52 protein-coding genes (2 of these 52 only partly in view) are annotated in these 57,671 nt (G+C 54.5%); 37 read left to right on the top strand and 15 right to left on the bottom strand.

What is annotated here, in order from left to right; genetic code table 11:
- From murD to F4555_RS05165, 5 genes are all read left to right on the top strand, one after another.
- Positions 1-945, top strand: the 3' portion of a protein-coding gene (gene murD, locus F4555_RS05185) for a UDP-N-acetylmuramoyl-L-alanine--D-glutamate ligase (RefSeq protein ID WP_004017940.1). It extends 573 nt beyond the left edge of the window; the window shows 945 of its 1,518 coding nt (coding positions 574-1,518); its start codon lies beyond the left edge, outside the window; it ends in the stop codon at positions 943-945.
- On the top strand, positions 887-2,197 hold the full coding sequence (locus F4555_RS05180; protein WP_249262427.1) for an FtsW/RodA/SpoVE family cell cycle protein: 1,311 nt from the start codon (positions 887-889) through the stop codon (positions 2,195-2,197). The genes murD and F4555_RS05180 overlap by 59 nt, the downstream gene beginning before the upstream one ends.
- 9 nt (positions 2,198-2,206) lie before the next feature.
- A complete protein-coding gene (murG, locus tag F4555_RS05175; protein WP_004017951.1) occupies positions 2,207-3,340 on the top strand; it encodes an undecaprenyldiphospho-muramoylpentapeptide beta-N-acetylglucosaminyltransferase in 1,134 nt (377 codons plus the stop codon).
- Positions 3,337-4,809, top strand: coding sequence for a UDP-N-acetylmuramate--L-alanine ligase (gene murC, locus F4555_RS05170; protein WP_004015712.1), 1,473 nt, complete (start codon positions 3,337-3,339; stop codon positions 4,807-4,809). The genes murG and murC overlap by 4 nt, the downstream gene beginning before the upstream one ends.
- A gap of 197 nt (positions 4,810-5,006) precedes the next feature.
- Complete coding sequence (locus tag F4555_RS05165) at positions 5,007-5,831, top strand: cell division protein FtsQ/DivIB (RefSeq protein WP_004017843.1); 825 nt, start codon at positions 5,007-5,009, stop codon at positions 5,829-5,831.
- Between the two features lie 98 nt (positions 5,832-5,929).
- On the opposite strand, the gene F4555_RS05160 is transcribed toward F4555_RS05165, so the two are convergent.
- Genes F4555_RS05160 through F4555_RS05150 form a run of 3 tightly spaced genes read right to left on the bottom strand, consistent with a single transcriptional unit; the run spans position 5,930 to position 8,238 of the window.
- Entirely contained in the window at positions 5,930-6,697 is a 768-nt protein-coding gene (locus F4555_RS05160; RefSeq protein ID WP_004012219.1) for an amino acid ABC transporter ATP-binding protein, read from the bottom strand.
- Between the two features lie 31 nt (positions 6,698-6,728).
- Positions 6,729-7,382, bottom strand: coding sequence for an amino acid ABC transporter permease (locus F4555_RS05155; RefSeq protein ID WP_004016670.1), 654 nt, complete (start codon positions 7,380-7,382; stop codon positions 6,729-6,731).
- 19 nt (positions 7,383-7,401) lie between these two features.
- Positions 7,402-8,238 (bottom strand): amino acid ABC transporter substrate-binding protein, encoded by an 837-nt coding sequence (locus F4555_RS05150; RefSeq protein WP_004015717.1) that lies wholly within the window; start codon positions 8,236-8,238, stop codon positions 7,402-7,404.
- A 216-nt stretch (positions 8,239-8,454) separates the two neighbouring features.
- Between F4555_RS05150 and ftsZ the strand changes: the two genes are divergently transcribed.
- The 8 genes from ftsZ (at position 8,455) to F4555_RS05110 (ending at position 17,743) form a co-directional block, all read left to right on the top strand.
- A complete protein-coding gene (gene ftsZ / locus F4555_RS05145; protein WP_004016672.1) occupies positions 8,455-10,137 on the top strand; it encodes a cell division protein FtsZ in 1,683 nt (560 codons plus the stop codon).
- Between the two features lie 180 nt (positions 10,138-10,317).
- Complete coding sequence (locus F4555_RS05140; RefSeq protein WP_004015720.1) at positions 10,318-10,788, top strand: cell division protein SepF; 471 nt, start codon at positions 10,318-10,320, stop codon at positions 10,786-10,788.
- A 121-nt stretch (positions 10,789-10,909) separates the two neighbouring features.
- The gene (locus F4555_RS05135; RefSeq protein ID WP_004015721.1) at positions 10,910-11,212 is read left to right on the top strand and encodes a YggT family protein; all 303 of its coding nucleotides are present in this window, start codon (positions 10,910-10,912) and stop codon (positions 11,210-11,212) included.
- A 212-nt stretch (positions 11,213-11,424) separates the two neighbouring features.
- Entirely contained in the window at positions 11,425-12,072 is a 648-nt protein-coding gene (locus tag F4555_RS05130) for a DivIVA domain-containing protein (RefSeq protein WP_004017900.1), read from the top strand.
- Position 12,073: 1 nt separating this feature from the next.
- On the top strand, positions 12,074-12,721 hold the full coding sequence (locus F4555_RS05125; RefSeq protein WP_004012226.1) for a signal peptidase II: 648 nt from the start codon (positions 12,074-12,076) through the stop codon (positions 12,719-12,721).
- On the top strand, positions 12,718-13,638 hold the full coding sequence (locus F4555_RS05120) for an RluA family pseudouridine synthase (protein WP_004015725.1): 921 nt from the start codon (positions 12,718-12,720) through the stop codon (positions 13,636-13,638). Before F4555_RS05125 ends, F4555_RS05120 begins: the two co-directional genes overlap by 4 nt.
- 146 nt (positions 13,639-13,784) lie before the next feature.
- On the top strand, positions 13,785-17,597 hold the full coding sequence (dnaE, locus tag F4555_RS05115) for a DNA polymerase III subunit alpha (RefSeq protein ID WP_004017857.1): 3,813 nt from the start codon (positions 13,785-13,787) through the stop codon (positions 17,595-17,597).
- Positions 17,594-17,743 (top strand): hypothetical protein, encoded by a 150-nt coding sequence (locus F4555_RS05110; RefSeq protein WP_004016676.1) that lies wholly within the window; start codon positions 17,594-17,596, stop codon positions 17,741-17,743. The genes dnaE and F4555_RS05110 overlap by 4 nt, the downstream gene beginning before the upstream one ends.
- 263 nt (positions 17,744-18,006) lie before the next feature.
- Here the strand turns inward: F4555_RS05110 and F4555_RS05105 are convergent, their stop codons facing one another.
- Together F4555_RS05105 and hslR are read right to left on the bottom strand one after the other, a co-directional pair.
- On the bottom strand, positions 18,007-19,281 hold the full coding sequence (locus tag F4555_RS05105) for an MFS transporter (RefSeq protein ID WP_004015728.1): 1,275 nt from the start codon (positions 19,279-19,281) through the stop codon (positions 18,007-18,009).
- Positions 19,282-19,315: 34 nt separating this feature from the next.
- The gene (gene hslR, locus F4555_RS05100; RefSeq protein ID WP_004012232.1) at positions 19,316-19,684 is read right to left on the bottom strand and encodes an Hsp15 family ribosome-associated heat shock protein; all 369 of its coding nucleotides are present in this window, start codon (positions 19,682-19,684) and stop codon (positions 19,316-19,318) included.
- 151 nt (positions 19,685-19,835) lie between these two features.
- Between hslR and F4555_RS05095 the strand changes: the two genes are divergently transcribed.
- The 8 genes from F4555_RS05095 (at position 19,836) to F4555_RS05060 (ending at position 29,000) form a co-directional block, all read left to right on the top strand.
- Complete coding sequence (locus F4555_RS05095) at positions 19,836-20,657, top strand: hypothetical protein (protein ID WP_004012233.1); 822 nt, start codon at positions 19,836-19,838, stop codon at positions 20,655-20,657.
- A 24-nt stretch (positions 20,658-20,681) separates the two neighbouring features.
- Positions 20,682-21,566: a hypothetical protein gene (locus F4555_RS05090; RefSeq protein WP_103759065.1), complete on the top strand. Its 885-nt coding sequence runs from the start codon at positions 20,682-20,684 to the stop codon at positions 21,564-21,566.
- 252 nt (positions 21,567-21,818) lie between these two features.
- A complete protein-coding gene (locus F4555_RS05085; RefSeq protein ID WP_115326008.1) occupies positions 21,819-22,862 on the top strand; it encodes an XRE family transcriptional regulator in 1,044 nt (347 codons plus the stop codon).
- 70 nt (positions 22,863-22,932) lie between these two features.
- The gene (locus tag F4555_RS05080) at positions 22,933-23,715 is read left to right on the top strand and encodes a DUF4417 domain-containing protein (protein WP_255312899.1); all 783 of its coding nucleotides are present in this window, start codon (positions 22,933-22,935) and stop codon (positions 23,713-23,715) included.
- Complete coding sequence (locus F4555_RS05075; RefSeq protein WP_004016680.1) at positions 23,712-24,065, top strand: polymorphic toxin type 50 domain-containing protein; 354 nt, start codon at positions 23,712-23,714, stop codon at positions 24,063-24,065. Before F4555_RS05080 ends, F4555_RS05075 begins: the two co-directional genes overlap by 4 nt.
- A 2-nt stretch (positions 24,066-24,067) precedes the next feature.
- Positions 24,068-24,424, top strand: coding sequence for a YxxD family cognate immunity protein YxxD (locus F4555_RS05070; RefSeq protein ID WP_004015735.1), 357 nt, complete (start codon positions 24,068-24,070; stop codon positions 24,422-24,424).
- Positions 24,425-24,541: 117 nt separating this feature from the next.
- Entirely contained in the window at positions 24,542-26,443 is a 1,902-nt protein-coding gene (locus tag F4555_RS05065; protein WP_115326010.1) for a site-specific DNA-methyltransferase, read from the top strand.
- Positions 26,436-29,000, top strand: coding sequence for a DEAD/DEAH box helicase (locus F4555_RS05060; protein ID WP_004012244.1), 2,565 nt, complete (start codon positions 26,436-26,438; stop codon positions 28,998-29,000). The genes F4555_RS05065 and F4555_RS05060 overlap by 8 nt, the downstream gene beginning before the upstream one ends.
- Before the next feature lie 121 nt (positions 29,001-29,121).
- Here the strand turns inward: F4555_RS05060 and F4555_RS05055 are convergent, their stop codons facing one another.
- Positions 29,122-30,186 carry a glycosyltransferase family protein gene (locus tag F4555_RS05055; protein ID WP_004012246.1) on the bottom strand — a complete coding sequence of 355 codons (1,065 nt, stop codon included), beginning with the start codon at positions 30,184-30,186 and terminating at the stop codon, positions 29,122-29,124.
- A gap of 10 nt (positions 30,187-30,196) precedes the next feature.
- The gene (locus F4555_RS05050) at positions 30,197-32,836 is read right to left on the bottom strand and encodes a sodium-translocating pyrophosphatase (RefSeq protein ID WP_004012247.1); all 2,640 of its coding nucleotides are present in this window, start codon (positions 32,834-32,836) and stop codon (positions 30,197-30,199) included.
- A gap of 120 nt (positions 32,837-32,956) precedes the next feature.
- Between F4555_RS05050 and F4555_RS05045 the strand changes: the two genes are divergently transcribed.
- The 7 genes from F4555_RS05045 (at position 32,957) to F4555_RS05015 (ending at position 37,561) form a co-directional block, all read left to right on the top strand.
- Positions 32,957-33,577: a Sec-independent protein translocase family protein gene (locus F4555_RS05045; protein ID WP_004016686.1), complete on the top strand. Its 621-nt coding sequence runs from the start codon at positions 32,957-32,959 to the stop codon at positions 33,575-33,577.
- Positions 33,578-33,604: 27 nt separating this feature from the next.
- Entirely contained in the window at positions 33,605-33,886 is a 282-nt protein-coding gene (locus F4555_RS05040) for a twin-arginine translocase TatA/TatE family subunit (protein WP_004015739.1), read from the top strand.
- Between the two features lie 29 nt (positions 33,887-33,915).
- Positions 33,916-34,656, top strand: a complete 741-nt coding sequence (gene tatC, locus F4555_RS05035; protein ID WP_115326011.1) for a twin-arginine translocase subunit TatC — start codon at positions 33,916-33,918, stop codon at positions 34,654-34,656.
- Positions 34,657-35,060: 404 nt separating this feature from the next.
- Positions 35,061-36,131 (top strand): translation initiation factor IF-3, encoded by a 1,071-nt coding sequence (gene infC, locus F4555_RS05030; RefSeq protein ID WP_004012252.1) that lies wholly within the window; start codon positions 35,061-35,063, stop codon positions 36,129-36,131.
- Positions 36,132-36,133: 2 nt separating this feature from the next.
- Positions 36,134-36,328 carry a 50S ribosomal protein L35 gene (gene rpmI / locus F4555_RS05025; protein WP_004012253.1) on the top strand — a complete coding sequence of 65 codons (195 nt, stop codon included), beginning with the start codon at positions 36,134-36,136 and terminating at the stop codon, positions 36,326-36,328.
- An 18-nt stretch (positions 36,329-36,346) separates the two neighbouring features.
- Complete coding sequence (rplT, locus tag F4555_RS05020) at positions 36,347-36,727, top strand: 50S ribosomal protein L20 (RefSeq protein ID WP_004012254.1); 381 nt, start codon at positions 36,347-36,349, stop codon at positions 36,725-36,727.
- Between the two features lie 24 nt (positions 36,728-36,751).
- A complete protein-coding gene (locus F4555_RS05015; RefSeq protein ID WP_115326012.1) occupies positions 36,752-37,561 on the top strand; it encodes a TrmH family RNA methyltransferase in 810 nt (269 codons plus the stop codon).
- Between the two features lie 87 nt (positions 37,562-37,648).
- Here the strand turns inward: F4555_RS05015 and tpx are convergent, their stop codons facing one another.
- Both tpx and rpmB read right to left on the bottom strand, forming a co-directional pair.
- A complete protein-coding gene (gene tpx / locus F4555_RS05010) occupies positions 37,649-38,143 on the bottom strand; it encodes a thiol peroxidase (protein ID WP_115326013.1) in 495 nt (164 codons plus the stop codon).
- 26 nt (positions 38,144-38,169) lie between these two features.
- Positions 38,170-38,367 (bottom strand): 50S ribosomal protein L28, encoded by a 198-nt coding sequence (gene rpmB / locus F4555_RS05005; protein ID WP_004012257.1) that lies wholly within the window; start codon positions 38,365-38,367, stop codon positions 38,170-38,172.
- A 173-nt stretch (positions 38,368-38,540) separates the two neighbouring features.
- Between rpmB and F4555_RS05000 the strand changes: the two genes are divergently transcribed.
- Entirely contained in the window at positions 38,541-40,220 is a 1,680-nt protein-coding gene (locus tag F4555_RS05000) for a hypothetical protein (RefSeq protein WP_103759059.1), read from the top strand.
- A 102-nt stretch (positions 40,221-40,322) separates the two neighbouring features.
- Positions 40,323-42,782: an ATP-dependent DNA helicase RecG gene (locus F4555_RS04995; RefSeq protein WP_004012259.1), complete on the top strand. Its 2,460-nt coding sequence runs from the start codon at positions 40,323-40,325 to the stop codon at positions 42,780-42,782.
- A 31-nt stretch (positions 42,783-42,813) separates the two neighbouring features.
- Here the strand turns inward: F4555_RS04995 and rsmD are convergent, their stop codons facing one another.
- A complete protein-coding gene (rsmD, locus tag F4555_RS04990) occupies positions 42,814-43,377 on the bottom strand; it encodes a 16S rRNA (guanine(966)-N(2))-methyltransferase RsmD (RefSeq protein WP_004017882.1) in 564 nt (187 codons plus the stop codon).
- A gap of 39 nt (positions 43,378-43,416) precedes the next feature.
- Between rsmD and coaD the strand changes: the two genes are divergently transcribed.
- Genes coaD through F4555_RS04960 form a run of 6 tightly spaced genes read left to right on the top strand, consistent with a single transcriptional unit; the run spans position 43,417 to position 47,774 of the window.
- A complete protein-coding gene (coaD, locus tag F4555_RS04985) occupies positions 43,417-43,959 on the top strand; it encodes a pantetheine-phosphate adenylyltransferase (protein ID WP_169769901.1) in 543 nt (180 codons plus the stop codon).
- A 23-nt stretch (positions 43,960-43,982) separates the two neighbouring features.
- Positions 43,983-44,783 carry an ATP synthase subunit B family protein gene (locus tag F4555_RS04980; RefSeq protein WP_115326014.1) on the top strand — a complete coding sequence of 267 codons (801 nt, stop codon included), beginning with the start codon at positions 43,983-43,985 and terminating at the stop codon, positions 44,781-44,783.
- Positions 44,776-45,411: a YceD family protein gene (locus F4555_RS04975; protein WP_115326015.1), complete on the top strand. Its 636-nt coding sequence runs from the start codon at positions 44,776-44,778 to the stop codon at positions 45,409-45,411. The genes F4555_RS04980 and F4555_RS04975 overlap by 8 nt, the downstream gene beginning before the upstream one ends.
- A 23-nt stretch (positions 45,412-45,434) precedes the next feature.
- Positions 45,435-46,220, top strand: a complete 786-nt coding sequence (rnc, locus tag F4555_RS04970; protein ID WP_169756981.1) for a ribonuclease III — start codon at positions 45,435-45,437, stop codon at positions 46,218-46,220.
- Positions 46,213-47,121 carry a bifunctional DNA-formamidopyrimidine glycosylase/DNA-(apurinic or apyrimidinic site) lyase gene (mutM, locus tag F4555_RS04965; protein WP_036342251.1) on the top strand — a complete coding sequence of 303 codons (909 nt, stop codon included), beginning with the start codon at positions 46,213-46,215 and terminating at the stop codon, positions 47,119-47,121. The genes rnc and mutM overlap by 8 nt, the downstream gene beginning before the upstream one ends.
- A complete protein-coding gene (locus F4555_RS04960; protein ID WP_004012269.1) occupies positions 47,121-47,774 on the top strand; it encodes a response regulator in 654 nt (217 codons plus the stop codon). Before mutM ends, F4555_RS04960 begins: the two co-directional genes overlap by 1 nt.
- Before the next feature lie 73 nt (positions 47,775-47,847).
- Here the strand turns inward: F4555_RS04960 and F4555_RS04955 are convergent, their stop codons facing one another.
- From F4555_RS04955 to F4555_RS04935, 5 genes are all read right to left on the bottom strand, one after another.
- Positions 47,848-49,155: a sensor histidine kinase gene (locus F4555_RS04955; protein WP_004016699.1), complete on the bottom strand. Its 1,308-nt coding sequence runs from the start codon at positions 49,153-49,155 to the stop codon at positions 47,848-47,850.
- Positions 49,148-51,088, bottom strand: a complete 1,941-nt coding sequence (gene cydC / locus F4555_RS04950; RefSeq protein WP_115326016.1) for a thiol reductant ABC exporter subunit CydC — start codon at positions 51,086-51,088, stop codon at positions 49,148-49,150. The genes F4555_RS04955 and cydC overlap by 8 nt, the downstream gene beginning before the upstream one ends.
- Positions 51,085-52,881, bottom strand: a complete 1,797-nt coding sequence (gene cydD, locus F4555_RS04945; RefSeq protein WP_115326017.1) for a thiol reductant ABC exporter subunit CydD — start codon at positions 52,879-52,881, stop codon at positions 51,085-51,087. Before cydD ends, cydC begins: the two co-directional genes overlap by 4 nt.
- Before the next feature lie 98 nt (positions 52,882-52,979).
- Positions 52,980-54,137, bottom strand: coding sequence for a cytochrome d ubiquinol oxidase subunit II (cydB, locus tag F4555_RS04940; protein ID WP_430010689.1), 1,158 nt, complete (start codon positions 54,135-54,137; stop codon positions 52,980-52,982).
- A gap of 20 nt (positions 54,138-54,157) precedes the next feature.
- Positions 54,158-55,789 carry a cytochrome ubiquinol oxidase subunit I gene (locus tag F4555_RS04935; RefSeq protein WP_039886256.1) on the bottom strand — a complete coding sequence of 544 codons (1,632 nt, stop codon included), beginning with the start codon at positions 55,787-55,789 and terminating at the stop codon, positions 54,158-54,160.
- 381 nt (positions 55,790-56,170) lie between these two features.
- Between F4555_RS04935 and F4555_RS04930 the strand changes: the two genes are divergently transcribed.
- Positions 56,171-57,671, top strand: the 5' portion of a protein-coding gene (locus tag F4555_RS04930; protein WP_169756974.1) for an Rne/Rng family ribonuclease. Its footprint extends 920 nt past the window's final position; only the first 1,501 of its 2,421 coding nucleotides appear in the window; it begins with the start codon at positions 56,171-56,173; the stop codon falls past the right edge of the window.

Raw genomic sequence — 57,671 nt, 5'->3', positions numbered from 1 at the left:
TGGCTGAACTTTGCCCCCGATCATATTGACTGGCACGGCAGCGCCGATGAATACGCTTGGGATAAGTCCAAAATCTATCGCGGGGTGCAACACGCTGCTTTCTATCCCGTCACCGAGGAACTACCGACCAAGGTTTTGGCGCAATCGGGTTTGCCCCCGGAACGTATCTTTGGTTTGACTCCTGGGATTCCCCAGCCGGGTTTCCTGGGAGTAATCGACGATGTTTTGGTTGACCGGGCTTTTACTTCCGACCCCGCCAAACAGGCCTTAGAGCTGGCACGTTTTGCCGACTTGGAACACTTGACTGGGCAGCCTACCCCTACCTCTGCGATTTTGCAGGATACCTTGGCAGCAGCGGGGTTGGCGCGGGCCTACGGGCTGCAGCCGGTTTGGGTGCAGCGCGGTATCCGCGAATTTGAGCTGGAACATCACCGTCGTGCCCCGGTTGGTGTGTTCGATGGCGTTTCCTATATTGACGATTCGAAAGCGACCAATACTCACGCGGCGGCAGCTTCTTTGCGAGATGTGGCGGATAAACACGCCGTGTGGATTGTGGGGGGCGACCCCAAAGGCCAAGATTTCCACCAGCTGGTAAAACTGGTGGCTCCGAAAGTGAAAGCGGCGGTGTTAATCGGCCTTGACCCGGAACCTTTCCGTCAGGCATTTGCGCAAAACGCCCCGGGAATTCCCTTAAAACGAATCGAACCGGGGGACAATCTTATGGAACGAACCGTGAAAGCCGCTACGGATTTCGCTGCTTCGGGGGATGTGGTTTTACTTGCCCCGGCATGTGCCTCTTGGGATCAGTTCCCTAACTACGGGGTGCGCGGCGAATTGTTTGCGGCGGCGGTAAACGCGTTACACCAGGCCAAGACAGGAAAGCAAGATGACGAAACTCGATTCGCAAGCGGCACCAGCCGCAACAGCGGAGTCGAATCCCGCTGAGTCGTTGCGCCCGAAACGTCGGTTTCTACAGTCTTGGCGTGACCACCCGGTGTTGAGCTACTACCTGCTGTTGGTTATTACTTGGCTGTTGTTTGCTATCGGCTTGATTACCGTGTTTTCGGCGGCTACCATCGCGGCGCTAGACCAGAAATCTAATCCTTTCTTGGCCTTCGGGAAGCGTTCCTTGATTTATTTGGCTTCCCTGGCGGTCATGTTTGCGGCTTCACGAATCAGGGCGGAGATATATAAGCGCTTGGCCTGGTATTTACTTGGCGCTTCATGGCTGTTGCAGGCCTTGGTGTTCTTGCCTGGTTTCCATGGGGTCACTGCGGGCGGTAACACGAACTGGCTGGTGATACCGGGAATCGGCTTTTCCATTCAGCCTTCCGAGTTCATGAAACTCGCCTTGGTAATTTTCCTGGGAGCCATGCTCTCGGATTCGAGGTTGCGTCACAAGTCCACCAGAAATTTTCCGCTGTACTCGATTGGGGGAGCGGCTGGTGGCTCTATCGTCTTGGTTATGATAGGCCGCGACCTGGGGACTGCTATGGTAATGTCTTCCTTGATTCTGGTGGCTTTTTTTATTGCGGGTATCCGCTTACGTCACCTCGCTATCATCGTGGTTTGCGGCGCCGGTTTGGCTGCCGTGGGGGTGATGAGTTCCCCGAGCCGCCGCCGTCGGGTTTTCGGTTTCGTGGACGCTTCTACTACCGATCCCACCGGGGTTGGCTACCAGCGCCAACATGGTCTGTGGAGCCTGGCCACCGGGGGACTAACTGGGGTTGGTCCGGGGGCTAGCCGCGAAAAATGGTCTTACTTACCCGAAGCTGACACGGACTATATCTTTGCTATTCTCGGCGAGGAATTTGGCTTAGCTGGTACCTTTTGGGTGTTGACGCTGTTCATACTGCTGTGTTTGACCTTGACCAGAATGATGCGCCGGTCAACTGCTTCCTTCGAGGTCTATACATTGGCGGGAATTATGGGATGGTTTTTTTCTCAGGCTATCATCAACATCGGTGCGGTGGTGGGCTTGTTGCCGATTATCGGGGTGCCACTGCCACTGATTTCTTCCGGCGGGTCTTCGATGTTGTCGGTTATGGGTGCCATCGGAGTGGCTTTGTCTTTTGCCCGACATGAACCCGGAGCCCAAGAAGCCCTGCAGGTGCGGCTTCGTCCCGTGAAACGTTCCCTGGCAATTCTGGCCGGGTCGAGTGTGAAGTTTTCCAAGAGCCGGCGGATAAAGCGTTAGACTGGGAACGTGAAGCAACCAGTTATTGTTTTCGCTGGCGGGGGTACCGCCGGTCACGTAAATCCGCTGCTTTCCACGGTGGCAGCGTTGCGCGCTACAGGCTTGGACTTTCATCCCTTGGTGTTGGGCACCAAGGAAGGGTTGGAATCTGAACTGGTTCCGGCAGCGGGTTTGGAACTGGCGACGATTCCGCGTCTGCCGGTACCGCGCCAACCTTCCTCCGATTTGGTTACCTTGCCCCTGCGGCTGCGTCGCACGGTTAAGGATCTAGAATCGCTGTTTTCACAGCGCGAGGCGACCGCCTTGGTAGGTTTCGGGGGCTATGTTTCCGCCCCGGGCTATTTGGCGGCGCACCACTTGAAAATCCCTTTTTTGGTGCACGAGCAAAATGCGCGTCCTGGCATGGCCAACCGTTTGGGGGCGCGGTGGGCCAAGGCGGTGGCCTTGACGTTCCCGGAGACCCCGTTGCGTTCGCGTCGCGGTAAGACAGAGGTTACCGGTTTGCCGCTGCGTCCCGCTATGCTAGAGCTAGCGTCTCGCCTGGCCACAACAGAAGGCCGTTTGGCAGCGCGCGCCGCTGCCGCCCAGTTTTTTGGGTTATCGCCGGATAAACCCACTGTTTTGGTTACGGGGGGTTCATTAGGTGCCGTGTTCTTAAACCAGACTTTGCCGACCGCGCTGGCTCAGGTTTCCGGAAATTTCCCCGACTTACAAGTGGTTCATTTGACGGGTAAAGACAAGGACAAACCAGTGAAACAGTTTGTGTCAGAGGCTGGTTTACAGCAAAACTACAAGGTTTTGGATTACCTGTCAGAGATGCATCATGCTTTGGCTTTGGCTGACGCGGTGGTGTGTCGTGCCGGGGCGGCTACTGTGGCAGAGAATTCGGCGCTGGGTCTGCCGGCGCTCTACGTCCCGCTACCGGTGGGTAATGGGGAACAGTCTTTGAACGCATTGAGTGTGGTTGAATCCGGGGGCGCTTTTCTGTTGAACCAAAAGAAGGCCAAACCCACTGAGGTTGCGGTATTGATTGAACGGATGCTTGACCCCGCGAATAACCCGGAAATGCGTCAGGCAGCGGCTAGTGCCGGCACCACCAAGGGTGCGGCGAATCTGGCGAAATTAATCCAGGAGGTCTTGTGAGGGACAGTTCATCGAATCTTTCCAATGTAAACGCTGCTCACGTTGTGCCCGCCCACCAGGCGTTTCACCTGGTAGGTGTTGGTGGGGCAGGCATGAGTGTGCTGGCGCATCTATTGCATGACTTGGGTTATACGGTTTCTGGTTCGGATCGGACCGAGGCCGATACCTTACCGGAGCTGCGTGAGCTGGGGGTAAAAGTGTTTGTGGGGCACCGTGCCGCTCAGGTTACCCCAGGCATGATTGTGGTGGCTTCTTCGGCTATCCGTGAGGATAATCCTGAAATCCAGCGTGCCCATCAACTTGGACTAGAGATTTGGCACCGCTCCCAAGCCTTGGATTTCTGTACCCGTTCTAAGGATTTGCTGGCGGTGGCGGGGGCGCACGGGAAGACTACGACCTCCGCGATGCTTTCCAAGGCGTTGTGGGATGTAGGTGCCGACCCCAGTTTTGCGATTGGTGGGGTGATTTTAGAGTACGGCACGGGGGCACGTCTGGGACGCGGGCGGGCGTTTGTGATAGAGGCCGACGAATCCGATGGGTCTTTTTTGAACTATGCGCCATTGGTAGAAGTTTTGACTAATATCGAGCCCGATCATCTTGACCATTGGGGGAGTCGCGAGGCTTTTGACCAGGCTTTCGTGGATTTTACCGCCCGGATTCGCCCGGGCGGTGCCATTGTGGCTTGTGGGGATGACGCGGGGATTAGGCGGCTGGCACCGCGTTTCCATTCGGGTGCTGCTTTGGTGTCTTATGGTTTTGGCGCACCTTTACCTGGCGCGGCGTTGGTGGTTGCTTTGGGAGAACCTCGTTTGGGTGCCGGTCATGCAGAGGTTGATTTACGGGTCATGAGGTGCCATCCTGAACAGCTACTGTTCCATGACGTGCTCCGCTTGTCTCAGGGCGGGAAGCATTACCTGTTGGATGCGGCGGCGGCGTTGGGAGCTGCAGCGGCTTTGAATGAGTGTGTCGGCGGTATAGATTTCGGGGCATTTTGCCAATCTTTAAGCAGTTTTACCGGGACAGGGCGTCGGATGCAGTTTCTGGGCGAAATCGGGGGAGTGCGGATCTATGACGACTATGGGCATCACCCCACCGAGGTAGCCGCCACCTTGGGGGCGGCGCGCGACTTGGCTGGGAATGGAAGGCTGCTGGTGTGTTTTCAGCCGCATTTGTATTCCCGGACTAAGACTTTTGCTTCTGAATTCGCCACTGTGCTTTCAGCCGCTGACGAGGTCGTCGTCTGTGGGGTTTACGCGGCTCGCGAAAACCCCACAGACGGAGCTGACGGGGACGCGATTGCGGATTTAATGGGTGAAAAGGGACAATTCATCTCGGATATGTATGCAGCCGGAGATGCGGTTTACAATCTTGCCAAGCCGGGGGATTTACTGCTATTCCTGGGGGCTGGTTCCATTACCCATGTGGCTCACGACTTGGTGAAAGCTCATCTGGGAGCTGGCACCTCATGAAACGCCCCACTCGACCCAACCTAGGTAAGCCGGCCGCCAGGCCGAGACCCCCCGCTCCTGGTGCGGATAGACCAAGCCAAGCGGGGGTAAAACGGAACTCTCAACCGACAGAACCGACACAGTCGGCAGAAGCTCTAGCCACTAAGCCGAAGTTACCTCCACAGAGCGCAGGTTCCATTAAGGTGACAGGCTTTTCAGTGTCTGCGACCAGGGAGGCAACCGAGCCCGCTGTTAGCGAGGCTACGACGACACCCACGCGTGCCACCGCACCCAAATCCGCCCAGATAAACACCAAACTGCTAGATCGCCTGGAGCAACGCGAATCCGTAATGCGGCTAATCCGACGCAAGCGTCTTGCGGTGCTGGGGGGTGTTCTTGTGGTGATTGTCGCGATTTCGATGGTGATTTTCGTGTCTCCTTTGACGGCTTATCGTCTGACAGAATGCCGGGTTACGGGTATGAAGAACACCGATGCGGCGGCTATCTGCCAAGCCACTGGGGGATTCGCGGGTACCCCTTTGACTCGGATATCTACCGGGATGTTGCGAGGCACGGTGCTGAAAAATGTACCCGCCCTGCGCGAAGTTCAGGTACAACGTCGCTGGTGGCACGGCCTGAGCTTGCGGGTTCAGGAGCGTGAGCCGGTGGCCACTGTACGTAAAAACGGCAAAGTCGTGGGTGTGGATCGAGACATGGTGGTTCTGGAAGTTGCCCCGGGGGAGGTCTCGGGATTGCCGCAGCTGAATGCGGATTTAGAAAAGCTGGGTGGCAAAACACGCAAACTGGTTGATGCTGCTCTGCACACCTTGGGGGATATGTCGCCCCAGTTGCGGTCGCAAATCGAGGCTGTGACTTCGCAAGATGCCGCCCAGCTGGCGTTTTCCCTGCGGGATGGTCGAGAATTAGTGTGGGGTGACAGCCAGAAATCAGGCGTGAAAACCTCGGTGGCGCTGCTGCTGTTGGAACAGCCTAATGTCAAGGTTGTCGACGTTTCCATCCCGGAGCGACCTTCGACCCGATAGGCGGGGGAATGTGTATAGAGTCGGGGATTTCGGCTCGCACCTCATGAACCCGTAGCTATCCGACATCACGTCAGGGCGCCAACTTAGTTCACCGAGATTTAATGAGAACGCGCCTCTCCGCGCAGTTTGGAGAGGAACTGTTTGGTGCGCTCTTGGGTCGGGCGGTGAATCAGCTCGTCGGCCGCGCCCTCCTCCAGCACGGTACCGCCATCCATGAACACGGCGCGGTCGGCCACCCCAGCGGCGAATTCCATCTCGTGGGTAACAATGACCATCGTCATCTGTTCTTCGGCCAGAGAACGAATAATGGCCAAGATTTCGCCGGTTAACTCTGGATCCAAAGCGGAGGTCGGCTCGTCGAAGTACAGCATCCTGGGGTGCAAGGCCAAGGCGCGAGCAATCGCGACGCGCTGCTTTTGACCACCGCTAAGCTCCGAGGGATACGCCCCGCCTTTGTCTGGCAGGTTCATGCGTTCTAGCAAACGTTTGGCTTCGGCGCGGACTTCCTCCGGAGGACGTTTTTGCACCTTGATGGGGGCATCGCACAGATTGCGCATCACCGTCCAGTGTGGGAACAAGTTGAAGTTCTGGAAGACCAAACCATAGTCGTGACGGAAACGTTTTTCGTCACCCTTCGAGGTTTTCACCCCATTTTCCTTGGTTAGGGCGGTCTGTCCGAAGTATTCGATGTGTCCTGAATCCATGTAGTCCAAAAAGGTAGCGCAGCGCAGCAAAGTGGATTTTCCCGAGCCGCTAGGACCAAGAATCGCCAGGACTTCGCCCTCGGTGACGTGCAGCGAGACACCTTTCAAGACCTCTAAGTTCCCGAAGGACTTGTGCATGTTTTCAATCTTGAGTGCATCCACTTTTTACCTCTTTTTTCCGGATTCTTGGGTTCTAGACGGCGTATTTGCTGACATGTTTTTCCAGCCGATCCATCAAAACGGCTACGACTATGTTGAACACGTAATAGAACACGGCTGCCGCCACGAAAGGTGCCATGGAAGCCGTAGAGGAAGCGTATTGCTTGGCCAAGGTAAACATTTCGGTATAAGAAATTGCGAAGGCCAGGGAGGTGTCCTTGACTAAGGTGATGACCTCGTTGGTGATAGAGGGTAAAACCGTGCGAAACATTTGCGGCACTTTAATCGTGAAAAACGTGCGGCGCTGGGAATAACCCAGCACAAAAGCCGCCTCGCTTTGCCCGGCAGGGATGGCTTGGAAACCGCCGCGATAGATTTCCGCGAAATAGGCTGCGTAGTTAATCGCAAAGGCGATAATCACTGCGTAAAAACGGTATTCTGCCGAAATCTGGACGCCAAACAGGTAGTACGGCCCAAAATACACCACCATCAGCTGCAGCATCAAAGGTGTCCCGCGCATTATAGAAATATAGAACTGTACCACCCAGGCCAACGGTTTAAAGGGACACACCCTGCCACCGTAAACCAGCAGCCCCAGGGGAAGGGACAACAGCAGGGTCAAGACAAAAATGACCACACTGTTGACCGACCCCCAGGCCAAATCTGGCAGAAACGACCAGTCATTCATACTGTGCTTCCGTTTTCCTTTAATCCTTGATTACAGATTTTTCAACCGCGTGTTTTTCGGCTAGTTTCATGAAAGTGCCGTCAGCTTTCATTTCATCTAGAGCTTTTTGCACCTGGTCGCGCAGGGATTCGTTGCCTTTTTTGAAACCGATTCCATACTGTTCGGTGTGAAAAGGTGGATTCATGATGGTGAACTTGCCTTTTTCGCGCGCCTGCACCTGGAAGTTCGCCACCCCCACGTCCACCGCTACCGCGTCGGCTGCGCCGGATTCCATATTCATGAAAGCCTGGTTATAGTCGGGAACCTGGTCAAGAGAGGCAAAACTGTCCTTAAGGTCTTTGTTGTCCTTATTTTCTAGGGCCGTCAGGCCGGACGAATCGGCTTGCACCAAAACGTGTTTGCCCGCGAGACCTTTGGTATCGGTGATTTTATCGGCGGTTTTCGTAACGAACACAATCGAATTATCCACGTAGGGTTTCGACCAGGTGTATTTGTCTTCACGCCCATTGATAGTAAACCCGTTCCACAGGCAGTCTACGGTTCCAGAGTTCAGCTCCATGTCTTTCGCGTCCCAGTCGATAGGTTGGGGCACGAATTTCCATTCGTTGCGTTTTGCCACCTCTTTGGCTAGGTCAATGTCAAAACCAACATATTCGCCGGTTTTTTCGTCCTTGTAGCCGTAGGGAGGAAAGTTGGGATCGAAACCGATGGTGAATTTTTCACCCGCTGCCTTGGCAGCACTGGCGTGGTCGGTGGAATGATTTTTGTCATTAGATGCGCTGGTATTCCCGCAAGCGCCCAGGGTTAAGGCCAAAATCGCTGCGCAACCGGCAGCGGATAGTTTCTTGATATCCATAAACCTTCCTCCTTCGTTAGGGGGTTTGACATGCTTAAACCCTACATTGTGCCCTATGTTGGCAATAATTACTAATTCCACGAGTCGTGAAGCGAAATTTGCGACACGCCGGGATACCTCCCACCCGGGGAAGGATTGTTCACTAAATTTCGTGAGTCAACAGGGATACCAGACTTTAACCCTAAAGCTAAAGGTTAAGGTTGAAAGGGGAGGAATATGGAAGCATCACCGCAGGCAGTTATCCGCGTCGTTGGGGTGGGTGGCGGCGGGGTTAACGCCGTGAACCGCATGATTGAAGCGGATTTGCGCGGGGTGGAGTTCATTGCGGTGAACACCGATGCCCAGGCGCTTTTGATGAGCGATGCCGACGTGAAACTCGAGATTGGTCGTGATCACACCCATGGTTTGGGTGCCGGTGCCGACCCGGAAGTTGGCAAAAAGGCTGCTTCTGACCACGAAGACGAGATTCGCGAGATTCTCGAGGGCTCCAATATGGTGTTCGTAACCGCCGGTGAAGGCGGGGGCACTGGCACTGGGGCGGCTCCGATTGTGGCGGGGGTTGCCCGGGAACTCGGGGCGCTGACAGTGGGCGTTGTTACTAGACCGTTTGAATTTGAGGGACGGCGGCGCGCGGAACAGGCCGAGCGGGGTATCGAGGCCTTGCGAGAACAAGTCGATGCGTTAATTGTGATTCCCAATGAACGTTTGCTGGATTCCACCAACGAGGATCTCTCGGTGATTGGGGCTTTTCGCGCCGCTGACCAGGTTCTTCAGGCTTCAGTCCAAGGCATCACCGAAATCATCACCATCCCCGCTGACCTTAACGTGGATTTTGCGGATGTCACCACCACCTTGAAAGATGCCAAGACAGCCTTGATGGGTATCGGTTCCGCTACCGGACCCGAACGCGCCATGGATGCGGTGGAAATGGCGATTTCCTCGCCCTTACTAGAGACTTCTATGGAAGGAGCCAATCGGGTGCTGCTGTTCTTCCAGGGTGGTTCGGATCTGAAGATGAGCGAGTGGCGCCAAGCCTCGAAGTTGGTTCAGGAACTGGCTGACCCGGAGGCCAATATCATCGTCGGGGTGGATATCAACGAAACTTTTGGCGACGAGGTTCGCGTTACCGTTATCGCGACCGGTTTCAACGGCTTGGATGCCGCCGGCAAACCAATTCCCACTAAGGCTGCAGCCAGTGTGCCCAGCGCGTCTTCCCTGGCTGCTAGTGCCGTGCGCAGCGCTGGCTCCGTCCCAAAATCTCTCGGTAGCCCGGCTGTGGCGGGAACTGTTCCGGCCGGGACAACTCCGATTGGGACAACGACTGCCTCGCCGGTGGCGGGGGCTTCCGCCACACCAGTGGTACCGAGCGTGTCGAATTCAGCGGTCGCGTCTGGTGCTTTGAATGCGCCAAGTACACCGGCTGGAACCACCCACCGTCAAACCACCGGCAGTATTGCAGATTCAGTAGCGGCGCGTTTGGCAGAGCATCGCGCTAAGGAAAAGCCAGCGGTTCCCACTAGCCCAAGGCTTACAGCGGTCACACCTCCGGCCAATACGGCGGTACCGCTCGATTCGCAAGCTACAGGAGTGTCACACCAGGCTGACCCCAATGCTGCTCGGATTCCGGCAGGAACCGAGACAATTGGCAAACCGAAACCGAGTGCGAGTACTTTGCACAACCCCGAAGTAAAAATCACCGGTTTAGCTGGAATCCCCGACGCTAAACGGGAACCACTCGCAGTGACCAGTGGAATTCGCCCGGTTTCCCCGGATGCTTCCACGGTTCCCAACTATGTGGATTCTTCTCGGGAACAGACCGCGCCCCCGCTGCGACTCCAGCAAGTTTTCGATGACATCACCCCTAAAGACGAACTGGACATTCCAGATTTCTTGCGATAAAAACGCAAAATTCTAGGCTTTTACGTATTCTCCCTCCCACACCGTCCTCGGTGTCGCGTGGCGACACCGAGGACGGTCTTTTTACGACACTCCGAGGCAACATCCCGCCTCGTACCCGATTGATGGCCTAATCTCGGTGACAGTTACCTTTCTATTCGGCAACAACTTATGGGAGAAGATATGGGAAGTGCATTACTGCGCAATGTGCTGGAAAAAGTTGGTTTACGGGAACCAGATGCTTCAGATTACGATGATGAATATGCTGACAATGACGAGGGCGCCCTGGGCGAAGTTCACGAATTCCCCGGTTCCACAGAACCAGAGGTTTCGGAGAAAAAAGAAGTTACCGAGGCACAATCGCAGCCGCAGGCTCCCGTTTTCAACCGAATTAAAACCTCCAAGCCAACCAGCTACAACGATGCCCCCGAAATTGGGGATTCCTTGCGTGACAACATTCCGGTAATCCTTAACCTGAACTATATGGGCAAGCCCGAGGGGCAACGTATGGTTGACTTTGTGTCTGGTCTGTGTTTCGGCTTGGAGGGGAAGCTAGAGTTGGTCGGAGAAAACCTGTTCTTGCTCACCCCCAAAGGAATTGCTACGGTTACCGACCAGAAACAGACCCCCTCTTTCCTGCCGTCTCGGTATTAATTGGGGTCAACCTCAGCTATCGGGAGTTTTAACCTATCCGGGGGCGAGGAATTGCTGCCAGGCAACTTTGCATTTCGCGTGCGTTTGCTATAACCGTGCACTCACCCAGTAAACTGGGTGAGTGCAGATAATTGGACTGGTTATTTACTACGCAATTTCGCTGTATCTCGCGATTTTGATGGTGCGTGTGGTTCTGGACTGGATTAGCTTCCTGGCGCGAGACTGGCGTCCTCGAGGAGTGGTGTTAGTGCTGGCGAACATTGTCTATTCCCTCACGGATCCGCCGGTGCGCTTCTTTGGCCGATTGATTCCCCCCCTACGTTTCGGAGGAATCGGTCTTGACATGGGATTTTTGGTGTTTTTTCTGGTGTTGGTGGTGACTCAGCGACTGGTGGCGTGGTTTTTTTTGTATAGCTTGGCTTGAAATGCTGCGCTTTAACCGGAGCTCCCTCTTGATACTAGGGCCGGCTTCCAGTCAGAAATTAGTAAATTCCCACCAAAAAGCGGTAAGTTTAAAACCTCAGTATTCACACAAGTAACAAAAATGTGGAACAATGGATGTCGTACGGTATCGTGCGAAGGCTCCAAAGTTTGATAAGACGGGCTGCGGCCCCTGGACAGGACGAGGTGACATATATGGCGCTGCTCACCACAGATGACATCGTCAACAAAAAGTTCCAACCGACGAAGTTTCGGGAGGGATACGACCAAGATGAAGTCGATGATTTCTTGGACGAGGTGGTGAATACCCTCGATGCGATGACCAAAGAGCGTGATGGCTTAAAACAGCAGCTCGAAGAGGCACACCGCCGTATCACCGAGCTCGAAACGGCCAGCGTGGCACCGACTCCCGTAACCTACGTGGAGACCGAGCCACAACCCGAACCACAACCTGAGCCGCAGTCGGAACCTGCTTTTGTCGAGCCACAACCGCAGCCCGAACCGGCTCCGGCTGCGATGCCGGCAATGCCTCAGGGTGAGAACGAATCCACCTCAGCGGTGTCCATGCTGACCATGGCGCAACGTCTCCATGACGAATACGTCCAAAACGGTCAGCAGGAAGGCGAAGAGATTATCGCTAAGGCTCGGGTGGAAGCCGACCGGATTATTTCCGAGGCCGAACAAGAGCACTCTCGTGTCTTAGCGCAGCTCGAGCAGGAACGCGGCATGCTGGAACGCAAGATTGAGGAGCTGCGTACCTTCGAGAGCGACTACCGCTCCCAGATAAGAAGCTATCTGGAAGGTGTTCTCGCGGACTTGGCGGCCTCGGCTCCTAACGCGTAGCATGAAGCCTCCTAAGGTTTTTGGCTACCAGCTTCCGGTGGATCCAGATAGACTCCACCGGAACCTGGTAGCTTCTGGTATTGCTATATTGATCGGGTTAATAGATCAGGGCTCTAAGTGGCTAGCGATACACTTTCTCGCCTCACGCCCCGAGCCCCTACCCTTGGTGGGAAACTGGATTACTCTGCATTTGACCCAGAACTCGGGAGCAGCACTGTCTTTAGGCGGGAACAAGACCCTGGTAGTCACGATTCTGAGTTCGGTAGTGTTGGCGGCATTGACCGTCGTTATGTTTCTATCCTCCAATCGCGCCTGGGCATATACCTTAGCTGTGGTTATCGGCGGCGGATCCGGTAACATTACCGATCGCCACATGGGGGATACCTTCGGTACCGGAGCGGTGACTGATTTCATTGATTATTTCGGTCTGTTCGTCGGCAATGTGGCCGATATTTTCGTGGTTATCGGGATGATCTTGGTGTTCCGACTCATGCTTAAAAATGTGTCGATTTTTGGCTATGCGACCAGCGAAGATTCCGAAGAAGGTGTCGAAACCCAGATGGCACCTCATGAATCCGAGCCTAAAACCGCACTCAAGTCCACATCTCAACTCACGCCTCATGAACCCGCCGGAGGGAAAAATAAGTGAACCGAGTACTGCCGGTACCGGAGGGCTTGACGGGTCTGCGCGCCGATGTTGGATTGGCGAAACTGCTAGGGCTGTCGCGCGCGAAGGCCGGCGAAATCCTGGCACAAGGTGGCGTGGCTATGGGTGAAACGGTGTTAAAGAAATCCGATGCGCTGCAATCCGGGGAAACCTTGGAAGTTACTGCGCCGATTCACCCCAAAGTTTATGTACCGGAAGTGACCCCGGTGCCGGGGCTGAAACTGCTTTACGAAGATGCCGACCTGGTGGTGGTGGACAAGCCTGCCGGAGTAGCGGCACACACCGGGCCGGGCTGGGACGGGCCGACAGTGGTAGGAGCCTTGCGCGCGGCGGGAGTGCGGATTTCCACTTCGGGTCCGGTGGAACGCGAGGGCATCGTGCATCGCCTGGATGCGGGGACATCCGGGGCAATGGTGGTGGCAAAGTCCGAACTGGCTTACGGCAAATTAAAAAACGCTTTTCGCTATCACCGAGTGGAAAAGATTTATTTGGCGGTGGCTCGCGGTATTTTGAAGCCGTCCCTGGGCACCATCGATGCCCCTATTGGGCGGGCTCCGGGGCGTGAGTTCAAGATGGCGGTGGTGGTGGGTGGTAAACCCGCCGTGACACACTATGACACTGCGGAAAGCCTGCCTGGCGCGACCCTGGCTCGAGTGCAGTTGGAAACGGGTCGCACCCACCAGATCCGGGTACATTTCGCGGCGATTGGTCACCCGCTGCTGGGGGACACAGAGTACGGGGCAGATGCGAAACAGGCTGTGCGTCTAGGCTTGGAACGCCAGTGGCTCCATGCTTCGCGCCTGGTTTTCAAGCATCCACGTACCGGGATAGAAATCGCGATGGATTCGCCTTTGCCTTCCGATTTGCAGGGAGTTTTGGCGGTTTTGCGGGGCAGCTGACAAGATTGAGGTTGGGACTTAAATCTTGGGTGGCTGGGGTGTTTAGCTCACGTTGTTTCGGCTTCATGAGGTGCCATCCTGAAGGGCGAAACCCGCTCTGGCTTTCGGGTTAGCTCCCTCTTCACAGTCCCGATAGAATGGAGGGCATGGCTTCCTCTGATTTTGTTCACCTGCATGTTCACACTGATTACTCGATTTTAGATGGGGCGGCAAAGGTAGCGCGCCTGGTAGAGAAGGCTGCCGAGAACGGCCAGTCGGCGGTGGCGATTACAGATCACGGTTACCTCTTTGGTGCTTATGAGTTTTACGCGGCGGCAGTCAAGACCGGGGTGAAGCCAATTATCGGCTTGGAAGCCTATGTTACCCCGGGAACTTCGCGTTTTGACACGAAGCGGGTGCATTGGGGGACTTTGGAACAGCAGAAGGCCGGGGATGATGTGTCGGCCAATGGGGCTTATACGCATATGACCTTGCTGTCGCGTACCACCGAGGGGATGCACAACCTGTTTCGCTTGGGTTCTTTGGCCTCGATTGATGGCCAGATGGGGAAGTGGCCACGCCTGGATCGCGAACTGTTGCAACGTTACGCCGGGGGGCTGGTTGGAACTTCGGGATGTCCTTCGGGGGAAGTACAAGTAAAGCTCCGCTTGGGACTCTATGACGAGGCCTTGCGTACCGCCGGGGAGCTGCAAGACATTTTCGGCAAGGAGTTTTTTTACATAGAACTGATGGATCATGGTTTGAGCATTGAGCGCCGGGTGCGTGAAGACTTGTTGCGCCTGGCCAAGGCGCTGGACGCGCCCCTGTTGGCGACTAATGATTCGCACTATGTTAACAAAGAAGATCGTGAAATCCAGGATGCCATGCTGTGCATCAACTCGGGCGACCAGTTGAACAATGAAAACCGCTTTCGCTTCGATGGCACGGATTACTATCTGCGACCCAGCAACGAGATGCGCGAGCTGTTTCGCGATTTGCCCCAGGCTTGCGACAACACTTTGCTGGTAGCCGAACAGTGCGAAGTGAAGTTTTCCACAGTGGATGACGGAGCCTCATTTATGCCGAAGTTCCAGGTTCCGGCTGGCGAGAACGAGGAATCCTGGTTTGTCAAAGAAGTAGAACGCGGCCTGAACTACCGTTATCCGCAAGGCATCACCGAAGCAGTACGTAAGCGCGCGGATTACGAGGTGGGGATTATCCTGCAGATGGGGTTTGCGGGATACTTCCTGGTAGTTTCGGATTACATCCAGTGGGCCAAACAGCAGGGCATCCGGGTGGGGCCGGGGCGTGGCTCCGGGGCGGGTTCGATGGTGGCCTATGCGATGCGGATTACTGACTTGGATCCTTTGCAACACGGTTTGCTTTTCGAACGATTCTTGAACCCCGAGCGCGTGTCCATGCCCGATATTGACGTGGACTTCGACGATAGGCGCCGCGCCGAGGTTATCGAGTATGTGACTCGCAAATACGGCAAGGACAAAATTGCCCAGGTTGTGACCTATGGCACGATTAAAACCAAGCAGGCTCTAAAGGACGCGGCGCGGATTTCCGGGGCAGCGTTCTCGGTGGGCGAAAACCTGACCAAGGCTTTGCCACCAGCGGCAATGGGTAAAGATATTCCGCTGTCCCAGATTTACAATAAAGACCATCCCCGCTATAAGGAAGCCGAAGAATTCCGCAAGGTCGTGGCCAGTACGGGTGAAAACCAGGCTATTTTCAGCCTGGCCTCTGGGGTGGAAGGCATGACTCGCCAGTGGGGGGTTCATGCTTGTGCGGTGATTATGTCCAGTCACACACTGACGGATATTATCCCGATGATGAAACGTTTGCAGGACGGGGCGATTATCACCCAGTTCGACTATCCCACCTGTGAACACTTGGGGCTGTTGAAGATGGACTTCCTGGGGTTAAAGAACCTGACGATTATTTCTGATGCCCTGGATAACATCAAGTTAAACGGTAAAACACCCCCAGATTTGGAACACCTGCCGATTGACGATCGGGCTACTTATGAATTGCTTTCCTCGGGGGAAACCTTGGGAGTGTTCCAGCTTGATGGTGGGGGTATGCGCACCTTGCTCAAACAGCTGCGTCCTACCGAGTTTGACGATATTTCAGCCTTGGTGGCGCTGTATCGGCCAGGACCCATGGGGGCGGATTCCCACACTAACTATGCCTTGCGCAAGAATGGGGCGATGGGGATTAAACCGATTCATCCCGAGTTGGCCGACCCCCTCAAGGATATTTTGGGATACACCTATGGCCTGATTATCTACCAGGAACAGGTTATGGCTATCGCCCAGAAAGTCGCGGGTTTCACCCTGGGACAGGCTGATATTTTGCGCAAGGCCATGGGTAAAAAGAAAAAAGACGTGTTGGACAAACAGTACGTAAAATTTCACGACGGGATGCTGGGCAATGGGTATTCCGAAGATTGCTGTAAAACCCTGTGGGATATCTTGGTGCCTTTCGCGGATTATGCCTTTAACAAGTCCCACTCGGCTGCTTACGGGCTGATAGCGTACTGGACGGCCTATCTGAAGGCGAATTTCCCCACCGAGTACATGGCGGCGGTGCTGACCACCCAGACTGACAAGGACAAACTGGGGATGTATCTCAATGAAGTTCGCCGCATGGGGATTCGAGTGCTTCCCCCGGATGTGAATGCCTCGGTAGCGACTTTCGCGCCGGATGGAGCCGATATCCGCTTCGGCCTGGCTTCGATTCGCAATGTGGGCGAGGGCGTGGTGGAAGGCATCATCAAGTCGCGCCGTGACAAAGGTGCTTATACGTCTTTCCAGGATTTTCTGAACAAAGTCCCGGCGGAAGTCTGTAATAAACGCGCAATTGAGTCGCTTATCAAGGCGGGGGCTTTTGATGCCTTCGGGGTGGCGCGTCGCGCTTTGGTGGCGGTACATGAAGAAGCCGTGGATTCAGTGATTTCCTTGAAGCGCCAGGAATCTAAAGGACAGTTTGACTTGTTCGCGTCTTTGGATGGGGGCGGGGACGATTTGCTAGAGGGCTTCAGTGTCGAGATTCCCGCCCTCAAGGAGTGGCCGAAAAAGGATAAACTGGCTTTTGAGCGGCAAATGCTGGGTCTGTATGTCTCGGATCACCCGCTTTCCGGGATGGAGAACGTGTTGCGTCGCCTTGCCGCCGACCAGATTATCGAGTTGACCAGCGAGGATGGTAAGCCCAATGATGCTGAAGTGCGGATTGCGGGTCTGATTACCTCGGTAGAGCACAAGACTTCGAAACGTACCGGCCAGCCGTGGGCAATTGCACGCTTGGAGGACATGAGCGGGGCGATTAACGTCCTGTTCTTTCCCAAGACGTACGAAACGGTAGGGGCAGCGTTAGAGCCTGACCGGATTGTTACCGTGGGGGGAAGGTTGAAGCGTGAGGACGAGAGCGCCTCGGTTTTCGGACAAGATTTGTCGGTGCCGGATATCACCGCGCGTCTGGATCACCTTGACCAAGTTGAGTTACTCTTGCCCCAGCAGCGTTGTACCTGGGAGGCCATGAATGCTTTTGGTGATTTGATGCGACGTTTTCCGGGCGAAGCTCCGGTGCGGCTGCATGTGTGGGATGGTCATGAGGCGCCAGTCTTGGAACTTGATCAGGGCGTGAATGCCGGGCCGGATTTCCTCGAGGAATTGCGGGCTTTACTGGGTAATGACGTTATAGTGGAACCTGGGGTTGACCCCGTGGCGGCTTTGCGCGCCCGCGCCGCTAACGAATCTGATACTTTCGGTGGCTCGATTGGCTCTTTGCCGCTCGATGCCCCTGGTGATACGGTGCCTGACATCGCCGCTGTCCCCACCTCCAGTACGGCTTCGCCTCCTGCTTTGGATGGTTTTGATTCGGCTGCATTAGGTGCCAGCGGAGATACGCCGGATTTGGGAATCCCGGTGGCTACGGTTTCCCAGTTCCCCGCCACCGGGACTAGCACCTCATGAACGCGATAGCGCGGTCACTATCTAGCGACGTAAGTCTGCGCGCCCTCGCCAAAGACATGGTTCCGATGGCACCGGGTATTACCGCTGAAACTGTGGGCAGATATTTGGAACTGTTACAGCCTAGCTTCCTGGCTGTCATCAGGTGACCCCCACCAGTCGTCCGGGAAGCAGGGTATCTTTCAGGAAGCCGTAGTCAAAGTTGCGCAAGGCTGTTCGCCCCGTTCACGAGTCGCCATCCGCATACAATTGCTTGTACTATATGCAGCATCGTGACAGGTTCGCGTTTTTACTGCATATTTTTCTACGTGAAATTACCCCGCTGTCGCAACTCGCCGTAAATCCTGTAATTCGCGGCCTAGCGGCCCTGCAAAGCACGTCCTAGAGCCGCTGAACTGCCCTGATGACCTCGTTATTCTGCTGTTTCAACAGTGGTAGCAGCGGGTTGCTCAAGTTCGGACTCGGATTCAGAGTACGCATCGGGAAGGGGAATTTTGGCGAACTGACGGTCGCGCCAAATCAACAATCCAGACAAGGCCAGGCCAAGGGCAGAAATTGCCATCACCAGGCGCACATCAAAAGCATCGGCTAATGGAGAAAGAATTCCCGAGCCTAAAGGCATCGTGGCGGTGGCAATCATAGTGGAAATGGACATGACTCGACCCATTTGGTCGGGATTTATCGTGCGTTGCAACAGAGTCATGGTCGGCACCGAACAGTAAGGCACCACCAAGCCTATTAGTGCGGTAAACCCCGCAAAGCACCAAAACTGTGGTGATACTGCTAAGCCCATAGTCAAAGCCCCCAACAGAGTCAGAGCAATACCAATAGTTTTATATTCCTGTTTGGCCCCTGCCCAGGCAGAAACCGCCAGGCCGCCCCAGGCTGCTCCAATCCCAAAACAGGTTTCCACAGTGGCTAAACGCCAGGAATCAGCACCAAAAACCCGAGTAATCTGCAGGTTGCCAATAATTACCGGCCCGCCCAGAAAGAAAGTACACAGCGCCTGGTAGGTCAGGAAACGCCCCACAAAGAAATGCTGGCGCACATAGGTCAAGCCCAGTTTGAATTCCCGCAGTTGCGAAGTTTCATGAGCCGCCCCCGGATTGTGATGTCCCACTTTCACAAAAACCAGTAGCAGGAAAATCCCGATAATTGCGGTTACTACGTCCACGGCGAACACCAGGTACAGTGGCCAAAACGTTAGCAGAATACCGGCCACCGCTGGGCTGGCTACATTGCCCAAAGATTGGACGGAACCCAAGATACCGTTGACTTTCATCAGGCGCTCTTTGGGGACAAACTGTGGGGTCAAAGCACTCACCGCAGGGCTCTGCACGCCGGATCCCAGGGAACGAATGGCTAAAACCGTGTACATCAGCCACAATTCTTTATAGCCCCTCATGAATGCCAACATGACCACCAAAGTGGCCAAGGCAACCACCGCGTCCGCCGCCACGATTAGCTTGCGACGCGAATACCGATCCGCCCAAACCCCCGCGAAGCCGGAAATCAGGAACATAGGAATAAACCCGCACAAAGTCGCGATAGCCAGGGCGGAACCGGACTTAGTTGTCAGGGTGATGTACCAAATCATGGCATAGTGCACCAGGAAAGAACCCAGCAAGGAAACAGTCTGGGAGGTCACATAGAAGGCGGCGAGTCTACGCCAATGAGGGTATTCCACTGCTTTAGTTTATCAAACCGTAAAAGGGAGCAAATTAATATGCGGTGCGGCCACGTAGCGCATCGAGTTGACGGCGCTCTTTCTTGGTGGGACGTCCGGTGCCACGCGGTCGGAATATCACCGCGCCGGCGGCAGGGTCGGTCAATCGCGGTGGGGTGATGTCCCGATAAGCCTTCACCGCCTCGGGGGCACCGACCCGCTTGGGCAGCAATTCGAGCACCTCCAACACGCGGTCGAAGCCGTTGACCCGCAGCCGCACCTCGTCACCAACCTTGACCTGGCTGGCAGCTTTGGCCGTGATACCATTGATTCGCACGTGTCCGGCTCGTGCTGCTGCGGTCGCCAAAGACCGTGATTTCAACTGCCGCGTTGCCCACAGCCACACATCCACTCGCATGAGCATTATTCTAGCCGAGGTCTAAAGTGGGAACACGGCGGTAATCCGGTTAAGATGGAAGGGTGTTTTATGTTCCAGATTCCACGGCACTAGTCGCGGTGCCGGATGCCCAGACCCGGTCGTTTCCACGGCGATTTCACAATCCGGGAGGCGACTCATGAACGAGAAAAACAACGAAAACCGCCACGAAAGTGACAATCGTAACGAACGTGATGAATGGGAAAACCCCAGCAAACGCGACGGGAACGAAACTTTTGACCCCACCCACGATGACCAAGCTCGGGTTGATGCGCAGTTCGCGGATTTGGTGTCAAATCTGGATGATTTTGGTGAACTTGACGAGATGGAGCCCCTGGTGGGGCAGGGCGAGCCGGAACTTTCGACGGACAACCAGCGGAAGCTCGAAGCCGAAATTTCCGAACTGGATCGACCCCAGGAAACTACCGAAGACCTCGACTCCAATCGGGCGCGGGTAGTTTTTTTGACCCCATTGGCCTCGGCCGATGCCTTGGCGGCACTGTGTGCTCTAAGTGATATCGAACTGGTGGTGGTGCCCACCGAATCAGGTGCGGTGGGCGTATTGGAACTGAATCTGAGCGAGGAAGCCTTTGGGATGGCGTTAATCGCGGATACTCTGGCCGATTTTGATCCCAGCGTCAGTGAAATCGCCAGTATTCTGAGTCAACTGACCCGAGTGCCGGTGGTGGTGCTTTCGGCGCTGTTAGCACCCGGAACCGAACAGGAACCCGGCGTGACTGGGCAAGTACTGGCGGGGCGTTGGACGAATGGCGAGTTCGAAACCGATTTGCCTTCCGGCTTGGTCTTGGTGCAAATGCCGCTGCAAATCGAGGATTTGCTGCTGGGGCGCGTCGCGGAAACCGAGGCTGCTGGGGCGGTGGAAACCAAGGATATTGCGCAGTGGAAGGCTATGAAGATGCTCAGTAAGGGGATGCGGAAACCTCGGCGTGGCAAGAAATAGTTACCTTGCGGGGGCAGGGCATTAATGAAGAAAATACCGAAGAATCCCTATGCGGGGGACAGAGGGGACTTGCTGCCAGGGACAGCACATGCCCTGGAACTGGCGCGGTGTGGGGATGTCGGGGCGGCGCAAGTGGCGCTGTGCCGGGCTTTGGCCACAGAACGACTGGTGGTGCCGGTGCCGAAGCCGGTGACTTCGGAAATAATCAAGGATTCGTGGGAGCAGTTCGCGCCACCTGGTTTTGACCCCGCACAGCAGCCTGTATTTACCTCAGGTTTTCGGGCTAAAAACTACTACGAGGAAAATGCCCCCCTGACACAGAGCACGATTATTCACGTATCCGGGGCTCGCGAGGGAAAGCCCGAAAACGTAGTGAATTGTGTGTCGGAGTCACTAGGCATTGTCTATTCCCCAGTGGGGGTGGCTACACCGGTTTATTCTTCGGCTCAGACCTTTGAGAGTGAAGTGGAGGCTTCTCGTCCCGTGTTGATGAATCCGGCGCGGGTAGCGTTGGCGGCGCTGACCGATGGCGGTAATCTGTGGCTTGACCCCGTGTATAGTTACGGTTCTGCCACCGAGGCGAAAGAGGCCTTTCGAACCGACCCGCTTGGTTCATGCGAAACGATAATCTTGGGACGCAACGCCTTGACCGCCTTGGCTTGCGGCGATGACTGGTTGGCGCCCTGGGATGACCCAGAGATTCCGGAGCTATTGGCGCGGGCGGCGGAGCATACGGGCTGCGAAATCGTGGCAAGCGAACCTTTCCCGGCCGGTGGGCTGAACCTGAAACTGTGCGTCCCCCAAGCCCTGGAGGAGCGTAAGTTGGCGTTGAAACGTCTTCAACGCGCGCTGTCTCGTGACCCGAAGTTGACCGCGCGGGTCACGTATTTTTCTCTCACCCCGGCGTAGTTCGTCCCACGTGGCAGAAATAAGTGAAAATTTTGCGATTTAGGGCGGTTTTTTACCTCAAAACCGAAATTTTCACTCAATTCTGCCAGGCATCGCCGCGTGACGGGTTCATGAGGTGCTTGTCGGGATAGCCGGCGCTTCCGCTCGGAAATGTGATAAATAACACTTTTAGTTGATTTTGTGCGGATTCGTCAATGCCATCTGGTAAGCTGAATCTCGAAATCATAGATTCCCGGACTTTAGGATGTTGAAGTGAGTAAACTTGGTGAGTTGATAACGGCAGAGATGACTGCTAAGGACTGGAATCAGAGCGATTTGGCTGCTGTGACTGGTAAAAGTAAGCAGTACATTTCCGACATTCTGAATGGCAAACGTGCTTTGGATGCGGAAGGCGCTGTACTTATCGGTGCGGCACTAGAGGTATCTGCTGAAGAGTTGCTGTTGATAGGAATCCGCGAGGCGATTGCCCGAGAAACCGAGCGTTTAGATGTTGGCGCTATTGAGCGCAGATCCGCCATCGAGTCGCGTTTCAATCTTCGACTGCTTCAGGAGGACGGATACTTTGGGGGGAATCTTGATTTTGAACAAATGGAAAAGGCTTTGGCTCCTGCCAGGAAAATTGTCGAAGCGACACACCGTCGAGGTTCCGGCGAGGTCGTAACACCTAAACAGGCTTCCTGGTTGGCAGCGGTGCAGCTGCAAGTAAAATCCTGCGCATCCAAATTTCCCGCTTATCAAGAAGATGGTTTGCGGGAACTGGCAGCGTCAATTCCTCGGCAGAGTGCGGATGTTAAGTGGCTTAAAAAATTGCCTCAACTGGCAGCGAAAGTTGGTTTGATACTGGTGTCCAAAAAAGTGTTCCCGGGAGCGGCGTTACACGGGGCATCATTCCGGATTCCGGTAGGTGACCGCATGGTTCCGGTGATTGCGCTTACTGCGAAGGGTGGTAGAGCTGATTCTGTGATATTTACACTGCTCCATGAAATCGGCCATCATCTGTTAGGGCATATCGAAGGTTCCCTGTGTCTCAACTATACGAATCCAGAAGATGATTGTGAGGCTAAGGCTAATGACTTTGCAGCCGACATAATCGGGGCTAATCAGATTTTGGACTACCCTAGCCGCCCTTCACGGGAATTGATAGCAGATATGGCGTATTCGCTGAATATTCCGGAGTGGTTCGTTATTGGTCACCTGCAGAAGCTGGGAGTAGTTCCCTGGGCTTCCCCGCTTTCTCGCGTTATCCCGAATATACAGGAGGAAGTACTGTCATGGCAGCCAGCATATGCCTGCTAATAGCACAATGGCAAGACCAGTACCGGAAGCGACAACTAGAGAATCGTATAGCTTGTGGAGGATGGTATATATGACTAGCATCGGGAGTCGTTTACAGTGGACACAGCCGACTCTGCCGGGGATGGAAGCCAAACTTGTGCCGGGTGAAGCATTCAGACTAACGCAAGAGCATGGTAAGGTTCGCCAAATACTATTTAAGGATGCGAAAAAACTTCGAGTACTTAAAAATGCTCACCTGTTAAAACGGCTAAGCTTACGGGGTGAATCGGAAATCCCTCAAATTCTTCCCTGTAGTACGATTCCTAAGCGTTTGGTTGCGTGGTCAGAGGCGAAGCTGGTAGACAATAAATCTGGTGCCTGGCTGCACTTTTACGAAGATGATTACAAATTTAAAGAAATTTGGGATGATTCAGAGCTGCTGTTTTCCACAGCCAGAGAATTTGACGGGATAATATCCCCGGACTTTTCTTTGTACTATGATGCACCTTATCCGGTGAAGCTGACGAACACGTATCGAAACCAGCTCTTAGGTGCTGCAGCGCAAGGCAGAGGTATTCCTACCATCGCAAATGTAAGACTATCCGGCAGGGATTCTGCTTGTTACGCCTTGGCGGGCGTGCCGCACAAATCTGTCATTGCGCTGGGTTTGCATGGCACGGTAAAAGAGCCAGAGAACCGTGCCATTGTCAGAGATGAAATTGAAGTGATTGTCAATACGGTGGAGCCAATCGCGATAGTGGTATATGGTTCCGATGCCTATGGTGTGCTGGACTATCCCGCAGGACTTGATATTCCTATCTATGTTTTTCCGGCAGATACCTATACCCGCTCGCGTGACAGGAGGGTGGCGTGAGTAAGCCTCGAAGCAATTTGTATGATTATGACAAGAAGGAACCGCGTGAGGTGCGGGGGTTCACCACTGCGGTTCACTATGGGAAACAGATTAAGCATATGCCCGGGAAGAAGGGGTATGACCCCAGTAAATCCCCAGTAACCCTGGATATTGTCGAAATTCAACGTCTTATTGACCGCAAGGCGGGCACAGGTAAATGGTGCAAACCAAATAAAGAGGTAATTGATTTCAGGCAGATAATTGGGTTTTTTAAAGATGACAGTGGTATTTTCGCTCTCCCTACTACTAGAGCGACAATTCATTATTCGAAAACTGGATGCCATCTGGTTCCTGCTGCACCTAAGGAGTAATTATGTATAACTATTTTCACCCAGAGGAAAAATATCAAGTATGGAAAGTAGTGCGCTACCATTATCGCCATCCGCAAGCCTTGCTAGACATTAGATTCTTTGACGGCGAAGAGTATCGTGGCGTATTTGACACGGCGTATGACTCGGAGAATGGTTGTGATTTGGATATTGAGATGGATGACCCGAGGTATGATGAATTCTTTCAGGTTGCATTTGAGATTACTGAGATAATTAAGGACGGTCCGCGCCGATACAATGAATTTCTCACTGTTGACTATCGCGATTTTCCCGTCCTGATTACGAACGTGGAAACCGACGAGGTCGTGTATTCGGCGGAAACCGACCCGTTGCGCAAATAACTAGAGCCGCTCTGTCAGTGGCGCAGGCGGTGATGAATAGGTGCGTGGCAGCGGTGAAGCCAGGTGAGACTGTATAATTAGGGGTGGTTACGGTAATCAAAGGCGAAAGGAGCCTGCGTGGAGAAAGCACAGCGACTGGAACTGACCTGGTACAACAAGGACAAAGCCCTGATTCCCACCGAGACCGGGAAATATGGCTACACTTGGGTTGACCCGGCTGACCCCAGGTACTGTGAAACCCACACTCTGGTGTTCGACGAATATGTTACCGGCTCGCAGACACCCAAAAACGACAAGTCCAGGTACACCGAACGTGCCGACTTGGAACCACAAGACGACAACCTGCTAATCCTGGGGGAATCCGGGGATGTACTGGAAGCCCTGACCCGGGTACCGGAACTGGCCGAAAAATATGTCGGTAAAGTGAAACTGATTTATATCGACCCGCCGTTTAACACCGCCCAGACTTTCGCTAACTACGAGGATAACCTGGAGCACTCCGTGTGGCTGACCATGATGCGTGACCGACTGGTAAACCTCAAAAAACTGCTGCGCGAAGACGGCTCCATCTGGGTACACCTAGACGATGTAGAAGTCCACCGCATGAGGCTGCTGCTCGACGAAATCTTCGGAGCCGGGAATTTTGTGGCTGAGGTAGCCTGGCAAAAAGCTGATTCGCCCCGGTCAGACTCTAAGGAATTCACTCATTCCGTTGATTACGTTATCTGTTATAGGAAAACGAATATCTTTGCTGTGAAAACTATTGAAATTACTTACGATACTTCTCATTACAAGGAGATGGATTCTATCGGAAGACGATTTCGATACTTGACACTAATGAAGACTGGAGCGAATTCCTTACGCCAAGATCGGCCCTCTCTGTTCTATTCGATTGAAGCACCCGATGGTTCACAAGTTTTACCTATAAAATCTGATGGAGTAGAAGGACGTTGGAGATGGGAGAAGTCAAATGTGGAGAAACGGAAAGGTGAAATTTACTGGCTGGATAAAGGGCGTGGTCTCTTTCCGTATTTACGTAGCTACAAGCCAGACGACCTGATTTCTCCGCCCACAACATTTTGGAGTAATGCTGAAGTTGATGCCAATAGGACAGCTAAGGCGGAGATTAAGGCACTTTTTCCAGGAGCGACACCGTTTACAACCCCGAAGCCGGAGCGACTGTTGGAACGGATTATTCATATCGGGTCAAATCCGGGGGACATTGTACTGGACTGTTTCGCGGGATCCGGGACAACGGCGGCGGTGGCGCAGAAAATGGGGCGGCGTTGGGTGACCTGCGAACTGGTAGCGGATACTTTCGAGCGTTTTACCAAACCGCGCCTCATGAAAGTTATCAACGACCAGGATCCGGGCGGGGTGACCTACACTAAGAAAGGTGAATATATTCCTGCCGAAGGTGTGGAGCTGCCCGAGAAGATTAGCCCGGAGGATGCCGCTAAATTCAACGCCGTCTTAAAGAATTTACTCTCTGGCGACCCTGAAGAGGAAGAGAATCCACAGCTAAAACAGCTAAAGAAAGCCGCCTCGAAGAACCCGTTAATCAAACAGCTGAAAGCCGCCACGAAAACCGAACGTAGCAAAGAATCCATTAACTGGCGCGGTGGGGGAGGCTTCCAGGTGGCACACCTGTCCCCGGCTTGTTTCGACTATGACCCAGAGCTCGACCGTGTGATGTTAACCCCGGCCGCCACGGGGGAAACTTTGGTAGAGGCAGTGGCGGCGAACCTAGGGTTCACCCTGTTACATGCCGAGGATGACTATATCTTTGATGGTAAACGGGGTAATAACCTGTTAAAAGTCATCGAGGGAGTGGCCACTCATGAAACCGTAGACTCCCTGGTGTCACGCACCCAGCCGGGAGAAACAATCACCTTGGCGGCCACCAGCGTTATGGACGGAGTACGCGAATACCTACGCCTTGCTCGGAAAGGCTCGCGGGTAGTGGCCATCCCGGACGAAATTTTCCCCTACCGGAAAGGTGGCGAAAACAATGCCTAAGCGCTTGCAGCTTACCTTCGATTCAGAACTGTTGGAAACCATCAGCGCCGACTTCGACCTGCGTGCCCCAAATCGCGAAGCCCTGCGCCAGCTGGCTTTCGTGCTGGACGGGGACTATGACCCGGAAGTGATGCAAGTTCTGAACCTGGCTACCGGGGTGGGCAAGACATACCTGATGGCGGCTTTTATCGAATACCTGCGTGCTAAAGGTGTGGGGAATGCGGTGATAGTCACTCCCGGCAAAGTCGTGCAAGCCAAGACCATCGCGAACTTCACGCCCGGACAGCCCGGATATATCGCGGGCTCCCCAGTGCCACCAGACATAGTTACCCCGCAAAACTATGCGCCGTGGATAGCACGGCTTAACAGTGGAACACAGCCGGCCTCGGGGGCACAAACTCCCGTGTTGGCTTTTATTTTCAATATCCACCAGCTGATTGCCCCCAAAACCTTGGAAGGTGATACCCACGGTAGTGGCCAGGAGGCCATGAAGCGTAAGCCTAGGCGTTTCGACGAAAACGCCGGGGTACTTTTCGACTATTTGCGCGAGCTTGATGACCTGGTAGTGATAGCCGATGAATCGCATCTGTACGGGGTTTCGGCCGAGGCTTTCCATGGGGCTTTGCGGGAGCTGCAACCAGCCGCCATGATTGGGCTTACCGCCTCGGTGGACAAGACCAAAGACCACGTGATTTACGAATATCCCCTGTATCGTGCCATTCAAGACCGGTATGTGAAAGCTCCAGTGCTGGCCTTCCGCAAAGGCGGGTACACGGGTGCGGCGGCCTCGGAAGAACAGCAACTGCGAGACGCGATACAGCTTCGTGCCTATAAACAGGATTTCTACGATACCTATGCGGATACTCACAGTCGCGCCCGGTTGAACGCGGTTTTGCTGGTGGTGTGTGCGGATACGGAACACGCCGACCAAATTACTTCTTTGCTGCGTACAAGTGAATACTTCGGATCAGATTTTGCCGTATTGCAAGTGGATTCCAACCATGACAAGGAAGATACCAATCGTTTTTTGGCCGGCTTGGAGAAACCGGATTCACCGGTGAAAGCTGTAGTGAGCGTGAACAAGCTAAAGGAAGGCTGGGATGTAAAGAACGTGGCGGTAATCGTGACCCTGCGTGCTATGGCCTCCGAGGTTTTGACCCAGCAAACCATGGGACGTGGACTGCGACTGCCTTTCGGAGCGTACACGGGTGTAGGCCAGATAGACCAGCTGGATATTGTTGCCCACCAATCCTTCGAGGAGCTGTTAGATGCCGAGAATGTTTTGCAACAATTCGGCCTGGAACAAGCCGTGAAAGACAGCGACCCGTCACGGGTGAGAACAGCGATTCGTCAGGCTGCCGAACAAGCATCCGGTGGTGATGCCCTGGATGGTACCCCGGACGCTTCTGCGGACGGTTCCCCAGACGGGAGGATTTCTGCCTCGCGTGGTGTTAGCATCGGCGTTGAAACAAGTGAAACCGGTCAGCCAGGAATGACGATTCGCCACATACCCGAGACTGGCACCTCATGCACCCCGAACTTTCCCGAACCACCACAAGTGGTGACCATCACCCGCAACCCCGACTTTGCCGAGGTGACGTACACTTTCCCCGTAACCACCGTTAAACAAGAACAGCCGCGTTTCGATTTGTCCGCAATACCTCGAAAGACCATTGCGGATGCCGCCAAGCGGGTCACCTCCGCTAAAGATGTGCTGCTGCGCAAAGAGATTGTCGCCGCTTTAGGCAAAGACCTGCACGGGGCAGACCTGGAGAGCGCCGAGGTGGATTCGATACCCGTTGCAGCCGAGGCCGCCGAGCACGCGCTGGTGAAACTGGTGTTGAACCTTCAACAGGTGCCGAAAACTCCCGAGACTGCGGGTTACGTAAAGTCGTTTTTGGTGCCGATTTTCTGTAATAGCGTGGACTTTGCGCACTGGACAGTGAAAACCCTTGGTTGTGCGCAAGCGTTGCTGCGAAAAATAATTAGCGACTACATCAAGGAGCTTTCGCGAGAAATCCGTGAAGTCCCAGTGATTCACCCCAAAACTATGCCCGGTTCGGGCTACATCTTGCTGTTGGGGGAGAAGGTACACGCCCAGATTGATAACCGCCGCGATTTCGTGCGCGGCCGGGTATATGCGGGGTGGTTCAAATCGTTGTTTAGCGCCGAATCCTTCGATTCATACACTGGGGAATACGAGCTGGCCAAGTTGCTGAACACTTCGCCCAGCATTGTCTGGTGGCACCGTCTCCACCCTGCGGATGGCGCTTTTGTCAGTTACAACGCTCTTGACCGGTATTTCCCGGATTTTGTGGCACTTGACCGGCAAGGCGTTCACTGGATTATCGAGGCGAAGAGTGAACGCGGCCGGGATGACGCGACGGTGGCGGCCAAACGCCGGGCTGCGGAGGCTTTAGTGCAGCGCCTGGCGGCTGAAACAGCCTTTGCCGGGCAATACTGGGGGTATCTGATTGGTTTTGAAAGCGACATTGCGGCGGCCGACTCTTGGGACGATCTCAAGGCACTCGCCCAGCCGGTCAGTAACCTGGTTTAGTTGGGTTTATGCTGCGCCTGTCTGGGGCAGGCGGCAGAAATTTGGGAAAAATGGGGGTGGGGGTTGAATATATTGACCCCCACCCCCAAAAAATCCCGAATTTCTGCCAGGATGAAATTATCTAGGCGTGGGGGATATCGCCCAACCAGTCGGTGACCGCCGAGATTAACGCGTCATCGAAAGCATCATCAGAGTGGTGTTCCCCAATCCACTTTTGGATGTCTCCACCCGCACAGGCATCGAGTTTCGCTCGGGACTCTTTAGGATTCACCACGGCTTGCCACAGCATATTCTTGGCCTCATCCATGGTCTTATAGAAAAATGGGTAATCCTCGGGCACCAAGGCGTGAGCCCACGGCAAATCCGGGAAAATCCCTATAACCCCGGCACCCAGAGCCTCTACATAGGCAATACCGTAGGATTCCTCGGAAGTGGTGGCCAAGAACGCCGTGGTTCGAGCCAGCGCTTTCCAATATGATTGGCGAGTGGCGGTTAGGGGACCTACCCAAATCCAGTCTCGCTGCGAGAATTTCATCGCAGCCTCACTGACCAGATGCGTCTCGTGCAAACGCATTTCTACTTTGATGGGTATCTTGCGATGCACCCACTGGACAGCTTCCAAGAAAATCTCGGGACGTTTACGTGCCGAGAGATAAATCGAAGGGTAGAGCACTATCGGAATCTCGGTTTCTTGGCGTGGTTGTACGTGAGCCAGACGGAATCCCAGGTTTACCCAGCCCAGTTGCATCTGTTCATGTAAGGGTTTCACCGTCCACTTATGACAAATCTCGCGCACCTCGGAGGCGGTACGTTCTGAGTTAGCGAAGGTGGGGAACAGGGTACAGGACAGAGCCATAGAAGCAATACCCTCTACGGTTTGCATATCACTGGGCGACCACCACATGAAGTTCATGATGCGGGGCTTTTCCGCCCCGGCGTCATACATTTTCTGCCACAAACGTGAAGAATCAATCACATCCATGTTGATTACCGCCACGTCGTTGGGGTCAAGCATCTCCAGTGGTGCCACCGTGAAACCTTCGCAGCGTCGGGCTGTGCCCCCAATCAGAATCGAATTGGGGAAATTACGCAGGATACGCCGCACCAAGGTATCACCAGCAGAATGCCCCGCCACATGCCCGGCTTCATCAATCTTTATCGAATCCCATTTGATTGCGAGTTTCATGTTCTTGTCCTTATCTAGTCGCTGGGTTGGAGCTGGTCGAATCCGGGGAAATATCATTCTCGTCCGTTTCGGATACGTCGAAATCTGGAATGGCATCTAAGGCCGAAGCAGCAATCGGAGCATCCGCTCCGCTAGAAGGCAGCGTCGTCCCCGTCGAACGCAGTACCAAGCCCTTTACATTGCGTACGCCATTGATAGCGGTGTCGGCAGGGGGCTCGTGGTTATTCATAGAGTCTTTGGTAGCGGCACCCCGGATACGCATCCGGTAGAAACTAGCCCACACGAAATACGCCGAAGCGATGAATAACACCCCGGCTAGGACATGAACCAAACGCGCCTGACCCTGATTAGTTAGACTGACTGCCAGTTCGACGGCCAGCAGTCCAAACAGCGTAGTGAACTTGATGATTGGGTTCAAAGCCACCGAGGAAGTGTCCTTGAAGGGATCTCCCACCGTGTCGCCCACGATGGTGGCATCGTGCAGCTCTGTACCTTTCATATGCAGATCAACCTCGACAACTTTTTTGGCATTATCCCAAGCTCCACCGGCGTTGGCCATGAAGATTGCTTGATACAGGCCAAAGATAGCAATTGAAATCAGGTAGCCGATGAAGAAATACGGCTCCACAAAGGCAAAGGAGAGGGTGGCGAAGAACACAGCCAAGAAAATCAGCAGCATCCCTTGTTGAGCGTATTGGGTACAGATTTCCACCACGCGGCGTGAATCGCTTACCGAAGCCCGTTCGTTGTTGGCATCGAGTTTAATGTTGTCCTTAATGAAAGCCACCGCTCGGTTGGCGCCAGTGGTTACGGCCTGGGTAGAAGCCCCAGAGAACCAGTAAATCACTGCGCCTCCGGCGATTAGACCCAGCAGGAAGGGAGCATGTAGGAGGGACAGGTTTGCAACGGCTTCCTGATTATGTAAGGAGTTTGTCAAGGACATGATAATCGAGAAAATCATGGTGGTGGCACCCACTACGGCGGTGCCAATCAGCACTGGTTTGGCGGTGGCTTTAAACGTGTTTCCTGCCCCATCATTATCTTCTAGCATCAGTTTGGCTTTTTCCCACACTGGATTAACGGCGTACTCTTTCATGAGTTGCCCCTCTATGCCGGGCACAGACTCGATACGCGACAACTCAAACACGGATTGAGCGTTGTCGGTTACCGGACCGTAAGAGTCAACCGCAATCGTGACCGGCCCCATTCCCAGGAACCCGAAAGCCACCAGGCCAAAGGCAAAAACCTCGGGGGCTTGCATCACAGTCCCTAGCCCCATTTCGGAAATCAGGAAGGCTACCCCCATCAGACCCACAATAGTGATTCCCAGCCAGTAGCCGCTCATATTGCCAGCGACCAGGCCGGAAAGAATATTCAGACTCGCTCCGCCTTCACGCGAAGACTTGACAGTTTCGCGCACAAAATGCGAGTTGGTCGAAGTGAACACCTTTACCAACTCGGGAATCAAGGCTCCGGCCAAGGTGCCGCAGGTAATGATGGTCGCTAGTTTCACCCATAGCATTGCGGGCTGGTCAGCCATAATGAACCAAGTCACACCGTAGGTTAGGATGATACACATAATCGAGGTCACCCACACCAAACTCGTCAAGGGGGTTTCAAAATTCATTCGCGAGGCCTCATGGTACTTGGTGTGAACCCATAGGGTATTCAAAGCGTAGGCTAAGGCGGCTCCGATAATCATGACCGCACGAACCACGAAAATCCACACCAAAAGCAAGGCCTGTAAAGATAAGTCATCCACCGCCAACACCACGAAGGTCACCAAGGCCACCCCCGTCACTCCATAGGTTTCAAAACCATCAGCGGAAGGTCCCACCGAATCCCCGGCGTTATCCCCGGTGCAGTCGGCAATTACCCCGGGATTGCGCGGGTCATCTTCGTCAATCTTGAATACAATCTTCATCAAGTCCGCGCCGATATCGGCAATTTTGGTGAAAATACCACCGGCGATACGCAAGGCGGAAGCCCCCAGGGATTCTCCGATAGCGAAGCCAATGAAACACGCTCCGGCCACGTCTTTGGGCAGGAATACCAAAATTATCAACATCATCAACAGCTCCGTGGAAATCAGCACGGTGCCGATGGACATCCCAGCTTGCAGGGGAATGAAGTGAACCGGATATGGACGTCCCTTTAGTGAGGCAAAAGCAGTACGGGCATTGGCAAAGGTGTTGACCCGAATTCCGAACCAGGCTACCGCAAAAGAACCGGCCATGCCCAGCAGGCTAAAGCCAATCACAATAGCGACTTTGGACCAGGTGAATCCCACCAGAATCTTGTAGTAGATAAAGATAATGGCGGTAATGAACACCCACAGGAATAATAGGAACTTACCTTGTTTCACCAGGTAGGCCTTGCAAGTAGAATAAATTAGCTCAGCTACTTCCAACATAGATTTATGAACTGGTAAGGAACGTAGACTCAGGAAGGTCATCAGCCCGAAAGCCAGCCCAGCCACGCATACCAGCATTCCTATTAGCAGCAGGGTACTTCCGGGAATCCCGTGGATGGTAGCCAGACCTAAATCCGGCAGTATCAGGTTTGCTTCACCTCCTCCCATTTCGCCTTCGGTGGGCGGCAAAGCTGCCGCTAGGGATGGGACAGTAGCAGGGGGGAAACCTATTAACATAAATCAACCTCGTTTCACTAGGGCTTTCCCTGTTAACTAACCAGTCTAGTTTTCAAAAATACATCCCGCAGCTGTTTGAACTCTTGAAGAAATCTGCGTCACCTCACTACAATCGGAATTGTGGAATTCTTTGGGATAAGCGGCTCGGAGCTGCTGTTGATTTTGGTGGTGGGGGTCATCATTGCGGGACCTCGCCACGCTGCCCAAGGAATTATGTGGCTGCGTCAAGCCTTGCAATATTTGCGCCGCTGGTCGGCGAAACTGCGCGAGGAAACCACCGCTGCTGGTAGCGGGCTGAAAGTGGATTTGTCGGGATTTGACCCTTCGCAGTTCAATCCCCGTCACCTCGTGAAAGAGGCCGTGGCCGAGGAAATGCAACTGTGGATAAAGGCCATAACTACCGGTTCCTCGCCGGAAGTCACCCAACTGGAACCCAGGGAAACTCCAGATTTCACCACTGATTCGGAAAAACCCGTGCCGGAGAGTCTGAAATTATTCGAGCCGCAGTTGCGAGCTTTGCAGGCGCTACACCAGCAAGCCCCTCATGAACCCGACGAAAACAAGTTAAGCGAAGGAAATAACTCGCCCCACCCAACCAATCCAACCACCACGAAACCCGACCCGGTCAACCCGATTGACAACAACGCCGAGGTCGGAAACTCAACCGGCTCGTCCGCCCAGACTGCACTGCCAGAGGAACAGGAGCCAATCGTCACGCCGCCACAAAATCAGCTAAGCTAGATATACGGCCTATATATAAGGAGAAACATGGTTCCCTCACACGCGGTTATGCTGTCTGTCAGCCCTATTGTTTGGATTACGGTCATTATCGTTTTGGTGGTGGTCTTTGGAGCGGCGAAACTGCCTGAAATCGCTCGTAATGTGGGGAAATCAGCGAAAGTTTTGAAGGAAGAACTCAAAGATTTGGCCGAAGATGAAAACTTTGCCGCGCCCGTCAGCCCGGAAACAAGCCAAGTACAAGCCCCCACTCAGGCAGCACCGAAGCCGGAAAACCCCGCCGACCAAAGCATTCCTCACCAGGACAATTGAGCGAATCACCAACCCCAGCTAAGGGGGTTATGACCATCGCGGCGCACCTCAAAGAGCTGCGCCGTCGGCTGATTTTCGCGTTGCTGGGTATCGCGGCGGCGTCCATCGGTGGTTGGTTCCTCTATGAGCTGGCGCTGGCGCATATCACCGCCCCGATGCGTGACATTGGGGGAGCAGAGCTAAATTTTCAAACCATTGGCGCGGCGTTGGATTTGAAATTGCGTGTTACGTTGTGGCTGGGCATATTGATGTCTTCGCCTTGGTGGATATATCAAACCTTGGCGTTTTTGTGGCCTGGATTAAAGAATCGGGAGCGCAGTTGGCTGGCGGTTTTTGGTTTTTTCGGGGTCGTGTTGTTTGCCGGGGGTGCGGTTTTCGGGGATTGGACGGCTCCGCGCGCGGTTCAAATTTTGGCTTCTTTCACTCCGCCCGAAGCAGTGATGCTACTTTCGGCCGATTCTTATATTCATTTTTATATTCGCCTGGTGATTGCCTTTGGGCTGTCGTTTTTGATTCCCGAAATCCTGGTGATGCTGAACTTTGTGGGGGTGTTGCGGGCGCACCAGATGCTTAAAGCGTGGCGTCTCGCGGTAATGGTAGCGCTGGTGTTTTCCGCGATTGCCAATCCGTTGCCGACACCGTGGCCGATTCTGCTCCAGGCCGGGGCGTTATTGGCACTGTACTTTGGTGCGGTGGGGATTTCCGCGTTGCATGATTGTCTCCGGGGGCGGCGGCGTAAGTTGGGTTCATGCGGCTCCGCGCGAGAGTAACCCGCAGATTGGTGCCACCGCAGGGTGCTGTGACGCATGGACGAAGTCCTGAGAGCGCCACAAATGCAACGTCGCAGTGTTTAAATGTCTACTGCCGCCGGAACTCCGCTAGGGCTCTTGCGCTCCGAAAAACGGCAAGGATTTACCGTTTTAGGCGCAACTCTTTGTAACCGGCTAAATTAGGAAATCTGCCCCGCCCGGTTTTCCGTAAATATGCCGTGATTTGGGATATCACCTCATGAATTGGTAGTATAAGTTGTCCGGCTCATAGCCGGGATTAAGCGGAAGATTATTCCCACCTCTGCCCGGTACTTTGGTACGTCTTGGGTAATGGTTCGAGCACGATAGTGCAGCTGTGGCGTTTTCTCGTCACAGTCGGATGGTTTTTGCGTTTAACCCGGTTTATGGCATATCACAAGCAAGGAGTTGTCATTTCAGACGTAAGGGTTAACGACCAGATTCGCGTACGTGAAGTGCGCGTCATTGGTCAAAACGGTGAACAAATCGGGGTGGTAGCCATTGGTAAAGCCCTGATTTTGGCGCAGAATGCCGGTTTGGATTTGGTGGAAGTCGCCCCCGAGGCGCATCCACCGGTGTGCAAGCTGATGGATTTTGGGAAATACAAGTACGAGGCCGCGCAAAAGGCTCGCGATGCGAAGCGCAACCAGGCCTCTACCCAGTTGAAAGAAATCCGTTTGGGGCTGAAGATTGACCAGCATGACTACGAGGTGAAGCTTGGGCACATGCGTCGTTTTCTTGACGGCGGTGACAAAGTCAAGGTTATGATTCGCTTCCGTGGCCGCGAACAATCCCGCCCTGAAATGGGCGTTAAACTGATGAATCGCCTGGCGGAAGATATCGCCGAAGACGGGATTGTGGAATCCACACCGCGTCAGGACGGACGCAATATGACGATGGTCTTAGCACCGGTGAAAAAGAAGACCGACGCGGTTTCGGTGCAACGTAAACGTCGTGAAGATGAACGTCAGGCTAAACGGGACGCGAAAGCGGAACGTGCTTTGCGCAACCAAAAGCGGGTGGCGGAACAAGCCAATGCTCCGGTGTTGAAGCCGCTGACATTCTCGCAGCTGGGCGAGGGTGGTCTGGCCGGTTTGAAGAAAACAGACGGGGCATCGGCTAGCAAAACTGACGACGCGGCGGCACCTCATGAAGCCGACGTGAAACCAACGCCTCCTGCGGCTCAATCTGGAAGCACCAAAGCTAGTCCCGCCAAAGCCGGCAGCGCCAAGGCCGACCCTAAATCCAGCTCGGCCAAGGGCGAGCCGGGGAAACCTGTGGCCAAACGCGCCCCGCGTACCACTACGCGGCGAACCCCTAAAACTGGAGGTGAAACGGCGAACAAAACGACCCGTTCCACCACCAAGAAATCTGCCCCGAAGACCGAAAAGACGACTGTGGGCAAGACCGAAAAAACGCCGGCCGCCACGGCTCAGGCTGAAACAGAGGAGAAATAATTATGCCGAAGAATAAAACCCATTCGGGCACTAAGAAACGTTTCCGCACCACTGGTTCGGGAAAGCTGATGCGTGAAACCGCTAACAAACGCCACTTGCTGGAACACAAGTCCAGTCGCCGTACTCGTCGCTTGAGCCAAGACCAGGTAGTGGCTCCGTCTGACGTGAAACGCGTCAAGAAGCTGTTGGGTAAGTAAGGGAAAAGGAGATTAATCATGGCACGTGTTAAGCGCGCAGTCAACGCTCACAAAAAACGTCGTACCACTTTGGAGCGCGCCTCCGGCTATCGCGGGCAGCGTTCCCGTCTGTACCGTAAGGCGAAGGAACAGGTCACGCATTCTTTCGTGTATAACTATCGCGACCGCAAGGCTCGCAAGGGTGATTTCCGCAAATTGTGGATTACCCGCATCAATGCGGCCTGCCGCGCCGAAGGCATGACCTACAACCGTTTCATCCAGGGCTTGCGCCTGGCGGAAGTGGAAGTTGATCGCCGGATGCTGGCCGAATTGGCTGTCAGTGATATCACCGCTTTCAACGCTTTGGTGAAGGTTGCGAAGGATGCCTTGCCGAAGGATGTAAACCAACCGGCCGCCTAGGTAGCGGAGCGGATAACTCGAAACATGCTGGAACGTCGCGAGATTCTGGACAATCCGTCGTCTGTAAAGATGCGTAGAATTGCCGGGCTCTCGCGGCGTTCCGCACGTCTAAAATCCTCGCTGATTCGCATCGAGGGTGCCCAGGCCTTGCGTGAGGCTTTACGGTTCGCGCCGGATTCGGTGGAGGACGTGTATCTTACCGAGGCGGCGGGGGTCTCCGAGCCGGAGCTTTTGTCGCTGGTGGAGGCCGCGCCGGTGCATGGGCACTGGGTCAGTGAACGGGTTGCGAGAGTCGTGGCCGAGGCCGCGCAGGGCTGGTTCGCGACGGCCAGTTTCGCGGTTTTTCCTCCGCTTCATGAGTTGCGGGGGCGCATAGCGCTGATTTTGCCGGAAACTCAAGATCCCGGCAATGTTGGAACCATGCTGCGCTTGGCGGATGCCTGTGGGGCGGGTAGTGTCTTTATGGGGGAACAATCTGCCGATGTGAGTTCCCCGAAAGTGATTCGCGCCTCGGTGGGATCCGTGTTTCATGTGCCGACGCCGCGTTTTTCGGATTTGGCTCAATTAGTCTCGACGCTTCATGAGTCGCAATGGCTGGTAGCTGGCACTGCTTTGGATGCCCCCTTGGCTTGGGGTTTCGAGGTGGCGAGCCAATTTGCCGACAAGAAAGTCGCCTGGATGATGGGCAATGAGGCTCACGGTCTGAATGCTGCCCAGCGCGAGTTGTGCGATGTATTGATGGCCATTCCTATGTTCGGGCAAGCTGAATCTTTCAATGTATCACAGGCTGCGACTTTGGCTTTGTGGATGACAGCGCACGCTCAAACCAGGTGACTTTTGCGAAGACTTTAAAACATGGTTTGGGGGGCAGTCGCAAAAGCGGCTGCCCCCCAATATGGGTGGATATGTGAACAGAAAGCTTTATAACGAGGCGAGAGCGGCTTCGAAGTTGGGGTTTTGCGCGATGTCCTCGACCAGTTCGGTGTATTTCACTGTGCCATCAGCCCCAATGATAACAACGGCTCTCGCTAACAAGCCGGCCATGGGGGAGTCCGCCAGTTTCACACCGTAATCTGTGCCGAAGCTAGAGCGGAAACCAGAGGTGGTAATCACATGTTCAATGCCCTCGGCACCGCAAAATCGCCCCAAGGCGAAAGGTAAATCTTGGGAAACGCTGACCACCATCACATTCGGGTGAGCCGCCGCCTCGATGTTGAACCGTCTGACGGATGCGGCGCAGACCCCCGTGTCAATGGATGGGAAAATGTTGAGCAAAATCGTCTTACCCGCCAAGTCTCCCAAGGTCAGTTCGCTTAAATCCAACTTGGTGACACTAAAATCCGGGGCTTTGGTGCCTGGTGTCGGCAAATTACCCACAGTGTTTACTGGGGTGCCTTGTAAATGTGTAAGAGCCATGAAGTTACTTATAGCTTGAATTCTAGCTACACTGCGGCGGGGCGAACCACGCGCTCTGACTTGATGCACTTGGTGCAGACATTCAGATGCTTGGGGGTGCCCTTAACCAGAGCGCGAACCCGCTGAATATTCGGGTTGAAACGACGCTTATTCCTCCGGTGAGAGTGGGACACACTCATCCCAAAACCCGGTCCTTTACCACAAATGTCACATACCGCAGCCACAATTTTCTCCTGAAATCGATTCTTCACAGTCTAAAGGAGCCAAAACAGCCCCTCGCTCATAAGAGCAACCTGACAATAATAAGCCAAAAATAGGGTATGAACAAATCGAGCCCTGTTACTGCCCGTTTTCGTGGGCTTGGCCGCTAAAATAAATCTCAACCCAAGGAGCATATGTGGATGTAACCCGCCAGATTATAGAAACCAAAGATTTCTGTGCCTGGGTGGCGCATACGGCGACACTGTTGGTGCAAGCCGAGGATTTGCTTAATGACCTCAATACTTTTCCAGTGCCTAATTTCAATACCGGGACGAACTTGGTGGCAACCTGGTCAAAACTGGCAGCTGTCGCTGCGGTTTTTTCCCCGCACATCCCACCCGACCGGTTCATGGCGCATCTAGCTAGTGTGGCTGCGAAATTCCCGCGTGGTTCCAGCGGCATGTTCACGGCGGCGAGTCTCGCGGCCACCGCCAAAACCTGGCGGGAAGTTCCGCTGATTCGTCCCGTAGAACTAGTACAAGCTGTTAGCAGCATTTCTCGAGATTTCCAGAACCTTGACGGGGAAGTCAGTCTGGATTTTGGACTAACTGCCCTGGTACGAAACATCGAGGCAGAACTAGCGGAGCTCAACGTGTACACTTTGTCTGCGGTGATGGATACCACGGTGGTATGCGCCCAGCAGCTTACCGTAGATTCCGCTGATACTCACCGGGGGGTTGGGGATGCGGGATTGGCGGGGGCGTGCCTAATTTTGGCCAGCCTGGCAGATGTGGTGGCCTCAATCGAAGGGAAAACTCCGGGTAATACCGAGATTATCCAGTCCATGCTAACTGACTGGGCTGACCGGTCGCGTCCTGTTGTCAGTGCCCGGCGTGCCCAGACTCCAGGCACAGAATTCGAAGTTACTTTTCGTCACACTGGCTATGCGCGAGAAATTGGCACGCGCCGCCAAGAACTGGGCGCAACCTGTTCCGAAGTGCTGGAACTGGGGACTAAAGACGAGCTGGGTTTCGCTACTTTCACCACCCATGTTCACACGGCCGCGCCGCTGTCGATTCTGCCTCATCCTCACGAGAACATCCTGGTGGAACAGCTATCACCCCCCGAGTCTTCCCTTTGGCGTGTCGGCGCGGAAGATCCTGTGCCGGAAAAAGACAATGTGGTGTTGTTCACGCGACGTTTTACCCGCGCGGGTCAGCCTGGCAAATCCGGAAAATCCGGTGGCTCGAGTGGGTTTAGCGGCGTGGATGCCCTGGAATCGGGGATGCAACAAAAACGTCCCAAATTGGTAATCCTTAGCGAAGCTCCAGCTTTGGTGGAAATGTATGCGCGTGGCTCAGCCACGGTACTGTTGAATCCGAGCGGGACGGATTGGGTACAGTGGGCTTTGGGAAAACCACGGGGACTATCCGTGTTAATACCCAGCTCGCCCGCCACGTGGGAGCTGGCCAAGGAAATGGCACCTCATGAAACCGCCGTAGTGACCGTCGCCCCCAGCCGCGACGAACTGAGCGCTTTGTGGCTCAGCGCAGGACTGGCCACTTGGCAATGTCACCGTGATGGCGATTCTGAAGCCTCGGCGCAGCGCGAAATACAGCGGTTGTGCACGCTGATTCGGGTAGAGGAAATCGGCGAAAACCTAAAGGAACAACTTGAGGCACTTTGTGCTTTTGCTCCGGGTGATACTGCTGAAATTATGGCGCTAATCGGGGCGCGTCAACCCGGCGTGGATCGGGTCAGGCTGCGTAGCATGGCCGAGGGCGACCCCCGCATTGAACTGACGATTTTTTATGGGGGGCAAACCGGGGCAACCCTGTTGGGAGTGAAGGATGACACCGAGTGGGATGAAACCTAAACAGGCGTAAAACTACCCGCATAACCCCAGATAAACCAAGGTTTGTGCGGGGTGTTGACGAAGGAAATTTTTTGCTCCAAGTCATCTAGTAGAGTGGAAAACATGACGAATCTGGATGCGCCGTTGTCTCGCCTGGTACGCGGGAAATCCTTGGTGTCCAAGTTGGCGCACCTGGGAATCGGAACCGTGGGTGACCTGTTGTGGTATCCGCCGCGGCGAATGTATCGCTGGGGGGAGCTAACTCGTTTCGACACCCTTGTTCCCGGCACGGAAGTGACCCTGTTCGCGGCGGTGATGTCGACGCAGCTGGGCTGGACACGGCGTCACGACAAAGCCATGTTCACCGTGGTGCTACAAGATGAGCTGGGCGAAGCTTCGACGTTGTGGGGAGCTACGCGCGGACGGCTCACCGTGCGGTTTTTCGCTAAACATCCTGCTGCCTTGCAGTTTCACGCTAGCCGCCTGGAAAAAGGCACAATTGGGGTGTTTGCGGGTAAACTCTCGGGGCGGGTGGATGGTTTTGGTGGCTCGGGGGAGGCTTTTTTGGCGCATCCGGAATACCAGGTACTCCAGGATTACGACCCGGAGGTTGCTCGTGAGCTCTCCTTGCGCCCGCAACCCCTGTACCACGCTACGGCCGGGTTGCCTTCGTGGAAAATCGAGGGATTGATTACCACCATCTTGGCTGGGGTGGAGGAAATCCCCGAGGCTATCCCCGAGGATTTGCGTGCGCGCTGGGGTTTGCCGACGGCTGCCGAGGCCTTGCAGTGGCTGCATCACCCTCCGGACGAGGCCTCTCATGAATGTGCCTTGGATTATTTACGATATCGCGAGGCTCTGACTTTGGGGGCAGCGCTGGCAAAGGCTCGTCAGCAGGCTAGACTGCGTCCGGCGTGGGCTTCGCCGGCGGAAGTCAATGGAAATGGGGTGATTTCTGCGGACAGTTCACCGGGTGGTGGCTCTGCGGGTGCTTCTGGGGGTGGTTCCGGGGTCATGAGGTGCCATTCGGAAACTGCCGCCACGTCTGACAAAGTGGATATCTCTGGGGGTGGGAAAACCCTGGTGGAGCGGTTCCTTGCCCAGTTGCCTTTTGAACTGACCGCCGGGCAGCTTCGCGCCTGGCAGGAAATCTCGGCTGATATGGCCACGGAAGTCCCGATGAACCGGTTGTTGCAAGGCGAGGTTGGCTCGGGGAAAACGGTTATCGCCGCCCTCGCGGCGATAACCGCTGTCCAAAACGGGTGCCAGGCTGCTTTTATGGCACCCACAGAGGTATTGGCACATCAGCATTTCGAGACCCTGAAGAAACTACTAGGAAATCTGGGTTGTTCCCCTTCGGGCTTGGACGGCACTAAGCCGGAGGGTGACGTGGTAGGACTGCGGTTACTGGTGGGTTCCACCCCAGCCAAAGAAAAATCCGCCCTGCAAACGGCGCTGCAAACCGGGGAACCCTTGATTGTCGTGGGAACCCATGCCTTGTTGAGTAAATCTGTGAAGTTTTCCAAACTGGGTTTGGCGGTAGTGGATGAACAACACCGTTTCGGGGTGGAACAGCGCGTGGCACTGTTGGCGGCGGGTCAGCGCGCCCCACATTTCCTGGCGATGACCGCCACTCCGATTCCGCGCACGGTGGCAATGACTGTGTTTGGGGATTTGGATGTTTCGGTGCTCGCCGAAATCCCTCGGGGACGCGGTGAAGTAAAGACCTTTTTAGTCTCGGAAGATAATGTGGCTTGGGTGGCACGTGCCTGGCGGCGCGCGGCGGAAGAAATCTTGGATGGCGGCCGAGTTTACGTCCTTTGTGCTCAGAAGGCACCTCATGAACCCGTCCCGGGGGACACGGCGGAAAAACCCGACACCGCACCACTCGCGAAACCAACCACCACTGTGCCTTTAGAGGAAGAATTTGGCGGTGCGTCGGGGAACGTGCCGACCTTGGCGCCGGGGCGGGTCTTGCACAATGTCGAGGACACGTTCAGACGGCTGCAAGCCTTGCCGTTTTTCGCGGATACCACTATCACTTGGGTGCATTCCGGCTTGGATTCTGGGGCTAAGCAGCGGGCGATTGCTGATTTTGTGTCCGGGGTGGCACCGCTGTTGGTGTCTACTACTGTTATCGAAGTCGGCATGGATGTCCCCGAGGCTTCGATGATGATAATTCTGGATGCGGATCGTTTCGGGCTGTCCCAGTTGCACCAGTTGCGTGGGCGTATTGGGCGGGGGGTGCGCCCCGGGGTGTGTCTGGCGATTGCGCCCCTGAGCCTGGCGGACACCCCGGCGCGAGAACGCCTCGAGGCTTTTGCTTCGACTCGAGATGGTTTCGCCCTAGCAGAAGCCGATTTGCGGATTCGCCACGAAGGCGACGTCCTGGGCGATACTCAAGCGGGGCGTAATTCGAGGCTCCAAGTATTGTCCCTGGTTCAAGACGCAAAAATTATCGAGGCCGCCAAACAAGCGGCCGAGGAAATCGTGGCCGAGGATGCCCAGCTGGCCAATCACCCCGAATTGGCGCGCCTGGTGTTCGGACTGGGGCAGGGGGGTGAGAATTTGCGTAAATCTTGACCCATATCCCCATTTCTTTGAACCATTTAGTTTAATTCTTGGGTGCGACTTCCAGGAAGCTCACTTGGGTGTCGCCGTAGGTTTTGGTGGTACGGTTCATGAGTTGCGGGGGTAAATCTGGTAGTACTGCCCGCGAAGAACTTTCTAAAATAATGATTCCTGCGGGGGCAAGATGTGTCGCTACGCTCGACAAAACCTGGTCGAGAATTCCAGAATCCAGGGCATAGGGTGGGTCGATGAACACCAGGTCGAAACGCTCGTTGGCACCTAATGAAGCGGCAAACCGAACCGCGTCCGCCCCCACTACCTGCACCCGCTCCCCGGCACTCAGAGCTGCCGCATTGGCACGCAAAACCTGTACAGCACCCCGGGCAGAATCCACCAGCATCGCGTCTGTTGCCCCGCGAGACAAGGCTTCCAAACCCAGTGCTCCGGAGCCGGCAAAAATATCCAAAACCCGTGCCCCGGCAATAACACCTTGGGAATCCAGGCGGGAAAAAATCGCTTCGCGCACCCGTTCCGAAGTGGGGCGAGTCCCCGAACGCGGCACTTGCAAAACTCGTCCACCCCAGGCTCCCGCTACAATCCGTGTCATAGCCCCAAGCCTAGCTTAAAAGCCGCTAACCTTAATAGCGTGACTACAGCGTTATGCCCCGGAACCTTTGACCCCTTTACCTTCGGGCACCTTGATATGGTGCGCCAATGTCTGGCTTTTGCTGACAACGTGGTGGTGGGAGTGGCTGAAAATGTTTCAAAGACCCCCTTGTTTACCCCGGAAAAACGCCAGGAGCTGGCCGAGAAAACATTACGGGAAGCCGATTTGGATACTCTGGTTAACGTCGAGATTATTCCCGGTTTATTGGCGAAATACTGCCAGAAACGTGGAATCGATGTTATTGTAAAGGGGGTGCGCAACGCCTCGGATTTCGATTATGAATCATCCATGAGCCAAATGAATTTGCATTTGGGGGCGCCCCCCACGGTTTTTGTGGCTGGTAGGCTCGGGCTGGCGCATATTTCGTCTTCGATGGTCAAGGAAGTGGCTCGCTACGGGGTGGATATTTTTGACATGGTGAACGTAGAGACCGCCGCAGCGCTCTATGATGTGTTTAGGATAAAACCGCCGCAGGCACGAGGTAAAGTAATCGCAGCCAGATTTGACCAAAACGGGAAGTAAACCAGGAAAGGAGAGTTGGGAAAGTGAGTAATACCGAAACCACCGATGCCGATATAACCGACAAAACCGATAAAACCGAGGAAACCACGGGGATGCCATCGGAAAATACTGGGGCTGATAGCAAGGAATCGTCGCAGGTCAAACCTGGTTCCGAGCCAGCCGAGCCGACGGAGGCCGAGCCCAACAAAGAATCGAACGGCAAATCGAACCATAAACCCGCTGACAAACCAGGCAAAGAACCCGAGGCTTTGACTTCGCAACAGATGATTGCCCAGCTTAACGCCGAGGATTACAAGGGCTCGGAGTTGATGGATGTTTTGGCTGAAATAGAGGCGCTAATCTCGCAGGCCAGATCCTTACCCATGAGTCCTTTCGTGCTGGTCAACAAGGCACAAGCGCTGTCTTTGCTGGATTCTGCCCGCGAAGCCATGCCAGCTGATATCCGCATGGCCAACCAGATTGTGGCTGGAGCCAATGCGGTGATTGAGCGTGCCCAAGAGGAAGCCAATGAAATCCTGGCTAAAGCCCAATCAAAGTCGGAACAGATTCAGGCCGATGCCCATGCTCGCGCTGACGAGTTGATTAACAAGGAACGCATTGTAGTGATGGCTCAGGATCGCGCCGAACAAGTTATTGAAAAGGCTACTAAAATAGCCGAGAATCAAACCAGTGGCGCCGATAAATACTGTGAAGATAAACTTGCGGAACTCGAGGGTATCCTCCGGAAAATGCAGGAACAATCCGCTGCGGGACGAAAGGTTTTGAAGGAACGCGCCAAGTTTGACCCCGAAACGGCTAGTGAAATGAAAGAGACTCATGACTAAACACCCCGACTCTCCCTCCGGAGAAACCGCGTGTCCCGCTCGTCCCGTTCGGCGTGATAAAACTGGCTCTCCCTATCGCCTTGACCTGCACGCTTTGCCGGGCAATCCCGGCTCCCGCCTGGAGTTTGACTGGTGTTTCCCGCTGAGTCCAGAGTGGACCAACAGTGTGGTTACGCTTGAAGGCACGGAAATCCCATGCCGCGTCGAGCTTACGGCCGTCTCTGAGGGCATCTTGGCTCACATCACCGGCGAGGTGGGGACGGTGGCGCAATGTTCGCGTTGCCTCGATCCTGTTCATGAGGTGCTATCCCTGGACGAAACCCAAATGTTCTTTTTCCCTGAATCTTTGGACTCGGCGCGCGAGCAAGCCGGAGAAGACAGCGTAGACATCCTCGAGGTCAGTGATGACAACCAAATCGACTTGGAACCTTTACTGCGGGACAACTTGGTGTTAGCCCTGCCCAATTTGCCGTTGTGTGATGAAAACTGTAGAGGCTTGTGCCCCGATTGCGGCGAACGTCTCGATATGCTGCCTGCCGACCACCACCACGAAAACATCGACCCGCGCTGGGCGGCTTTGGGGGACTTGGCAAAGTCGCTACGGGAAAACCCGGAGGGAGAAAACTAGTGGGAACAGCTATAAACCGCGCGATGCAACTCGATGCTACCTCCGCTGCGTCAAAACTGGATACCTTGGAGCCCTTATTAGAGGCGTGGGGTGAGCGTCTTGACCCAGATTTATTGGTTTTGGCAATGACCCATCGGTCTTTTTCGCATGAACACGGCAAAACTGGGTCGCGCGGAACCAATGAGCGTCTCGAGTTCCTGGGGGACGCAGTGTTACAGATTATCGTCACGGAATATCTTTATCGGAATTTCCCCGACGAACCGGAGGGCACTTTGGCGCAAATGCGTGCGGCCACGGTTTCCCAAACCCCCCTGGCTGAGGTGGCACGAAAAATCCACTTGGGAGAGTACTTACGACTGGGAGTGGGCGAGGATCGCCAGGGCGGTCGCGACAAGGATTCGATTCTCTCGGACACCCTCGAAGCTTTGATTGGGGCAACTTTTCTGTCTTGTGGCCTGTCTGTGACCCGGGTAGTGGTAGAGCGTCATTTGCGACGTTTCTTGCGTAATGCACCGCGCCGTGCGGTTACCTTGGACTGGAAAACAACGCTCCAGGAGCTACTCAGTGCTGCCGATTTGGGCGAGGTCACCTACGAGGTGGTCGCGACCGGTCCCGATCATCAAAAGCATTTTTCGGCTCAGGCTCTGGTGGAGGGTGAGAACTGGGGAGAAGGACAGGGGAGTTCCAAAAAAATCGCGGAACATCAGGCGGCCGAAGCTGCTGTCGCCACTTTGGCGCAACGCTGTCCCGAGGTAGTCGGCTCGGAAATCCGCCAGGATTTGTTCCCGGGTGGGAATCCTGATGCCTGAATTGCCTGAAGTAGAGACGATTCGCCGCAATCTTAGCTCGCACCTCTTGAACACGTGCGTTACCGCCGTAAGTGCCCCAACGCATCCGCGTAGCTTACGTTTCCAGCCGGGCGGGTTTTCGCGGTTTCATGAGTTGCTAGTCGGAAAGCGACTTGAATCAGTATCACGCCGGGGCAAATTTCTGTGGTTGGAGCTTTCCGGAAATCAAACCGCCTGGTGTTTCCATTTGGGCATGTCGGGACAATTACGCCTGGCAGCTGGGGATATAACCGCTTTGCCGCATGAGCGATTGCGCTTCACCCTAGATAACGGATTGGAACTGGTGTTTTGTGACCAGCGCACCTTTGGTCATACCGAGGTCCGCGCCTTGGAGCCCACGACTGATGGGGCTCCGGGCGGGATGGGAACCGAGCAGGCACTGCTGCCTGCGGGTCTAGGTCATATTGCCCGTGATGTGCTCGATCCGAATTTGGATGTGAGCTGGGTTGTATCGAGGCTGCGAAGCTCGCGCCGCGCGATTAAAACCAAGTTGCTTGACCAGGCAACGGTGTCTGGAATCGGGAATATTTATGCTGATGAAACCCTGTTTGCGGCGGGGGTTCATCCTGCGACCTTGGCGAAGAATCTGAGTGGGGAGGATTTGCGTAACCTGCTAGAGGTTGCCGCTAGTGTCATGCGCCACGCTCTGGAATTTGGGGGTACGTCTTTTGACCAGCTGTATGTGGATTCGTGGGGCAATCCCGGGGATTTCGCTTCGGAGCTGCAGGTTTATGGTCGTGGCGGCCAGGCTTGTCATCAGTGTGGCCAGGCTCTGGATAAGATAGTGCTAGACGGGCGAGCTACGGTGTTTTGCGCGCACTGCACGCCCGCACATCACCCCGCAGTAAGAAAGGCTGATTAATGATTGAACCCGCCGAAACTCGTGTGATGATTGTTGATGACCACGAGATTGTGCGCCGTGGCATTGCGGAAATTGTGGATCGTGCCCAAGGGCTGGTGGTAGTGGCAGAGGCCGGTAGTGTCAGCGAAGCCCTGTCGCGCGCGGAACTGGCTAATCCCAACGTGGTGTTGGTGGATTTGCAGTTGCCGGACGGTACCGGGATTGACTTGATGGGACAACTGCGGATTTTAGTGCCCGAATCACGTTGTATCGTCTTGACTTCTTTTGATGATGATGCGGCTTTGGCGGAATCTCTCGAAGTAGGGGCGGCGGCGTATCTGTTGAAAACCGTGGCTGGAGTCGAGATTGCCAATGTTATCAAGGCCGTGGCTGCTGGGCGGACACTGCTCGATGAACGCACCGTGACGCGTTCATCTTCCAAGCATGCCGACCCCACCGAGAGTCTGACTCCGACGGAGCGAAAAATCTTGAATTTGATTGGCGACGGGCTTTCGAATCGCGAGATTGGTGAATCCTTGGGAGTGGCCGAGAAAACCGTCAAGAATCACATTACCGCGTTGCTTTCCAAGATGGGCTTGCAGCGGCGTACCCAGGTGGCCGCGTGGGTGGCTTCTCAGAAGGCTGCCGCCTGGAGACAGCCTTCAGTGCGTTAAATACACTGCGGGTGTTATCCGTTATCCGCTACGTTTTGTTTCAATCGTAAGGATGTTACTACCATATAGTCGATTACGCGCTCAGGGGAATGCACCAGGTCAGTTTCGCGCCTCGCACTCCATCGTCGCGGTTTTCCAGGTTCATCTGTCCGAAATACACCGAGGCACGTGCCGCCATATTGGACAGCCCAGAATGCCGTCCCACAGTTTTTTCCAGTCCCACTCCGTCATCGGTAATCTCGAGGCGCATTAAGCCGTTTTTTTCGGTTTTCAGGGGTACATTGGGGCTGATTCGGGGGCAATCATGAGGTGCTAGTTTGGAATCTGTCCAGATTTGAGCTTCAACCATTACTTCGGTGGCGTGGGCGTGACGAGCCACATTCGTAAGTCCTTCCCGTACCACGGCGATGGCATCGGCTATTTGGTTGTCGTCAAGGATTCCAGCCAAGCGAGCTTGTAGTTCGCGAGTATTGTCTTTTCGGAACAGCTCGTTGTTCAGTTTCAATACCAGTGAGGGCGCGAAACCTAGGGATCGTCGAGCCAACGAGGTTTCGTGTCCCAGACCTCCCACCAAATCCAGTTCGGAGGCATCCGCGTCTTTCAGGCTGCTGACGATGCGGCGAATCTGGCTGATGGATTCCCCTACTGCCGTCAAGGCCAGGTCGAGTGTCTTCGATACATCATCGTCGGCGATTTTCCCAGATTCCAGGTCACTTTTCAGGGATTGTAACTGGAGAGAACTGGCAAAGAGTTGTTGTATTGCTAGGTCGTGCAAATCCCGGGCGATGCGTTGGCGTTGCTCCAGCAGGGTGGCGCGATCCTCGGCGTGGCGGATAGCGGACAGGCGTAATGCAAGGGTGGCTTTTTTCGCCAAATCTGCGGCGGCCTTCAAATCTGGCTCGGTGAACTCGGGTTTACCTGGATTACGGAACAGGATAATGACCCCGGTGGCTATCCCGTGGTTGCTCATCGGGGCGTAGAGTGCGGCTCCGAATCGCGACAGGGCGGGGATACGCAAAGAATGGGCACGTTCCATCGAGGGCACGATTATGCCCACATTGGAGTGAATCACCTGTTGGGCACGTCCTTCGGGAGGAAATTCGAGTCCGAGCATTTCTGATTGGGCTTCTCCGGCGGTAATCTCGCTGATGTACTTGCCGCCTAAACTCGGCAACACAATCAGGGCTGTGTCGGCTTGGGCAGCTTTCAAAGCTGAGCGGCAAATCAAACTCAGGGCAGCTTCTTCGTCGGTGTCTTCCAGTAGCGCCACGGTGATACGTTGGCTCATCTCGTTGTAACGGTTTGAGGTTTCCAGTTTCAACCGCAAGGTTTCCAGGGTTTCTTTGGTTTCTGCTTCGGATGGATGGTGCTTTTCAGACATAGGTTTTTTCCTGTTCCAAAGCCCAGCGGTATTCCGCTTGTCGTTCAACCAGTTCAGCGTGGGTTCCGCGAGCGATAACCTCGGTGGTGCCTCCTGTTTCGGTTTTGGCCATCACCAGTACCTCGTCGGCGGCTCCTAATGCGGATAAACGGTGGGTTACCAGCAGTACCCCGCGTTCCCCGCTTTTTCCGGTGGTCAGCAAATCGCCCACTAGCTGGTCGGCCATTTCTCCGTCCAAATGTTCCCCTGGCTCATCTAAGGCTAGCAGTCGCGCCGGGGATGCCAAGGCGCGTGCTAGGAGGATGCGGCGTCGTTCTCCGCCGCTCAGTGCGGCACCATCCATCCCCAGGGTGGTCTCTAGGCCGCGTGGGGCGGCTTGTAGCCAGGTTCCCATCCCAGCTTGTATCATGAGTTTCTCGGCTTCTACCGATCCCACATTATTCCGGGAGACCCGGATGTTCTCTAAGACGGAGGTTTGGAAAATATGGGCATCCTCGGCGGTCATAATAATCGTGGTGGCGACATCTTCGCGAGGAATCTCGCTCAGAGGTTTTCCCCCCAGAGTTAGGGTGCCGGAAACGGGATGAATCAATCCCGCTAGGGTGTACAGTAGCGTGGATTTACCGATTCCTGATTGCCCCACCACAGCCAATGCTTTACCAGGGCGCAGTTCCAGATTGATACCATGCGCTACCACTGGGCCACCTGGCCATCCGATAGCGAGGTCTTGCGCAACTAAAACCGGTTCTATTTCCACCGTTGACGCTGCGTCAGTGGCAGCGGTGCTTCCAGATTTTTTCGCGCCAGCGGTGTCAGCTTTATCAGACGGGATAACCACCACTGGGTGACTAGCTGTCAGAGTCTCTTCCTGGTCTTCGCGCTGTATCCGTTCTAGGGCGGCTTCGACTGATTTCTCTCCCCCCATCAGTTCCACCAGTCGCGAGGTTGCCGCCCCGGAGGAAACCAGTTGTACCGCAGCGGGTGCCAACTGGGCGGTGCCTTCGAAAGCGGCCAGCGGTGCCAACACTAAAATTGCCAGATTTACGTCCCACAGTTGGCCGGATAACACCAGGGGAGTCCCAATCAGGAACCCGCACAGTACCGCCAAACCCATCGCAAAGTTATCAATGAAACTGGCGATGGCAGCGGGTCTCGCAGCCTGGTCTTTCAAAGCTTGAATGTCTTGTTCCACTGATTCAAGGTGTTCCTTAGCTTCGGCCAGCCGTCCGGAAACTGCCAATTCCGGGGCGTTCATCAACAGGGTTTGGGCACTGGCGCTGAGCTCGATTTGGGCGTGTTGCGCCGCCAATTCGGCAATTCGGGCGGATCGAATCGTTAACATCGGTCCCACTACTCCGGCCAGCAGCAGACACAGTGCCAAAGCTAGGGCAGCCAGAGGGGAATAAAAAGCAAAAAGAATCACGGTGCCCAATCCGGTTATTGCCGTCACTGTTACCGGTAATACCGATTTCACAACGAAATCCCCTACGGAGTCGACATCCCCCCCGGTACGTGCCAAAATTTCGCCCCGTCGTAAAGCCGCAATATTGTTGGTGGGGCGATCGGCCAGAATTCGGTACACGGTGTGGCGCAGGTTCGCGACTCCCACCAGCGCCACCTTATGCGAGGCCAGTCGTTCCAAATACCGAAACAATGCCCGCCCAATCCCGAACATACGTACGCATACGGCGGTTATCGCCAAGTCCATCCACAGTGCGTCGGGTTGAGAGGCACGCGCAATCATCCACGCGGCAATCACCGATAGTCCGATGGCGCTGACCAAAGTCAGCACACCCAGGCCGATAGCCAAGGACATATTCCCGTGTTTCAGGTTCATCATTCGATAAGTCAGTTTCAGACTGCGGATTTCCTGGCGGGTCATGAAAGGACTGACCTTTACGGTTTTTTTTGTAGTTTTCTGGAGCCGGTTCATGCACTTACCTCCGCGTCAGCAAAGTCAAGATTCAATATTAGGGGTGGTAGGTCTTCCCGCCCGTCGGGTTTGCGCCGTCGGGGACGCGGTTTTGGTTTCGCGGCTTGTTCAGCGAGAATCTGGGCTTCTTTCTCGGCGGGGGTGAATTCCCTGGTAGTGACGGGGATGATTTCATCGGCTAGGTTCAACACGGCTTGACGGTGTGCAATGACCACCACGGTTTTCCCAGAGGCCTTTAGAGCGCGAATCCCTTCGATTACCAGAGTTTCCAGACTGGCATCTAGATGTGCCGTGGGTTCGTCCAAAACGATGAACTGGGCGGTATTAACCAGGGCTCGGGTCAGTGCCAAGCGTTGCCGTTGCCCCACCGACAGTCCGACCCCACCCGCTCCAAGTTTGGTATGCCACCCAGCGGATAGTGACTCAACTACTTCGGCGAACTTAGTGGTTTGTGCCGCTTTCATGAGTTGCGGACTTGGGTTTGTGCCGCTTTCGCCCAGGTTTTCTAACACTGTCCCGGGCAGAATGGCGGGATTTTGTGGTACCCAGGCGCATTGTTTCCACCAGGAGCCCGGGTCTATATCCCGCAAATCCGTCTGGGAACCAGTGGCATCTTGCACGGTTATTGTCCCCGAATCCAGGGTCTGCAGGGCTAGTAGGCTCATAGCAGTGGTAGTTTTCCCAGCCCCGCTCGGTCCAGAGAGTGCGTAAATCTTTCCTGGCTCTATCAAAGCGTTAAGCGAGGCTGGAGCCCACATTCCCCGGGCTTTCACCCCAACGTCTTTTAATTTCAAGGTGGCGGTTTCCAGATTCGGAGCTGCTTGGGTGCCGGTTTCCGGCAGGGGAACCTCTAAAATAGTAAAAGCGGCTTCCGCAGCGGTGACTCCGTCGGAGGAAGCGTGAAACTGCTTGCCCACCTGCCGTAGCGGTTCGAAAACTTCGGGGGCGAGCATAATCACCACTAGACCGGTAAACAGGTTCAGTTGCCCGCCCAGCATCCGCCAGCCGACCTCTACGGCGACAATAGCCACGCACAGGGTGGTGAGGAACTCGAGCACTCCGCCGCTCATGAAGGCAACCCGTAGAGTTGCCATGGTGGAACGCGTGTATTCATAGCCCACACTTTTCACCTGACGGGCGGGTTCTTTTTCGCGTCCCAGAGCCTTCAGAGTGGCTAATCCGGCCAGCAAATCCACCAATTGCCCCCCCATACGTTTCATAGAGGCCAAACGCTTATCGGCATACTCTTGGGTCAGTTTCCCAATCAAAATCATGAACAGGGGGATAAGAGGGATGGTGATTCCCGTGGCGATGGCACTGGGCCAATCCAGAATCAAAATCACCAACAATGTTGCGGGAGTTACGGTCGCTGAAAGTAAGAGTTGCGGCAGGAAGAACACAAAGTATGCGTCGAGATCTTTCAGTGCCTGCACCACAGTGGTAACCGTGTCTTGGGCATGTTGGGTTTGCCAGCGCGGACCGAGTTTAGTGGCGTGCGTCAACACTTTGCCCCGTAGTTCCTGGATAGCGCCGCTGGCGGCACGGTGGCCGAACCACTGGCGAATCAACAGGGTAGTGGCTCGGGCAATCAGCACTCCCAGCAGTCCTAGCAAGGTTGGGGTGATTACTTCGAAACCGACATGGTGGCTGATTACCGCTGAGGCCGCGTTAGCAATCAGCAAATCCTGGCCGATAATCAAGGCTGCGGAAAGAAATCCTAATACCGTGATGAAGATGATATATCCACGCGCGCTTTTCGCGTATTTCATGAGTCTCGGGTCTAGTGGTTTCACACCTTAACATTGTCATAAACCGAGGAAATAATCTATTTGTGTAAAAACTGTTGGGCTCGGCTTTACAGCCGAGCCCAACAAGAATGTGGCCAGAAAAACTAACCCACTAGGAAGTTTGCTCCTTCACGAATCTTTCCAGGTTCCAAACCACCAGGGGTACCTGGGCTAATGCGAGACCGGAACATATACACGGACCAAATGGTGTATCCCAGCACCACGGGCACCAGAATGACGGCCGCGATGGTCATCACTATTTGGGTACCAGGTGTGGCGGAAGACTCCCAGATGGTTAAGGAGTATTTCTCGGTGTTAATCGAGGACTTCATCACGTAGGGGAAAATCATAGCGAATACCCACGCTACGGCGAAGGCAACCCCGGCGCTGTTGAAGATGAAAGCCTTGCCGATGCTCCGCTGGAAAGCGAAGAATAGCCCCACAATCAGGCACACGGCCGCAATCACCAAGAAAATCAGGGCGAAGATAAAGCCTGCACCCATGTAGGCGAAGGTTCCCCAGATGGCGAAGACAGCGGTCAGCGCGGTGGAAACCAAAGCCAACTTGGGAGCCAAAGCCTCGGAACGTTCGCGAACCTCGTCGGTGGTCTTCAATGAGAGGAACAAAGCGCCTTGAGTCAAACACAGCGAGGCAATCACCAGACCGCCCAAGAGATTGAACACGCCGTTGATGGGACTGGGAACATTGTAGAACAATGACAGCAACTGTCCCAGTGGCATATCGCCTAACCCAATCAGGTTATGAACGTGCTTTGACGGGTCAATCTCATCAGGGGGGATGGGCGTAAATGGTTGCTTGGGATCAACCACTGCAATCATCATCCCGGAAACCAGATTACCGAAGGCGGTTCCTAGCAGAATCGGCACCAGCCAGGCACTGATGGTGTGTCCCCAGTCCCACTTGTTACGCCAGGATTCGCTGTCTACCTTATTGCGCCATTCAATAGCTGAAATTCGGACAATCAAGCACACTAGAATCAGGAATAACGCCAGGTACATACCGGAGAACATCACAGCGTACCACTCTGGCGAGGATGCAAAGGTGGCACCTCCAGCGGTTAGAAGCCATACCTCGTTACCATCCCAGTGTGGACCAATCGAACGTACAATCTGACCACGCTCGGTATCGCTCTTGCCGATAATACGCATCAGCATCCCGGTGCCAAGGCCATAGCCTTCTAGAATCAAGTATCCAGCCCAGAGGACGGCAACCAAGATAAACCATAGTATTTGCAATATCATTGCCATGAATCAAATCCTCCTTAGTATGCGAATGAGAGTTCTTGTGAGGCGCTAACTGGGCCACCATCTGAGGCCGGGGTGTTAATGCCTTCTTTCGAGTATCGCACCAGCAGTTTGAACCAGATTATTCCTAGAACTAGGTACAATAGGGTGAATACGACAAGAGAAATCAAGAATTCCACCGGACTTACCACACCGGACAAACCATCGCCGGTGAGCATGTATACCCCAGCGCCCGCGTTTTGCACGGTCATATCTGCATTAAAGGCGTCTTGGTTGGGATAAACAATAAAGGGTTGGCGCCCAATTTCGGTCATAATCCAGCCGAAGCTAACGCCGAGGAATGGCATCGGGAGGGTAATCAATGCGAGATTCTTCAAGCCACGCGAAGTGGAAACCCGACCGCCCCGAGTCTGGTATAGACCTAACATGGCCAAAGCAGCCATGAAAATACCTACCCCCATCATCAGACGGAAAGACCAGAACACCGGCAAGACCGAGGGTGCATACTTTGCCCAAGAATAACCGGCCACATCACCTTTACCACGTAAGCCAGAGGTATTGGTGGTGTCAATGTTGGGAGCCTTATCTTTGAAGTATTTCTGGGCGTTTTCCAACATAGCCTGGGTACGATCCGAAGAATCCGCAACACCAGCGATGGTACGCGAGAAAGAGTTATGTGCCACGAAACCGAGCAAGCCCGGAATTCGGCCGATACCGACTTCGGTTACTTCGTACTTCGAACCGCTATTTTCCCCGGCACCTTCCTTGAGGACTGGATCAGGGCATTCCGAAAAGGCGAACAAAGCCAAGTTGCCGGATTCACCCGCACACAGCCCCTCAGCAGCTGCCATCTTAGCGGGCTGGTAGTACACCAGGTGTTGTCCCTGGAGGTGGCCGGAAGCCACTGTCAACAGGCCGGCTGCCAGCATGATAGTCATGCCCCAACGGGCGATTGGACGCCACACTTCCCGAGCCTCGGTTTCACCGATACCACCCTGGCTAGCGGCACGAACCATCCACCAGATGGAGATTCCGGCCACTACGGTGGCGGCTAAGAGAATAGAGGAAGTCACAACGTGGAGTACTGCCAACCACATGGTTGAGTTAGTCACCACTGAAAAGAAAGCCAGCGCCCCATTCAGTTCTGCACGGCCGGTTTCGGGGTTGAAAACTGCCCCGACCGGGCGCTGCATCCAGGAGTTTGCGCCAATAATCCACAACATAGACGTGTTGACCCCGGCCATAACCAGCCAGGCCACCACGACGTGAGCTTTCTTTGAAATCTTGCCCCAGCCAAAAATCCACACGCCGAGGAATGTGGACTCCATAAAGAATGAGAGTAAAGCCTCAAAAGCTAGGGGAGCGCCGAAGATGTCGCCGACAAAGCGAGAGTACTCAGACCAGCCCATGCCGAACTGGAACTCTTGCACGATGCCGGTGGCAACACCCAAGGCAAAGTTAACAAGGAACAGTTTTCCAAAGAACCGTGTCGCCTTCAGCCAGTACTCCTTGCCGGTGCGGTACCACAGTGTCTCCATAAGTGCTACCAGCAAGGACATGCCGATGGTGAACGGAACCAGGATGAAGTGGTAGACGGTAGTTACACCGAACTGCCACCGCGCCAAATCTAGGCTGTCAAGCAGCCCCATCGAGACGACGGTCACCTTAATCCGCCTTTCCGTAGAGTTAGTAGAAATTGCATTTGGCTCTAGAAATTCTTTTTATCCCCTGGGGGAGCCAGAAAATCCTGAGTTGGAACATAATTTACCCTAAAATTTTACCAATAGGTGAATTTCCGAGCCTCGGGTTGCTTTTGGGAGCAGATTTCTTCCCGATGCGCTAGTATGAGTCCATGGGTAAAGCTGGTGTAGGCAACCAACACCAGAACGGGTAGACAGTTGATATCCACCGTAATCTCTTGAGATACAGCGGTTCTGAGTCCCCATCAAAGACTTCCGTTCCTGGTTGAATCCAGGGGCGACGATGTTTTGCCTCGCTTGGGGTTGCAAGGCGGAGGCAAAGGAGTTCAAGTGAATAAGACAGTTGAATCAAAAACCAGCGATGCTGCGGAAAAATCCGGGCGAGCTGCGGCCAAAAAGAGTAATGCTCAGGCTCTCGCAGCCGCGAATTTATTGTTCCAGGCACCTGATTTTTCAAGTTTTACGGCGGAAAATGGGGATGCAACTCATGAAACCGCAAAAAAAACGACACGCACCCGCCAAAGGCAGCGTAATTCCAGTTCTGAAAATGATGAAAAAGACAACACTAGTGAAGCTAAAATAGCTAGTGAGTCCAAAAAATCCTCAGAAACCAAGAAAAACCGACGTAAAAACGACGATTCCTCTGATAACGCTGCTGAAAAGGTTGCAAAGAGTAGCGACAAAGGCGATTCTACCAGCATCGACAGCGGTGAAACCGCCACCACAACCAAACGCAAGCGCAGTCGCACCAGTAAAACGGAAGACCCACACGGTACCGGTACCGCGACGGAAAACGAGGTGACACGCCGTCACCGCCGTCGCATTCGTAGTGATGCCGATACTGAAAATGACTCGCAAGTCCAAGCCTTGGAAGGCTCCACCCGTTTGGAGGCCAAAAGAATCCGACGCAAGGCCGGACGTAAAGAGGGACGTAAACGCACCCCCATCACTGAAAGCGAATTTTTGGCGCGTCGCGACAGTGTTAAACGTGAAATGGTAGTTCGGGGGCGTGATGGCTTGAATCAAGTCGCGCTGCTGGAAGATGGGCTGTTGGTGGAACACTACGTGTCGCGCCACACCCAAACCACCATGGTGGGCAATGTTTACCTGGGTAAGGTTCAAAATGTCTTATCCTCGATGGAGGCCGCTTTTGTTGATATCGGCAAGGGACGCAATGCGGTACTCTATGCCGGGGAAGTGAACTGGGACGCAGCGGGGCTGAACTCGAAAACTGGACGTATCGAGGAAGCACTTAGTCCCGGAGATATGGTGCTAGTCCAGGTAACCAAGGATCCAATCGGCCACAAAGGGGCGCGTTTGACCTCCCAGATAACTCTGGCGGGGCGCCACCTGGTTTTGGTTCCCAGTGGGGCAATGACTGGGATTTCACGCAAACTACCAGAAGAGGAACGTAAACGTCTCAAGACAGTACTGAAAACCATGATTCCCGCTGGTTTCGGGGTGATTGTGCGCACTGCTGCCGAGGGAGCCACCGAGGAACAGCTGCGCGTTGACGTGGAGCGTTTGGTAAAAATCTGGGAAGACATTGAAAAGAAACGTGCCCGGCCACGAAACTCTCCGCAACTGTTGCATGCTGAACCGGAACTGGCGGTACGGGTAGTGCGTGACATCTTTAACGAAGATATTTCCAGCCTGACCATTCAAGGCGAAGAAGCATGGCACACGATTTCCAAGTATGTCAAGGAATTGTCCCCGGAACTGGGAGAGCGGCTGCATTTTTGGGAAGACGATTCCGATGTGTTCGCGGCTCATCGCATTGATGAACAACTAGCCAAGGGCTTTGAACGCAAGGTATGGCTGCCCAGCGGTG

Origin of the sequence: Mobiluncus mulieris, assembly GCF_014204735.1 — a bacterium.
GTDB lineage: Bacteria > Actinomycetota > Actinomycetes > Actinomycetales > Actinomycetaceae > Mobiluncus > Mobiluncus mulieris.
The sequence above is the reverse complement of the archived record's forward strand: the minus strand, read 5'-3'. Positions and strand labels throughout refer to the sequence as shown.

Bases quoted from the DNA above. Each gene is read 5' to 3' on its own strand.
- F4555_RS05180 (WP_249262427.1), top strand. From the start codon at position 887: ATGACGAAACTCGATTCGCAAGCGGCACCAGCCGCAACAGCGGAGTCG.
- F4555_RS05040 (WP_004015739.1), top strand. From the start codon at position 33,605: ATGGTTCCCTCACACGCGGTTATGCTGTCTGTCAGCCCTATTGTTTGG.
- F4555_RS04995 (WP_004012259.1), top strand. From the start codon at position 40,323: ATGACGAATCTGGATGCGCCGTTGTCTCGCCTGGTACGCGGGAAATCC.
- F4555_RS05050 (WP_004012247.1), bottom strand. From the start codon at position 32,836: ATGTTAATAGGTTTCCCCCCTGCTACTGTCCCATCCCTAGCGGCAGCT.
- F4555_RS05060 (WP_004012244.1), top strand. From the start codon at position 26,436: ATGCCTAAGCGCTTGCAGCTTACCTTCGATTCAGAACTGTTGGAAACC.
- F4555_RS04955 (WP_004016699.1), bottom strand. From the start codon at position 49,155: ATGTCTGAAAAGCACCATCCATCCGAAGCAGAAACCAAAGAAACCCTG.
- F4555_RS05150 (WP_004015717.1), bottom strand. From the start codon at position 8,238: ATGGATATCAAGAAACTATCCGCTGCCGGTTGCGCAGCGATTTTGGCC.
- rnc (WP_169756981.1), top strand. From the start codon at position 45,435: ATGCAACTCGATGCTACCTCCGCTGCGTCAAAACTGGATACCTTGGAG.
- cydC (WP_115326016.1), bottom strand. From the start codon at position 51,088: ATGAACCGGCTCCAGAAAACTACAAAAAAAACCGTAAAGGTCAGTCCT.
- infC (WP_004012252.1), top strand. From the start codon at position 35,061: ATGGCATATCACAAGCAAGGAGTTGTCATTTCAGACGTAAGGGTTAAC.
- F4555_RS05110 (WP_004016676.1), top strand. From the start codon at position 17,594: ATGAACGCGATAGCGCGGTCACTATCTAGCGACGTAAGTCTGCGCGCC.
- F4555_RS05095 (WP_004012233.1), top strand. From the start codon at position 19,836: ATGAACGAGAAAAACAACGAAAACCGCCACGAAAGTGACAATCGTAAC.
- F4555_RS05090 (WP_103759065.1), top strand. From the start codon at position 20,682: ATGAAGAAAATACCGAAGAATCCCTATGCGGGGGACAGAGGGGACTTG.
- hslR (WP_004012232.1), bottom strand. From the start codon at position 19,684: ATGCTCATGCGAGTGGATGTGTGGCTGTGGGCAACGCGGCAGTTGAAA.
- mutM (WP_036342251.1), top strand. From the start codon at position 46,213: ATGCCTGAATTGCCTGAAGTAGAGACGATTCGCCGCAATCTTAGCTCG.
- F4555_RS05125 (WP_004012226.1), top strand. From the start codon at position 12,074: ATGAAGCCTCCTAAGGTTTTTGGCTACCAGCTTCCGGTGGATCCAGAT.
- dnaE (WP_004017857.1), top strand. From the start codon at position 13,785: ATGGCTTCCTCTGATTTTGTTCACCTGCATGTTCACACTGATTACTCG.
- F4555_RS04935 (WP_039886256.1), bottom strand. From the start codon at position 55,789: ATGGGGCTGCTTGACAGCCTAGATTTGGCGCGGTGGCAGTTCGGTGTA.
- tpx (WP_115326013.1), bottom strand. From the start codon at position 38,143: ATGGCTCTTACACATTTACAAGGCACCCCAGTAAACACTGTGGGTAAT.
- F4555_RS05080 (WP_255312899.1), top strand. From the start codon at position 22,933: ATGACTAGCATCGGGAGTCGTTTACAGTGGACACAGCCGACTCTGCCG.
- rsmD (WP_004017882.1), bottom strand. From the start codon at position 43,377: ATGACACGGATTGTAGCGGGAGCCTGGGGTGGACGAGTTTTGCAAGTG.
- F4555_RS05130 (WP_004017900.1), top strand. From the start codon at position 11,425: ATGGCGCTGCTCACCACAGATGACATCGTCAACAAAAAGTTCCAACCG.
- rplT (WP_004012254.1), top strand. From the start codon at position 36,347: ATGGCACGTGTTAAGCGCGCAGTCAACGCTCACAAAAAACGTCGTACC.
- F4555_RS05140 (WP_004015720.1), top strand. From the start codon at position 10,318: ATGGGAAGTGCATTACTGCGCAATGTGCTGGAAAAAGTTGGTTTACGG.
- cydB (WP_430010689.1), bottom strand. From the start codon at position 54,137: ATGATATTGCAAATACTATGGTTTATCTTGGTTGCCGTCCTCTGGGCT.
- F4555_RS04960 (WP_004012269.1), top strand. From the start codon at position 47,121: ATGATTGAACCCGCCGAAACTCGTGTGATGATTGTTGATGACCACGAG.
- ftsZ (WP_004016672.1), top strand. From the start codon at position 8,455: ATGGAAGCATCACCGCAGGCAGTTATCCGCGTCGTTGGGGTGGGTGGC.
- F4555_RS05155 (WP_004016670.1), bottom strand. From the start codon at position 7,382: ATGAATGACTGGTCGTTTCTGCCAGATTTGGCCTGGGGGTCGGTCAAC.
- F4555_RS05070 (WP_004015735.1), top strand. From the start codon at position 24,068: ATGTATAACTATTTTCACCCAGAGGAAAAATATCAAGTATGGAAAGTA.
- tatC (WP_115326011.1), top strand. From the start codon at position 33,916: ATGACCATCGCGGCGCACCTCAAAGAGCTGCGCCGTCGGCTGATTTTC.
- F4555_RS05015 (WP_115326012.1), top strand. From the start codon at position 36,752: ATGCTGGAACGTCGCGAGATTCTGGACAATCCGTCGTCTGTAAAGATG.
- F4555_RS05055 (WP_004012246.1), bottom strand. From the start codon at position 30,186: ATGAAACTCGCAATCAAATGGGATTCGATAAAGATTGATGAAGCCGGG.
- rpmI (WP_004012253.1), top strand. From the start codon at position 36,134: ATGCCGAAGAATAAAACCCATTCGGGCACTAAGAAACGTTTCCGCACC.
- F4555_RS04975 (WP_115326015.1), top strand. From the start codon at position 44,776: ATGACTAAACACCCCGACTCTCCCTCCGGAGAAACCGCGTGTCCCGCT.